The 55,926-nt window shown below is 60.7% G+C and carries 55 protein-coding genes and 1 tRNA gene (2 of these 56 only partly in view); 37 read left to right on the top strand and 19 right to left on the bottom strand.

Going from position 1 to position 55,926, the window contains the following annotated elements; genetic code table 11:
- The 6 genes from CORTU0001_RS04010 to CORTU0001_RS04035 form a co-directional block, all read left to right on the top strand.
- Window positions 1–279, top strand: partial view of an SWIM zinc finger family protein gene (locus CORTU0001_RS04010; protein ID WP_005327595.1) — the 3' portion only. Its footprint begins 543 nt before the window's first position; 279 of the gene's 822 nt are visible here — the last part of the coding sequence; its start codon lies beyond the left edge, outside the window; its stop codon occupies window positions 277–279.
- A complete protein-coding gene (locus CORTU0001_RS04015) occupies window positions 280–1,398 on the top strand; it encodes a metallophosphoesterase family protein (RefSeq protein WP_005327597.1) in 1,119 nt (372 codons plus the stop codon).
- On the top strand, window positions 1,398–3,983 hold the full coding sequence (locus CORTU0001_RS04020; protein WP_005327599.1) for an AAA family ATPase: 2,586 nt from the start codon (window positions 1,398–1,400) through the stop codon (window positions 3,981–3,983). The genes CORTU0001_RS04015 and CORTU0001_RS04020 overlap by 1 nt, the downstream gene beginning before the upstream one ends.
- 5 nt (window positions 3,984–3,988) lie before the next feature.
- Window positions 3,989–4,495, top strand: coding sequence for a MarR family winged helix-turn-helix transcriptional regulator (locus tag CORTU0001_RS04025; protein WP_005327600.1), 507 nt, complete (start codon window positions 3,989–3,991; stop codon window positions 4,493–4,495).
- Between the two features lie 5 nt (window positions 4,496–4,500).
- The gene (locus CORTU0001_RS04030) at window positions 4,501–4,800 is read left to right on the top strand and encodes a hypothetical protein (protein ID WP_005327602.1); all 300 of its coding nucleotides are present in this window, start codon (window positions 4,501–4,503) and stop codon (window positions 4,798–4,800) included.
- A gap of 108 nt (window positions 4,801–4,908) precedes the next feature.
- The gene (locus CORTU0001_RS04035; RefSeq protein WP_034668134.1) at window positions 4,909–5,112 is read left to right on the top strand and encodes a hypothetical protein; all 204 of its coding nucleotides are present in this window, start codon (window positions 4,909–4,911) and stop codon (window positions 5,110–5,112) included.
- A 56-nt stretch (window positions 5,113–5,168) separates the two neighbouring features.
- Here CORTU0001_RS04035 and CORTU0001_RS04040 read toward each other — a convergent pair whose 3' ends face one another.
- From CORTU0001_RS04040 to CORTU0001_RS04050, 3 genes are read right to left on the bottom strand one after another with little or no spacing between them, the layout of a single operon-like run.
- Window positions 5,169–6,335, bottom strand: a complete 1,167-nt coding sequence (locus CORTU0001_RS04040; protein WP_005327604.1) for an ABC transporter permease — start codon at window positions 6,333–6,335, stop codon at window positions 5,169–5,171.
- 3 nt (window positions 6,336–6,338) lie between these two features.
- On the bottom strand, window positions 6,339–7,238 hold the full coding sequence (locus tag CORTU0001_RS04045; RefSeq protein WP_005327605.1) for an ABC transporter ATP-binding protein: 900 nt from the start codon (window positions 7,236–7,238) through the stop codon (window positions 6,339–6,341).
- Window positions 7,239–7,240: 2 nt separating this feature from the next.
- A complete protein-coding gene (locus CORTU0001_RS04050) occupies window positions 7,241–7,759 on the bottom strand; it encodes a hypothetical protein (protein WP_244262088.1) in 519 nt (172 codons plus the stop codon).
- Window positions 7,760–7,858: 99 nt separating this feature from the next.
- Here CORTU0001_RS04050 and CORTU0001_RS04055 point away from each other — a divergent pair, with 99 nt between their 5' ends.
- Entirely contained in the window at window positions 7,859–8,656 is a 798-nt protein-coding gene (locus tag CORTU0001_RS04055; RefSeq protein WP_005327608.1) for a MerR family transcriptional regulator, read from the top strand.
- Window positions 8,657–8,746: 90 nt separating this feature from the next.
- On the opposite strand, the gene CORTU0001_RS04060 is transcribed toward CORTU0001_RS04055, so the two are convergent.
- The 5 genes from CORTU0001_RS04060 to CORTU0001_RS04080 all read right to left on the bottom strand — a co-directional run bounded on the left by CORTU0001_RS04060 (window position 8,747) and on the right by CORTU0001_RS04080 (window position 13,482).
- Window positions 8,747–8,820 (bottom strand) — tRNA-Arg (locus CORTU0001_RS04060).
- 53 nt (window positions 8,821–8,873) lie between these two features.
- Complete coding sequence (locus CORTU0001_RS04065; RefSeq protein WP_005327609.1) at window positions 8,874–10,457, bottom strand: alpha/beta fold hydrolase; 1,584 nt, start codon at window positions 10,455–10,457, stop codon at window positions 8,874–8,876.
- A gap of 117 nt (window positions 10,458–10,574) precedes the next feature.
- Window positions 10,575–11,195 (bottom strand): LutC/YkgG family protein, encoded by a 621-nt coding sequence (locus CORTU0001_RS04070; RefSeq protein WP_005327610.1) that lies wholly within the window; start codon window positions 11,193–11,195, stop codon window positions 10,575–10,577.
- Window positions 11,192–12,697, bottom strand: coding sequence for a lactate utilization protein B (locus CORTU0001_RS04075; protein ID WP_005327611.1), 1,506 nt, complete (start codon window positions 12,695–12,697; stop codon window positions 11,192–11,194). The genes CORTU0001_RS04070 and CORTU0001_RS04075 overlap by 4 nt, the downstream gene beginning before the upstream one ends.
- Window positions 12,697–13,482, bottom strand: coding sequence for a (Fe-S)-binding protein (locus CORTU0001_RS04080; RefSeq protein ID WP_005327612.1), 786 nt, complete (start codon window positions 13,480–13,482; stop codon window positions 12,697–12,699). The genes CORTU0001_RS04075 and CORTU0001_RS04080 overlap by 1 nt, the downstream gene beginning before the upstream one ends.
- 211 nt (window positions 13,483–13,693) lie before the next feature.
- Between CORTU0001_RS04080 and argS the strand changes: the two genes are divergently transcribed.
- The 4 genes from argS (at window position 13,694) to thrB (ending at window position 19,157) form a co-directional block, all read left to right on the top strand.
- Window positions 13,694–15,346, top strand: coding sequence for an arginine--tRNA ligase (gene argS / locus CORTU0001_RS04085; protein ID WP_005327613.1), 1,653 nt, complete (start codon window positions 13,694–13,696; stop codon window positions 15,344–15,346).
- Window positions 15,347–16,684, top strand: a complete 1,338-nt coding sequence (gene lysA / locus CORTU0001_RS04090; RefSeq protein WP_005327614.1) for a diaminopimelate decarboxylase — start codon at window positions 15,347–15,349, stop codon at window positions 16,682–16,684.
- A 174-nt stretch (window positions 16,685–16,858) separates the two neighbouring features.
- Window positions 16,859–18,202 (top strand): homoserine dehydrogenase, encoded by a 1,344-nt coding sequence (locus tag CORTU0001_RS04095; protein WP_005327615.1) that lies wholly within the window; start codon window positions 16,859–16,861, stop codon window positions 18,200–18,202.
- A gap of 25 nt (window positions 18,203–18,227) precedes the next feature.
- On the top strand, window positions 18,228–19,157 hold the full coding sequence (thrB, locus tag CORTU0001_RS04100; RefSeq protein ID WP_034668136.1) for a homoserine kinase: 930 nt from the start codon (window positions 18,228–18,230) through the stop codon (window positions 19,155–19,157).
- Here the strand turns inward: thrB and CORTU0001_RS04105 are convergent.
- From CORTU0001_RS04105 to CORTU0001_RS04120, 4 genes are all read right to left on the bottom strand, one after another.
- Window positions 19,144–19,803, bottom strand: coding sequence for a helix-turn-helix transcriptional regulator (locus CORTU0001_RS04105; protein WP_005327617.1), 660 nt, complete (start codon window positions 19,801–19,803; stop codon window positions 19,144–19,146). The two genes, thrB and CORTU0001_RS04105, sit on opposite strands and share 14 nt — an antisense overlap.
- A 38-nt stretch (window positions 19,804–19,841) precedes the next feature.
- Window positions 19,842–21,674 (bottom strand): ATP-binding cassette domain-containing protein, encoded by a 1,833-nt coding sequence (locus CORTU0001_RS04110; protein WP_005327618.1) that lies wholly within the window; start codon window positions 21,672–21,674, stop codon window positions 19,842–19,844.
- 3 nt (window positions 21,675–21,677) lie between these two features.
- Complete coding sequence (gene modA, locus CORTU0001_RS04115; protein WP_005327619.1) at window positions 21,678–22,442, bottom strand: molybdate ABC transporter substrate-binding protein; 765 nt, start codon at window positions 22,440–22,442, stop codon at window positions 21,678–21,680.
- 67 nt (window positions 22,443–22,509) lie between these two features.
- On the bottom strand, window positions 22,510–22,770 hold the full coding sequence (locus CORTU0001_RS04120; RefSeq protein WP_005327621.1) for a DUF2249 domain-containing protein: 261 nt from the start codon (window positions 22,768–22,770) through the stop codon (window positions 22,510–22,512).
- Window positions 22,771–22,836: 66 nt separating this feature from the next.
- Here CORTU0001_RS04120 and CORTU0001_RS04125 point away from each other — a divergent pair, with 66 nt between their 5' ends.
- Genes CORTU0001_RS04125 through CORTU0001_RS04135 form a run of 3 tightly spaced genes read left to right on the top strand, consistent with a single transcriptional unit; the run spans window position 22,837 to window position 26,449 of the window.
- The gene (locus tag CORTU0001_RS04125) at window positions 22,837–23,916 is read left to right on the top strand and encodes a hypothetical protein (RefSeq protein WP_005327623.1); all 1,080 of its coding nucleotides are present in this window, start codon (window positions 22,837–22,839) and stop codon (window positions 23,914–23,916) included.
- Complete coding sequence (locus tag CORTU0001_RS04130; protein ID WP_005327625.1) at window positions 23,903–25,081, top strand: hypothetical protein; 1,179 nt, start codon at window positions 23,903–23,905, stop codon at window positions 25,079–25,081. The genes CORTU0001_RS04125 and CORTU0001_RS04130 overlap by 14 nt, the downstream gene beginning before the upstream one ends.
- Window positions 25,082–26,449: a multicopper oxidase domain-containing protein gene (locus tag CORTU0001_RS04135; RefSeq protein WP_005327627.1), complete on the top strand. Its 1,368-nt coding sequence runs from the start codon at window positions 25,082–25,084 to the stop codon at window positions 26,447–26,449.
- Window positions 26,450–26,676: 227 nt separating this feature from the next.
- On the opposite strand, the gene mobA is transcribed toward CORTU0001_RS04135, so the two are convergent.
- From mobA to CORTU0001_RS04160, 5 genes are all read right to left on the bottom strand, one after another.
- Window positions 26,677–27,264 (bottom strand): molybdenum cofactor guanylyltransferase, encoded by a 588-nt coding sequence (gene mobA, locus CORTU0001_RS04140; RefSeq protein ID WP_005327629.1) that lies wholly within the window; start codon window positions 27,262–27,264, stop codon window positions 26,677–26,679.
- The gene (gene moaC, locus CORTU0001_RS04145) at window positions 27,264–27,743 is read right to left on the bottom strand and encodes a cyclic pyranopterin monophosphate synthase MoaC (RefSeq protein WP_005323396.1); all 480 of its coding nucleotides are present in this window, start codon (window positions 27,741–27,743) and stop codon (window positions 27,264–27,266) included. Before moaC ends, mobA begins: the two co-directional genes overlap by 1 nt.
- Window positions 27,744–27,752: 9 nt before the next feature.
- Window positions 27,753–28,952 (bottom strand): molybdopterin molybdotransferase MoeA, encoded by a 1,200-nt coding sequence (locus CORTU0001_RS04150; protein WP_005327630.1) that lies wholly within the window; start codon window positions 28,950–28,952, stop codon window positions 27,753–27,755.
- 10 nt (window positions 28,953–28,962) lie between these two features.
- Window positions 28,963–30,075 carry a GTP 3',8-cyclase MoaA gene (gene moaA / locus CORTU0001_RS04155; RefSeq protein ID WP_005327632.1) on the bottom strand — a complete coding sequence of 371 codons (1,113 nt, stop codon included), beginning with the start codon at window positions 30,073–30,075 and terminating at the stop codon, window positions 28,963–28,965.
- Window positions 30,076–30,141: 66 nt separating this feature from the next.
- Window positions 30,142–31,923 (bottom strand): long-chain fatty-acid--CoA ligase, encoded by a 1,782-nt coding sequence (locus CORTU0001_RS04160; RefSeq protein ID WP_005327634.1) that lies wholly within the window; start codon window positions 31,921–31,923, stop codon window positions 30,142–30,144.
- Between the two features lie 355 nt (window positions 31,924–32,278).
- Between CORTU0001_RS04160 and rho the strand changes: the two genes are divergently transcribed.
- The 20 genes from rho to CORTU0001_RS04255 all read left to right on the top strand — a co-directional run bounded on the left by rho (window position 32,279) and on the right by CORTU0001_RS04255 (window position 49,302).
- Complete coding sequence (gene rho / locus CORTU0001_RS04165; protein ID WP_005327635.1) at window positions 32,279–34,126, top strand: transcription termination factor Rho; 1,848 nt, start codon at window positions 32,279–32,281, stop codon at window positions 34,124–34,126.
- Complete coding sequence (prfA, locus tag CORTU0001_RS04170) at window positions 34,119–35,195, top strand: peptide chain release factor 1 (RefSeq protein ID WP_005327637.1); 1,077 nt, start codon at window positions 34,119–34,121, stop codon at window positions 35,193–35,195. Before rho ends, prfA begins: the two co-directional genes overlap by 8 nt.
- A 6-nt stretch (window positions 35,196–35,201) precedes the next feature.
- Window positions 35,202–36,038, top strand: coding sequence for a peptide chain release factor N(5)-glutamine methyltransferase (prmC, locus tag CORTU0001_RS04175; protein ID WP_005327638.1), 837 nt, complete (start codon window positions 35,202–35,204; stop codon window positions 36,036–36,038).
- Between the two features lie 31 nt (window positions 36,039–36,069).
- On the top strand, window positions 36,070–36,738 hold the full coding sequence (locus CORTU0001_RS04180; RefSeq protein ID WP_005327639.1) for an L-threonylcarbamoyladenylate synthase: 669 nt from the start codon (window positions 36,070–36,072) through the stop codon (window positions 36,736–36,738).
- A 13-nt stretch (window positions 36,739–36,751) separates the two neighbouring features.
- Window positions 36,752–37,927: an MraY family glycosyltransferase gene (locus tag CORTU0001_RS04185; protein WP_005327640.1), complete on the top strand. Its 1,176-nt coding sequence runs from the start codon at window positions 36,752–36,754 to the stop codon at window positions 37,925–37,927.
- 16 nt (window positions 37,928–37,943) lie between these two features.
- Window positions 37,944–38,369, top strand: a complete 426-nt coding sequence (locus tag CORTU0001_RS04190; RefSeq protein ID WP_034668137.1) for a Cg1360 family ATP-synthase-associated protein — start codon at window positions 37,944–37,946, stop codon at window positions 38,367–38,369.
- A gap of 464 nt (window positions 38,370–38,833) precedes the next feature.
- A complete protein-coding gene (gene atpB, locus CORTU0001_RS04195; protein ID WP_005323384.1) occupies window positions 38,834–39,634 on the top strand; it encodes a F0F1 ATP synthase subunit A in 801 nt (266 codons plus the stop codon).
- Window positions 39,635–39,738: 104 nt separating this feature from the next.
- A complete protein-coding gene (locus CORTU0001_RS04200) occupies window positions 39,739–39,978 on the top strand; it encodes an ATP synthase F0 subunit C (protein WP_005323383.1) in 240 nt (79 codons plus the stop codon).
- A gap of 43 nt (window positions 39,979–40,021) precedes the next feature.
- Entirely contained in the window at window positions 40,022–40,591 is a 570-nt protein-coding gene (locus CORTU0001_RS04205) for a F0F1 ATP synthase subunit B (RefSeq protein ID WP_005327643.1), read from the top strand.
- 6 nt (window positions 40,592–40,597) lie between these two features.
- A complete protein-coding gene (locus tag CORTU0001_RS04210; protein WP_005327644.1) occupies window positions 40,598–41,413 on the top strand; it encodes a F0F1 ATP synthase subunit delta in 816 nt (271 codons plus the stop codon).
- A 60-nt stretch (window positions 41,414–41,473) separates the two neighbouring features.
- The gene (gene atpA, locus CORTU0001_RS04215; protein ID WP_005327645.1) at window positions 41,474–43,114 is read left to right on the top strand and encodes a F0F1 ATP synthase subunit alpha; all 1,641 of its coding nucleotides are present in this window, start codon (window positions 41,474–41,476) and stop codon (window positions 43,112–43,114) included.
- Between the two features lie 50 nt (window positions 43,115–43,164).
- The gene (locus tag CORTU0001_RS04220; protein WP_005327646.1) at window positions 43,165–44,154 is read left to right on the top strand and encodes a F0F1 ATP synthase subunit gamma; all 990 of its coding nucleotides are present in this window, start codon (window positions 43,165–43,167) and stop codon (window positions 44,152–44,154) included.
- A 3-nt stretch (window positions 44,155–44,157) separates the two neighbouring features.
- Entirely contained in the window at window positions 44,158–45,603 is a 1,446-nt protein-coding gene (gene atpD, locus CORTU0001_RS04225; protein ID WP_005323378.1) for a F0F1 ATP synthase subunit beta, read from the top strand.
- Between the two features lie 10 nt (window positions 45,604–45,613).
- The gene (locus tag CORTU0001_RS04230) at window positions 45,614–45,982 is read left to right on the top strand and encodes a F0F1 ATP synthase subunit epsilon (protein ID WP_005323377.1); all 369 of its coding nucleotides are present in this window, start codon (window positions 45,614–45,616) and stop codon (window positions 45,980–45,982) included.
- 186 nt (window positions 45,983–46,168) lie between these two features.
- Entirely contained in the window at window positions 46,169–46,645 is a 477-nt protein-coding gene (locus tag CORTU0001_RS04235) for a DUF2550 domain-containing protein (RefSeq protein ID WP_005323376.1), read from the top strand.
- A 23-nt stretch (window positions 46,646–46,668) separates the two neighbouring features.
- Window positions 46,669–47,361 (top strand): endonuclease NucS, encoded by a 693-nt coding sequence (gene nucS, locus CORTU0001_RS04240; protein WP_005327648.1) that lies wholly within the window; start codon window positions 46,669–46,671, stop codon window positions 47,359–47,361.
- Entirely contained in the window at window positions 47,361–47,645 is a 285-nt protein-coding gene (locus tag CORTU0001_RS11920) for a hypothetical protein (RefSeq protein WP_084771618.1), read from the top strand. The genes nucS and CORTU0001_RS11920 overlap by 1 nt, the downstream gene beginning before the upstream one ends.
- Before the next feature lie 10 nt (window positions 47,646–47,655).
- On the top strand, window positions 47,656–47,964 hold the full coding sequence (locus tag CORTU0001_RS04245; RefSeq protein ID WP_005327649.1) for a thiamine-binding protein: 309 nt from the start codon (window positions 47,656–47,658) through the stop codon (window positions 47,962–47,964).
- The gene (locus CORTU0001_RS04250) at window positions 47,965–48,891 is read left to right on the top strand and encodes a tetratricopeptide repeat protein (RefSeq protein WP_005327650.1); all 927 of its coding nucleotides are present in this window, start codon (window positions 47,965–47,967) and stop codon (window positions 48,889–48,891) included.
- Window positions 48,892–48,909: 18 nt separating this feature from the next.
- Entirely contained in the window at window positions 48,910–49,302 is a 393-nt protein-coding gene (locus tag CORTU0001_RS04255) for an arsenate reductase/protein-tyrosine-phosphatase family protein (protein WP_005327651.1), read from the top strand.
- A gap of 4 nt (window positions 49,303–49,306) precedes the next feature.
- Here the strand turns inward: CORTU0001_RS04255 and glgB are convergent, their stop codons facing one another.
- Together glgB and CORTU0001_RS04265 are read right to left on the bottom strand one after the other, a co-directional pair.
- Window positions 49,307–51,424, bottom strand: a complete 2,118-nt coding sequence (gene glgB, locus CORTU0001_RS04260; RefSeq protein WP_005327652.1) for a 1,4-alpha-glucan branching protein GlgB — start codon at window positions 51,422–51,424, stop codon at window positions 49,307–49,309.
- A 44-nt stretch (window positions 51,425–51,468) separates the two neighbouring features.
- The gene (locus CORTU0001_RS04265) at window positions 51,469–53,478 is read right to left on the bottom strand and encodes a maltotransferase domain-containing protein (RefSeq protein ID WP_034668139.1); all 2,010 of its coding nucleotides are present in this window, start codon (window positions 53,476–53,478) and stop codon (window positions 51,469–51,471) included.
- Window positions 53,479–53,536: 58 nt separating this feature from the next.
- Here CORTU0001_RS04265 and CORTU0001_RS04270 point away from each other — a divergent pair, with 58 nt between their 5' ends.
- The 3 genes in view from CORTU0001_RS04270 to CORTU0001_RS04280 are tightly spaced (each overlapping or abutting the next) and all read left to right on the top strand, a layout consistent with a single transcriptional unit that may run on beyond the window.
- Window positions 53,537–54,358 (top strand): ABC transporter ATP-binding protein, encoded by an 822-nt coding sequence (locus CORTU0001_RS04270; protein WP_005327654.1) that lies wholly within the window; start codon window positions 53,537–53,539, stop codon window positions 54,356–54,358.
- Window positions 54,355–55,182 (top strand): NUDIX hydrolase, encoded by an 828-nt coding sequence (locus CORTU0001_RS04275; protein WP_005327655.1) that lies wholly within the window; start codon window positions 54,355–54,357, stop codon window positions 55,180–55,182. Before CORTU0001_RS04270 ends, CORTU0001_RS04275 begins: the two co-directional genes overlap by 4 nt.
- Window positions 55,179–55,926 carry the 5' portion of a THUMP-like domain-containing protein gene (locus tag CORTU0001_RS04280; RefSeq protein WP_005327656.1) on the top strand. 386 nt of this gene lie beyond the right edge of the window, so the window shows 748 of its 1,134 coding nt (coding positions 1–748); the start codon lies at window positions 55,179–55,181; its stop codon lies off the right edge, out of view. The genes CORTU0001_RS04275 and CORTU0001_RS04280 overlap by 4 nt, the downstream gene beginning before the upstream one ends.

A 55,926-nucleotide genomic window follows, 5' to 3' on the forward strand; every position in this document is an offset into this window, starting at 1 on the left:
CTGGACTTTGCCCGGCTGGAGCGCATGGTCTTAGAGCAGGCCAAGACGGTCAGCCGCGAAAGCTTTACCCCGAGCGACCTGTCCGAGGAAGAAAAGAATGAGATTTTCTGGAACGGCCGCGAGCTACCGAAGCTGCCGCAGCCCAAGGTAGCCCCAGCCATCGATGACTCCGATCCGGACCTGTTGCGCAAGGCCATGCGCTCGGTTTCACACACCAATCTGGATCTCCTGCGCGCGGTATCCGATATTGAAGACCTCTACTATCACCTCTCGCACTAAATGACTGCTACCACGTTTATCCATACCTCCGATTTTCAGCTAGGCATGACCCGATGGTTTTTGCAGGGCGAGGCCCAAGGCCGATTTAATGATGACCGCGAGGCCGCGATCATGCGGCTGGGCGAGCTGGCCGAGGACACCGGGGCGGAATTCATCGTCGTAGCCGGCGATGTCTTTGAACACAATTCCCTCTCCCGCGAAATCCTCGCCCGCGCCACGGAAATGTTCAAGCGCCTGCCGGTGCCAGTCTATGTCCTGCCCGGCAACCACGACCCGCTGGTGGCGGATTCGGTGTTTTATAAGACCAGCGCGGACAACGTCCACGTCATCGCAGACTCGGAGCCCATCGAGGTCGCACCCGGCGTGGAACTGGTTGGCGCGCCGTACCTTTCCAAGCGCGCGAATCACGACTTGGTCCGCCAAGCGCTCGAACCCTTGGAGCCGGCCGCGGGCATCCGCATCGCCGTCGGCCACGGCCAGGTGGACTCCCGCTCCGGCGAGGATGACGCCGATACCATCGACCTTGCTTTCGTCGAGGACTGCCTGGACCGCGGGGTGATCGACTACCTGGCGCTGGGTGATACCCACTCCACCGCCAGCCTCGGCACCACCGGACGGGTGTGGTTCTCCGGTAGCCCGGAGACCACGGACTATAAGGAAACGAGTACTGGTGGCGGCGAATCCGATTCCGGCAATGCGTTGGTGGTGCGCGTGGGGGATAAGGTGGACGTCGATAAGCGCCGCATTGGCCGCTGGACCTTTGAAGCCCTCGACGCTGCCGTGGATTCCGCCGAAGACGTGGAACGCTTCCTTGCGCGCCTAGGCGAGTACCCCGATAAGGTGCGCACGGCCGTGAAATATAGCCTGCGCGGCACGCTCGGCGTCGCGGCCCATGCCCGCCTGCAGCGCGGACTGGACGAGTATGAGGCCGTATTTGCGTCCCTGCGCCCGCGTGAGCGCACCATGGACCTTTACCTGGAACCCAGCGAAGAGGAATTGGCCAGCCTCGATATCTCCGGCTACGCGGCCGAGGCGCTGCATGAACTATTGGATAACCGTGAGGATCCCGTCGCCCGCGACGCCGCCAACCTGCTATTCCGCTTGGAGGGACAGTCCTAATGCGCATCCACCGCCTAGAACTCACCAACGTTCGCGGCATTGAGCACCTGGTCCTCGATGAGCTGCCCGAGACCGGCGTCGTGGTCATCCATGGCGAGAACGAAGCCGGCAAGTCCACCATCGTGGAGGCACTCGACGTGGTGCTCACCGAAAAGCACAGCGGCCGCTCCAAGCGCATTCGCTCCCTGCAACCGGTGGGCAAGGACGTTGCCCCGGAAGTTACGGCCGAGCTGAGCGTAGGGGAGTACCGCTTCCGCATTGCCAAGCGTTGGCTATCAAAGAAATCCTGCGAGCTGAATATTTCTTCCCCACGGCCGGCGCAATTTACCGGCAGCCAGGCCGACGATGAACTGGAGCGTATCCTTTCAGAACACTTGGATCGCTCGCTTGTCGACGCCCTCTTTATGCGCCAAGACGACACCGGCGAGGCCATCTCAGCCGTCGGCATTCCCAGCCTGACCCGCGCGCTCGAGCGCGAATCCGGCCTGGCCGAGGACGAGGTCTCCGGCGACGATTCCGCGCTGCTGGCCCGCGTGGACAAGGAATATCAGCGCTATTTCACCGCGGCGAAGGGTAACCCGGCCGGCGAGTACAAGGAATCCGCCGCAGCGCTAGCCCGCGCCGAAGAAGAATACACTGAGGCCACTCGCGTGCTGCGCGAGCTCGACTCCGTGGTCGAGCGCTACGAGCAACTCGAGCGCGACCAAGCCGCCGCTGAAGCAGAGCTCCCCGCCGCCCGCGCCGATCTCACCGACAAACAGGCGCAGGCCGAGGAAGCCGCCACCGCGCAGGCCACCCTAGACTCCCATAAGGCCACCCTCGCCCGTGCTTCAGAGGATCTTGCCCGTGCGCAAGCCGTCGTCACCGAGCGCGCCGAGCTCGTCACCGCGGCTGAGGAATCTGTCAGGGCCACCGAGGCTGCCCAGTACAAGCTCATCGCCGCCCAGGACAAGGCGAAAGAAGAAGCCGCGGCCAAGGAATCGCTAGAGAAGCAACTAGCGGAGGCCAAAGAGGACTATGCTGCGGCTCGTAGCACACTTAAGCAAGCGCGTCGCCAGCAAGATAAGCAGAAGTTTGAGCAGCTCAGTGCCCGGCTAGAAGCGCTTGACGCCCTTGCCGCCGAGGCGGATCAAGCCCGCGCCGTCGTTGCGCAGCGCGGCCGCGAGGTGACCGCGGCCGATATCACCGGTTTGCATAAGGCGGACTCGGCCCTTTCGGTAGCAGAGCGCCTGCACGAGGCTGCGGCCGCCAAGGTGCATTTTTCTGGGCCGGCGGGTTCTACCATTCGCGTCGATGGCGAGGACATCGAGGTGGGGGAGGACACCGCCGTCGAGCTTGTCGATTCCCGCGTAATCACCATCGGCGATATCACCGCCCGCTTCTCGGCCGGTTCCTATTCCGCGGAGGACACCCAGCGCGATGTGGAACAGGCCCGCACCCGGCTGCACGAGCTGCTCGATACCCTCGGCGTAGGTTCAGTGGCTGCGGCCGAAGAAGCCCATGAGACGCACCGTGCGCAGAACGACGACCTCGATGCCGCCACCCGCGCCCTTGCCGCGGAACTGGGACCGGATGATTTGGGTGAGCTGCGCGCCCAGCATATTGCGCTGGCTGAGAAGATCGCAGACCTTGCGGACGGGGAGGAGCTAGACCTCGCCGCCGCCGAAGCCGCGGAGGAAGATGCTAGCGAAAAGGTCGATGCGCTCGACCGCGAGCTTGTGCCGTATCGCGAAAGCCGCCTTGCTCACGAGGTGGTGCGCCTAGATGCCGAGCTGGACGCCGCCCGCGAAAATGCGCAGCGCGTGACTCGAGACCTTTCCTCCGCGCGTGAACACGCCGCCGACGGGGACCTGCGTGCCGAGGTTATCCGCCTGGAATCCGTAGTGGCGGACTTGCGTGGGCAACTGGATCAGATGGAAGCTGTGGACCTTAAGACCGCCAACTCCTTGGTGGAAGGCGCTCAATCCCATCTGGATTACCTCACCGAACGCATACAGCGCTGCGAGGTGGACCTCGGCCGGCTCTCTAGCGAGGTGAACTTCCACTCCGGTGCCGCCGAGCGCGCACAGCAGGCCACCGCGGCGGTAGATATGGCTCGGGCGGTGTACGAGAGCGTCGACAAGCGCGCCCAAGCAGCCCGTTACCTCCGCGAAATATTGCTCAAGCACCGCGATGCCGCCCGCCAGCGCTACGCCGCGCCCTTCGTGGCTGCGCTCTCACAGTTGGCGCGCACTGTTTATGGTGGCGAAATCACCTTTGAACTCGATGAAGATCTACGTGTCATCGCTCGCACTCAGGACAATGAGACGGTAAGTCTGGCTAGCCTTTCTGGTGGTGCCCGCGAGCAATTGGCCATCCTCACCCGCTTTGCCATTGCACAATTAGTGGGGGCGGAGTCGGTACCGGTCATCGTCGACGATGCGCTGGGTTCTACTGACGCGCACCGTCTGCAACTAATGGCCACGCTCTTTTCCCATGTCGGCCGGGATAATCAGGTATTGGTCTTTACCTGCATGCCAGAGCGCTACTCCCGGGTGCCGGGACGCGACGAGCGCGACATAGCTTCCCTCAAAGGGGTAATCTAGGTCCCATGCCTTATCAAACTCGCTGGTTAAACGACGAAGAACAGGAGCTATGGCGCCTGTTGCTTGCCGCTGTGCGCAAAATAGATAGGGGAATGGATGAAACGCTGAAAGCCGGCGGGGAAGTCTCTGCCTCCGAGTTTGCCGTCCTAGTCGCTCTTTCAGAGGCACCTGAACAGCGCCTGCGCCTGCGCGAGTTGTGCACACAGCTGGAGTGGGACCGCTCTAGGGCCTCGCACCAGGTAACCCGAATGGAAAAGCGCGGCCTATTGTTTAAGGAACCGGACGAGGACGATGCCCGCGGTATCAATGTGTGCGTAACGCACGCCGGTTTAGAACACCTACGCCGCGCCGCCCCCGAACACGTGGAATCAGTGCGGCGCATGGTCTTTGATCACTTGCAGCCCGAGGATATCCCGGCGCTTAAGCGCTTTTTCGCCGGAGTTGTGCAGGTGACTAACCTGCCAGGCTACGAGGGGTATGTGCCGGATTCACTACTACACGGAAAGGATTAAGCTCCATGATGGGCCAAGAGCTCTTTGAGCACCCAAAAAAGCAATATAAAACCTACGGCATCACCGCGTTAGAGGAGCTTAGCCCGCGAATCGGTGACCCCGAGGCGCACTTGGAGGATACGGCTAGCGCAGAACAAGTCGCCGCAATGGAGGAGGCACTAGAGGCGTACCCAGACTCCGCGCTGACCTACGACCAAGACACCGAGCTGTGGATCGTTGGCGCAGAAGAGGATATTGAGCGCATGCTCGCGGATCGCGAGTCTTTCGTAGAAGCGTTGCTTAATAACGAGGACCCAGGTATCTAAGTGCCGAATTTCGGCGTCAATCAAAAGTGCGAGGAATGCGGCCTTGCGGGCACTTAACTGTTAAGATATCCGTAGTTAATCCTCGGTGGATCGAAAGGTTTTATCATTATGAACGAGCGTGAGGCTCAGGAACAGCGCGAAGCAGCAGCTCGCGATAAGGGCAATGGCTGGGTTCCCGTATTCCTTCAGTGGATCCCTTCCATGCTGCTAGCCGTAGTGATGTTGGCTGCCATGTTCTTCGGTATGTACTACATCGAGCACGGCACCTTGGACATCACCCAGCCGATCACCAACGAGTTCATTACTCAGTAGCTTCGGCACATAGAAGAATCCGGCTCCCCCTGCATAGGGCGGGGAGCCGGATAATTTTATTTGCCCAGGGCTTGGCGCCAGGTCATCTTGCGGCCATTGTTCAAAATGGCGCGGCGGTAGATGCGACCGACCAGCACGATAATCAGTGCGGTCACCACAGCCATGAGCACATAGCTAGCTAGCAAGCCCAACCAGCTGAGGTTGCCCCCGGCCACCTGCATCGGAGCGACCAGCATGGACACCGGTGGCAACCAGGTCATTACCTGCATCCACGTGGCATCCAAGTGCATCCAGCCGAACATTGGTACATACATGGTGGCAAAGACGAGGAACAGGATGGGTGCCTGCGTGGACTGGAGATCCTCGGTGCGCTGCACCATCGAGCCGGCTGCAGCGTAGAGGCTGCCAAAGAAAAGCAGACCTAGAATCTCGCCAACAAGGAGGACCGCTACCAAGCCATAGTCCAGCTCGAGGTCACTAGCCAGACCGGACGTAGCAAGCGAGATCGCGCCACCGCCCAGGATGAGGAGGGTGGCCAAGAAACCGATGATGGTATTGCCCAAAATCTTGCCGGCCAAAAAGTCCACCGGGCGTACGGAAGACAAGATAATTTCCACCACGCGGGAGGACTTTTCCTCCGTGACGCGGCCACCAATTAAGCCGGCGAAGGTCATGACGGAAAAGACGACCACCATTGCGCCAATGAGGACCGTGGCTACGCCGGCCATCTTTTGCTCCGTGCCGTCTTCTTCTTCTAAGTTCACCTGATTGACCGTGGTCGAGGGGGTAGCCTTTTCTAACTCTTGCGGGTCAATATTGAGCGTATCCAGCGCCGTTGCTTGTGCTTGGGAAGCAACGATTTGGTTGACCGTGGTAGTTACCGCGGCAGGCGTATCGCCCTTGCTGAGGAGATCCCAGCCGGCGTTCTCTGCCGGTACTAGGGCGGCATCGGCCTCGTCATTTTCCACCAATTGCTGGGCTTCCGCGCGGTCTTTTGCCTCTGTGGCATCAATACCGGAATCATCAAAGGCAGACGCTTCCATCCCCACGATGGCTACGGAATCAGGTTCGTCATCGCCGCTGAAGAAATTGATAGCAATGGGTGCGATAATGGCGCCGAGGATAAGCAGCAGCATTGTGCCCACTACCATCTTCGACTTCAGTGCGACTGCCATCTCACGCTTGGCTACAACCCCGATGGTCTTCATTGCGGAATACTGCATGGCTTAGGCCTCCTCATTCTGGTTGCTGGTGACGACGTCCTGGAAAAGCTCGGTCAGGTCTGGGATCTTGCGGCCGAAGGAATGCACCGGGCCTGCGGCAACGGCTGCCTGCAGGATTGTCTGATCATCTACGGCGGGACCGGCTTGGAGTACTACGGCATCGGCAGTTTCTGCCACCAGCTCCGTGCCTTCCGGATACCAGCCGCGCGCTGGGGTAGCGACCTCGAAGCGAGGCGGGCCTTGGCTGCGCAGCTTATCGACGCCCCCTTCGGCCACCATATGCCCCTTCGTCACAATGCCCACGCGGTCACACAAGCGCTGCACCAGGTCCAACTGGTGCGAGGAGAAAATGACGGGCACGCCGCGATTGGCGCGCTCGCGCAGCATGTCCGACATGACGTTGACCGCAACCGGGTCTAGGCCGGAGAAGGGCTCGTCCAGAATCAGCATGTCAGGATCATGGATGAGGGAGGCCGCCAGCTGCACCCTCTGCTGGTTGCCCAAAGACAGGTCATCGAGCTTATCGTTCATGCGCTCGCCCAGCCCTAACTGTTCAAGGAGCTCAGTGCCGGCGCGCTTGGCGGCGGGTTTATCCATTCCGTGCAGGGTGCCGAGGAAGACCAGCTGGCTAAGCAACGGTTCCTTTCCATAGAGGCCGCGCTCTTCCGGCATATAGCCAATGCGGCGGCGATTATCGTCATTAATTGGGGCGTTATCGAAATAGACTTCGCCGGAGTCTTTCGCCAGCACACCAAGCGCAATGCGCATGGTGGTGGACTTTCCGGCGCCGTTGGATCCGACGAAACCGAAGATTTCGCCGTCACTAACGCTAAAGGTCATATCCCGCAGGGCTTGAGTCTCCCCGAAGGACTTATTGAGGTGGTCGATGGTCAAGGTGGGCATGTCTAGTCCTCCGAGGTGTGGTTGAAGGTCAGTGCGTATCCGACAGCGGGCAGGGTAGCAGAGATGAAGTAGCTAAAGAGCAGGAAGTAGCCAGCTCCTAGCAAATATTTGGTGCCAATAATGCCGGTAATGCCTCCGCCAATGCCTCCGCCTAGGAACCAATTGCCTACGAGGAGGGGTACAAGACCGCCGGCAAAAAGAAGCGCGGTAGACAGCTGGAAAGCCTTGCGGCGCCACTGGTCGAGGACCCGAGCCTCGTACTCATCAAGAGAGGACAGCGGCTTGCGGTCTTTGGAATCAATTGATACCCGCAGAATGGTGCACGGAATGCAAGAGAGCACCATTGTTATAGACATTCCTAACAGTGCCCAGTAAGAAGAAAGCGCCAATGCGAGGATGAGGAAAATCGCGGATACGGCCACGCAGCCATACATTGACGCGATTAATCCACGGGTGGGGCCGGGCCTGCGGAACCGTTCGGCGCGGATCGTTGTTGAAACAGGGGCGTCGTTTGCTGTCATGCACCCAAGTGTTGCATAAACCCAACACTCTGGCAAGAGATTCTGCAGATTTTCTCCGGCGGTTGACCCTGACGCAGCGTAAGGCGCGACAATGAAGCCATGGACGACATCGATGAAGTTCTCTATACCGTTGGCGAGGTAGCAGCGCTCTTCCGCATCACGGTGCGCACTTTGCATCACTGGGAGGCACAAGGCTTGCTGTCTCCCACGTGGCGCAGCTGGTCCAATTACCGGCTGTATACCGAGGACGACTGTGCTCGAGTGCAGAAGATTCTGATCTATCGCGCCACCGGTATGAAATTGACCGATATTAAACAGCTGCTAGATGGCGGTGCCTCCGACTTAGAACATTTGCGGAGGCAAAAGGAGAGCCTGCTCGCGCAGCGCGACAGCCTTACTGACATGCTGGCAGCAATTGACACCCTGATGGAGGAAGCAATGAATAACCGAAAGCTCACCACTGAAGAAATTGGGCAGATTGTTGGCGATGCCAACTTCGCCGCGCATCAACAAGAAGCCGAGGAGGCCTACGGATCGAGTGAGGATTGGGCTGTGTATCAGCAGCGCACTGCCGGCTGGTCGAAGGACAATTGGAGCGATGCGCAAGCCGGAGTCGCTGAGGTCGAAAAAGAGCTGGCCCAGGCCGTAGCGAGCGGTGTGGGTGCGGGGTCGGAGGAGGCCCAGGGGATCGTCGAAAAGCACCGCGAAGCATTAAGCGCCTTCTTTCCCGTCACGCCGGCAAAGCACTTCTTGATTTCACGCGGCTACGTAGCTGACGAGCGCTTCCGTGCCCACTATGAGGCGCAGCAGGAGGGGTTGGCGCAGTGGCTGGCAGACGCGATTGAGCATGCAGCTAAGGCACAAGGGGTGGATACCGACAACCCGGAGTGGCAATAGAAGGCTCGTGTCCAGCTAAGGAAGACCTAGCTGACAGGAAGATAAATAAAACGCTGACCACCAGACAGTCCTGGTGGTCAGCGGTGAATGTGTCCCCGACAGGGATCGAACCTGCGACCTTCGGTACCGGAAACCGATGCTCTAATCCGCTGAGCTACGGAGACATCGCTGGGAAAATTCCCAACGATGTGATTTTAGCGCATGGGTTAGCGGGGGACTAAATCAACCCGGGGGCGTCGGCAGTAGTGACTTCGCCGGTGCGTAGGTAGTGCACGCCAATGTCATCAACGACCTTATTCTTAGAAGCAAAGTGGCCATGGCCGGGGCCGTGGACGGTGACCACGTGCGACTGCATCGGCTTGGAGAGGCTGGTGTGGTACTGGTACGGCGTTTGCGGGTCGCCCGTTGCCTGGAGCTGGAGGGGCTTGGTGGTGAGCTTGGAGCCGTCGAGAGGCGCCTGGCCCGTGACCGGCGCACGTCCACCACAACCTGCGCCGGAGCCGTACAGAGAGTTGATGAGGGTGAAGGGATCAGCGCTGACGAAGTTGGCCCATAGATAACTCGGGTACAGCAGCGGATTGCCCGGCACGGTGTTTTCATTGCAGACGATGAGGTTTTGCATATTCATCGCCTGAGCCAGGGATTCTTGCTCCTTGCGCAGCGCCTCCGGATCGGACTGCTCGGCATCCATAGGCTCGCTGCCATTTAAGTGCTTGGCAAAGGCATCCCACTGCGCGGGAACCGGCACGAGGAGGCGCGTCATGCCCAAAAGCGGGGAGGACACTTGCACAGCATTGGGCTGCTGAATCTTCTGGCTGAGGAACTCCGCCTGCACGCGCAGTGGGCCGGTGGCGGTCATAATGTCCGCGCCAGGCTGTCCGGCAAACTCGAGGCCTGGAGGAAGGTCACCAATCTTGGCGTTTGGTGGCAAGACAGTAGGGCGTACACCTGCCTCACGAGCTACCTTTTGAGACCACTTTTCATAGACTTGCAGCGGGGTGGTGCCGAGGTGGTACTTGGCGTCATTTTTGGCAATAAACCCGAAGAGATCGTGCAGTCCCTTTTCATAGCCGCGCTGTTGCGAAGCAAAGATGCCATTCCATGCCAGCTTGGGGCTCATACCGGAATCCAATAAGACTTTGCCGGTGTGCTCCGGATACTTGGTGGCGTAGGCGGAGCCGAGATAGGTGCCATAGGAGGTACCGGCGATGTCAATCTTTTCTTCGCCCAAGGCGCGGCGCACCATTTCCCAATCCTGCAGGGTATTCGCAGTGGTCAATGAGTTGGTATAGCCCGGGGTATTCTTCTCGCAGGCATCGCGAGTGAGTTTTCCAAACTGCAGGCTATCTCGGAGTGGATCACTAGCAGCCAAAGCATCGCACTTAACTGGAGTGGAGCCTGGAAGACCGCGTGGCTGTACGCCGATAGTGTCCCACTCGTCGCGCACGGCCTGTGGCCACGGAACAGCGCTATTGCCGGCCCATCCATAAGCATCGCCACCTGGACCACCAGGGTTGGTAAACAATGCGCCACGGCGGGCTTCTGGGTTGGCGGCGGGCACCCGCACGAAGCCGACGCTAATGGTGCCGGCCTTCGGGTTGTCATAGTAGGTAGGGACTTCGATGCGTCCGCATTCGGCCGAGTCAATATCTACCTGCTCGGGGCAGTCTTCCCAGGAAATAGCGGGCTTGGTGTCCTGCGGTGCAGGTGCAGGTGCGGCCGTAGCAATCGGTGCAGTAACACCAATTGTGACCGCAGCTGCACCGAGCGCGGCCGCAAGCTTAGATGAAAAAGAAAGCATAGGTTAGGTCTCCAGAATAAAAATGATTGGTAGACCTAGCCTATGCTTCTTTGATGCTTTTGGCATCGCATTCACAGTAGGTGGGTGCCCTCACCGGCCGAGGCGAGGGCTATGCACCTACTTGACGATGACAACGATGAGGTCACGCGGACCGTGTACGCCCTCGACACGAGTGAGCTCGATATCAGAGGTGGCGGAAGGGCCGGAAATCCAGGTTGCAGGCTTCTCTGGATCCATGCGGGAGATGACCTCGGGGATGCCGTAGACGATCTCATCCTGGTGGACGATGCACAGGTGACGATCCGGAACCAGGGTGAGCGCGCGACGACCGCAACGTTCATCAGACTCGAGCACGATGGTGCCGGTCTGGGCGGAGGTGACGTGGGAGTAAGTGACCACTGCGTCGGTCTCGTTCAGGGTGCGCGGATCGACGGACTTATCGTCAGGCTTGGCGTCGAAGCCCTCGAAGAGGGTGGCGTCCATGCCTTCGGCATAACGAATGTCGTTGCACTCGCGGTCCTTGAGGATCGTGGCGATGGTCTGCTTGAGTTCGCCTTCCTCGGTGACGTGCACCTCGGCCTTGTAATCCTCGAGTCGGTCAATGAGCATATCGCGCAACTCGTCCGCGTTCAGGGTGCCCTCGTGGTGGTAGTCGCGCGGGGCATCAACGTGGTCGGGGAGACCAGCCTGCTTCTGAGCGGAGCGGATGCGGCTTAGGATTTCCTGCTTTGCGTTCACTTTTTGGACTCCTCACGGGCCTCGGCAAGAAGTTCCTTGCCTTCTTCGGACTCGAACCACTGGCGGAAGGACTTCTTTGGCGGAACCGCGGTGTCGCGGCCCTCGGACCAACCGGACATAAACAGTGGCAGGGATTCGATGGTCTTGTTGGTGCCACCCAAGATGCGGCCCAAGGCGACCATGTGAGTTGCCTTGTTCCACAGCTTCGGGTTGCTCCACAGTAGCTGAATGGTCTTGAAGAGCTTCGGCTCGATTGGTGGGGTGGCGTGGGTGACCTTCTGGTGGCGGTTTTCCAAAATGACGTCGGAAAGCGGAATCTTCACCGGGCACACCTCGTCGCAGCGGCCGCACAGCGAGCACGCATAAGGCAGGCTGGCGGAAGGATCGTTGTGATCCTTCATGCCGGTCAGCTGCGGCGTCAGGGAGATGCCGATCGGGCCAGGGTAGACAGAGCCGTAGGCGTGGCCGCCGGCGCGCTCGTAGACTGGGCAAACATTCAGGCAAGCCGAGCAACGGATGCACTTGAGGGCCTGGTGGCCAATCGGGGAGGACAGGGCCGCGGTACGGCCGTTATCCAGCAGCACCAAGTGGAAGTTCTGGGGGCCATCGCCCTCAGTAACGCCGGACCACATGGAGGTGTACGGGTTCATACGCTCCGCGGTGGAAGAACGCGGCAGCAGCTGGAGGAAGACCTCCAGATCCTGGAAGGTAGGAACCAGCTTTTCGATGCCCATCACGGTAATGAGGGTCTCCGGCAGGGTGAGGCACATACGGCCATTGCCCTCGGACTCCACGATGTTGATGGTGCCGGTTTCTGCCACACCGAAGTTAGCGCCGGAGATGGCAACCTTGGCCTGCATGAACTGCTCGCGCAGGAACTGGCGGGATGCCTCGGCCAACTCTGCTGGATTAGCCTGCAGGGTGTCATCGGTATTCGGCATTTTGTTGACGAAGATATCGCGAATCTCCGCACGGTTGCGGTGGATAGCCGGAACCAGAATGTGGGACGGCTTATCCTCGCCCAGCTGCACGATGAGCTCTGCCAAGTCGGTCTCGCGAGCGTTGATGCCCGCGGCCTCCAGGTGCTCGTTCATGCCGATTTCCTGGGTGGCCATGGACTTAACCTTGACCACGTCGGTCTCGCCGGTGGCGCGAATCAGACCCTCAATGATCTGGTTAGCTTCCTTGGCGTCGCGTGCCCAGTGGACGACGCCGCCGCGAGCCTTGACTGCCTCTTCGAACTGCTCGAGCAGCTCTGGCATGCGAGCGGCAACGTCTTCCTTGATGGCGGAACCTGCAGCGCGCAGCTCCTGCCAATCATCCAGCTCCTCCACAGCGTTGGAGCGCTTCTCACGAATGGAGGTGGTGGCGTGCTGCAGGTTGTGTCGCTGGGTGGCGTTATTCAGGCCAACGTGTGCCAGGGGAACAAAGGCCTTGCTGCCGCGCAGGTTGCCGTAGCCTTCCGGCGCGCGCGGTGGGGTGGTATCGAGGAAAGAGGTCATTAGAGCATCGTCTCCTTGGAGTAAGCGGCGGAGGTCGGAGTCCATGGGTGCTCCTTGGTGGACGCCAAGATCTCAGCCATGTGAACGGCGCGGACGCCGGAACGCTGGCGGCTCAGGGCGCCACCGATGTTCATCAGGCAAGAAGAGTCACCGCCGGTGACGAATTCTGCCTCGGTCTCCTTGATGTGGCGAGTCTTATCGGTGACCATCGCGCGGGATACCTCTGCGTTCTTGATGGCGAAGGTGCCGCCGAAGCCACAGCATTCTTCCTTATTTGGAAGGGTGACCAGTTCGATGCCTTCGACTTCCTGCAGCAGCTGCATTGGGCGATCGCCCAGCTTCAGGAAGCGCAGGCCGTGGCAGGAAGAGTGGTAGGTCACGCGGTGCGGGAAGAATGCGCCCACGTTGGTAACGCCTTCAACGTCCACCAGGAATTCCGGCAGGTCCAGGGTTTTCTGGGTGGTCTTGCGGGCGCCGTCGACGTCGGCGGAGTTGCCGTAACGGTCGGCGATGCGCTCGTGCTGCTCACGAACGGCGCCGACGCAGGAACCAGAGGCAGCAACAACATAGTCAATGGAGGGATCTGCGAAGGCATCCGCATAGGAGCGGATCATGCCCAGGGTTTCCTTCTGGTAACCGGTATTGATGTGCATCTGGCCGCAGCAGGTCTGCTCCTCCGGGAAGACCACCTCGTGGCCCAAGCGGGAGAGAACCAGTGCCGTTGCCTTTTGTACGTCCGGGAAAAGGGCGTCACCAATGCAAGTGGAAAATAGCGCAATGCGCATACGGTGCTCCTCGTTGATTCTTGACATGGGGGTAGGCACAACCCTACTCCTTTTAAGCAGTACGTGCGTAATGCGTCCCTTTGTTGACCAGCAATTATTTCGCAATATCAATGTTGCAAAAAGCTCTTATCAAACGTTTGTCCTGCAAAGAGGAGTTTTCTGGCCTGGCCCTTTTCACACTTGACTTTTCAGTCCACTAGAATCGTGCGACATGACACCAGCTGATTTGGCCACATTGATTAAAGAAACTGCCGTTAAGGTCATGGAAAGCCATGAGCTTGATTCCTCCGTTTTGCCAGAAACGGTAACCGTAGAGCGCCCACGCAATCCTGAGCACGGCGATTATGCCACCAACGTGGCGCTGCAGGTGGCCAAGAAGGCCGGTGCAAACCCGCGCGAGCTGGGCGGCTGGTTGGCAGAGGCCTTGGCAGACAATGATGCCGTTGCAGAGGCCGATATCGCTGGCCCTGGTTTCATTAATATTCGCCTTGCTGCCGACGCCCAGGGAGAGATCGTCGCCCAAATCCTTCGCGCCGGTAAGGAGTACGGTTCTAACGATTCCTTTGCGGGTAAGAAGGTTAACCTCGAGTTTGTTTCCGCTAACCCGACTGGCCCGATCCACCTCGGGGGCACCCGTTGGGCGGCCGTGGGCGATTCCCTGGGCCGCGTGCTGGAGGCGTCTGGCGCGGAGGTCACCCGCGAGTATTACTTCAATGACCATGGCGGCCAGATTGACCGTTTCTCCCGTTCCCTGGTGGCTGCCGCGAAGGGCGAGCCTACTCCGGAGGATGGCTACGGCGGAGCCTATATTCAGGACATTGCCCAGGCCGTCGTGGAAAAGAACCCATCCGCGCTAGAGGGCAGCGACGAAGAGGTCCAGGAAGCTTTCCGTGCAGACGGCGTGGAGATGATGTTTGCGCAGATCAAGCAGTCCCTGCACGAGTTTGGCGTGGACTTTGATGTCTACTTCCACGAGAACTCCCTTTTCGAATCCGGTGCAGTCGATTCCGCGCTGGAAAAGCTCAAGGCCGAAGGCCATATGTACGAAGCTGAAAATGCCTGGTGGCTCAAGTCCACCGATTACGGCGATTCCAAGGACCGCGTGGTGGTCAAGTCCGATGGCAATGCGGCCTATATTGCCGGCGACATTGCCTACGTGGCCGATAAGTTCGACCGCGGCCACGATTTGAATATCTACATGCTGGGCGCTGACCACCACGGCTATGTGCCACGCTTGAAGGCTGCCGCAGCCGCCCTGGGCTACAATGCCGACGCCGTCGAGGTGCTCATTGGCCAGCTGGTTAACCTCCTGCGCGATGGCAAGCCAGTGCGCATGTCCAAGCGTGCGGGCACGGTCATCACCATGGAGGATCTCGTGGCTGCCATCGGTGTGGACGCTTCTCGTTATTCCCTGGTGCGTTCCTCTGTGGACCAGAGCATCGATATTGATTTAGGCCTGTGGGAATCCCAGTCTTCCGATAACCCCGTCTACTACGTGCAGTACGGCCACGCCCGCCTGTGCTCTATCGGCCGAAAGGCAGCCGAGCTGGGCGTCGATTCGGAAGGCGCGGATCTCTCCTTGCTCACCCACGACCGCGAGGGCGACCTCATCCGCACCTTGGGTGAGTTCCCAGCCGTGGTGGAAGAAGCCGCGCAGCTGCGCGAGCCGCACCGCATCGCCCGCTATGCCGAGGACCTCGCCGCGGTCTTCCACCGCTTCTATGACTCCTGCCAGGTCCTGCCCAAGGCCGGCGAGGACGAAGCTCCTATCCATGGCGCCCGCCTCGCGCTGGCACAAGCCTCCCGCGTGGTCTTGGCCAATGCCTTGACCATGGTGGGTGTGAGCACCCCGGAGAAGATGTAAGTGGCGGATTTCAATGAGCTGCCGGCCCACGTCTGGCCGCGCAATGCAAAGCGCGAGGAAGACGGCGTAGTAACCATTGCTGGTGTTCCGCTGCCGGATTTGGTAGAGGAATTCCAGACCCCACTGTATGTCTTCGATGAAGATGACTTCCGGTCCCGCTGCCAGGACATGGCCCGCGCCTTCGGTGGACCCGAGCACGTGCACTATGCCTCCAAGGCCTTCATCTCAAAGAAGATCGTGAACTGGGTCAATGAGGAAGGCCTGTGCTTGGATGCTGCCTCGCTCAATGAGCTCAAGATTGCCTTGGCCGCGGAGTTTCCGGCCGAGCGCATCACCACGCACGGTAATAATAAGGATGAAGAGTACCTGCGTTTGTGCGTAGACGCCGGCGTGGGCCACGTGGTCATTGATAACGAGCTCGAGCTGGAAGAGCTCAACCGCATTGCGGGCGAGGCCGGCAAGGTCCAGCCGGTGATGATCCGCGTCAAGCCGGGTGTTGATGCGCATACGCACGAATTCATCGCCACGGCGCATGAGGATCAAAAGTTCGGCATTTCGCTCGCCACGGGTGCGGCCTTTGCTGCGGCCAAGCGTTGCTTGGAGGCGGACAACCTGCACCTAAGCGGCCTGCACTGCCACGTTGGATCCCAGGTCTTTAATGCGGAGGGCTTCAAACTTGCCGCAGAGCGCGTCATGGGGCTGTACCGCCAGATTTATACCGAGCTGGGCGTAACTCTAGAAGAGCTCGACCTGGGCGGCGGCTTTGGTATTCCCTACATGCCTTATGAGGAGGCGCTGGATATCGAGCGCGTGGCCGGCGATATGCTCGGCGCGGTCAAGCACACCGCAGAGGAGTTGGGCATTGAGGCGCCCTTCCTCTTGGTTGAGCCCGGTCGTTCCTTGGTTGCCGGCTCTGCGGTGACCGTTTATCGCGTGGGTACCGTCAAGGATGTAGAAACTGGCAAGTCGGATCTGCCGCTGCGTCGCTATATCTCCGTCGATGGTGGAATGTCAGACAATATCCGGCCAGCGCTCTACGGTTCGGCCTATGACGTACGCGTGGTCAACCGCTTTAGCGATGGGGAAGAGGTGCCCTCCCGCGTGGTGGGCTTCCATTGCGAGTCCGGCGATATTCTCCTTGAAGACGGCGAGCTGCCCAATGATATCCAGCCGGGAGACTTGATCGCCTTTGCTGCTACCGGTGGCTACCAGTACATGATGTCCTCGCGCTACAACGGTGCGGTGCGCCCGGCGGTCGTCGCCACGCGCGTAGGCCAGACCAAGCCGATGCTGCGCCGCGAGACCATCGAGGATCTTCTTTCCCTCGAAGTGGACTAGCCCACGCACTCGGTCCCCGTCACAGCGCCTAATTTAATTCAGGGCCTGTGACGGGGACTTTTCTATCTGTTGACCCATTTGCCGCGAAAGTAGACAGCTTGTTCTGTATAGTGTCCTGTATCCGCAATCAGCGGGCACGACACCTTTACCCCAACCGCACAATGGAGACGGATTATGGCTGCATCGACTAGCGAGCTTCAGGCACACGAGCATTCCGGCAAGGGCGAGGGCGAGACCGTCGGTATCGCGCTGCTAGGCTTTGGCACCGTTGGTGCTGAGGTCTTTCGCCTGCTAGGGGAGAATGCTCATGCCTTTGCTCACCGCATCGGTGGCCCAGCCGAGATTCGCGGCATTGCCATCCACAACAAAAATAAGCTGCGCCCGGGCGTGCCCCAGGATCTGTTGACCGATGACGCCAAGGCGCTCGTCGCCCGCGACGATATCGACCTCGTGGTCGAGGTTATCGGCGGTATTGACTTCCCGCGCGAGCTGGTGCTCGCCGCACTCAATTCCGGAAAGTCCGTGGTGACCGCCAATAAGGCCCTGGTTGCCGCGCACGCAGACGAGCTGGCGGAGGCCGCCGACCGTGCCGGCGTAGACCTCTACTTTGAGGCTGCCGTAGCCGCCGCGATTCCGGTGGTGGGCATGCTGCGTCGTTCTCTGGCCGGCGATCAGATAGAGCGCATCTCCGGCATCGTCAATGGCACCACTAACTTCATCTTGGACGCGATGGAGTCCACGGGCGCTTCCTATGATGAAGCGTTAGCGGAGGCTACCCGCTTGGGTTATGCCGAGGCCGATCCCACCGCGGATGTTGAGGGCCATGACGCCGCCTCCAAGGCAGCCATCATGGCGTCTTTGGGCTTCCATACCCGAGTGAAGTTTGAGGACGTGCACTGCGAAGGCATTACCAAGGTCACCGCCGCGGATATCGCCGCGGCCAATGATGCCGGCTATTCCATCAAGCTGCTGGCCATTTGCGAGCGCCTCCAGCGTGCGGATGGCTCCGAGGCGGTCAATGCCCGCGTGCACCCCACGTTGGTGACCAAGGAGCACCCGTTGGCTTCCGTGAGCGAGTCTTATAATGCCATCTTCGTCGAGGCCGAGGCCGCAGGTTCCCTGATGTTCTACGGCAATGGTGCGGGCGGCAATCCTACGGCTTCTGCCGTGCTTGGCGACGTCGTCGGGGCAGCCCGCAATATCGTCCACGGCGGCCGTGCACCGGGCGAGAATACCTATGCCAACCTGCCTATCGCAGACTTCGGTGAGGTAGAAACCCGCTACCACATCGATATGGAAGTTCAAGACCGCACCGGTGTGCTGGCCGCTATCTCCGCCGTCTTTGCCGATAATGATGTTTCCCTGCGTACCGTGCGCCAGGAAGACGGCGCGGACACCGCCCGCCTTATCGTGGTCACCCATGCCGCGAAGGAGGCCACCTTGGACACCATCGTGGCTGCTTTGGGCGAGCTCGAAGAGGTCAAGGCCGTTCATTCCGTAATCCGCCTCGGCAGCTAGCACCGGCCCCATAGACTGGATAGCTATGAGTATCGAAGTTGAAGTCGGCACTAAGGCAATCGTGACCGTCCCTGCCTCCACGGCGAACCTGGGCCCAGGATATGACACCTTGGGCATGGCGTTGAGCCTGTATGACACCGTCGAGGTAGAGGTCACCACCTCGGGCCTTGTGGTGGAAATTTTCGGCGAGGGTGCAGAAGACCTGCCGCGCGATGGCTCCCACCTGGTGGTCAAGGCGATTCGCTCCGCGCTTTCGGCGGCCGACGCCACCGTGCCGGGCCTGCGCGTGGTTTCGCATAATACTATCCCGCAGTCGCGTGGCCTGGGCTCTTCCGCTTCCGCCGCGGTGGCGGGCGTGGCCGCCGGCAATGCGCTAGCGGGAAGCCCCCTGACCCAGGAGCAAGTGGTGCAGCTTTCTTCCGCCTTTGAGGGCCATCCCGATAATGCCGCCGCCTCCGTGCTGGGCGACGCCGTGGTGTCGTGGACAAATGTCCCCGTCGACGGCCATTCTTTGCCGGACTACCGCGCCGCGTCCATCAAGGTGCACGAAGATATCCGCGCCACCGCGCTCGTGCCAGATTTCCACGCCTCCACCCAAGCGGTGCGCCGCGTCCTGCCGTCGCACGTGACGCATTCGGATGCGGCGTTCAACGTCTCGCGCACCGCGGTCCAGGTGGCGGCGTTGCAGAACTACCCGGATCTCCTGTGGGAGGGAACCCGCGATCGCCTGCATCAGCCGTATCGCGCGGATGTGCTTCCCGTGACCGCGGAGTGGGTGAACCGCCTGCGCAATCGCGGCTATGCGGCCTACCTATCCGGCGCCGGCCCCACCGTCATGGTGCTGCACACCGAGGATATTGAGGAGGGCATTCTTGCCGACGCCCGCGAGCAGAACCTCCGGGTCATCGATCTCACCGTCGCCGGCCCCGTCAGGGTGGAGCTTACGCAGGCTTAATCTTTAGCCGGCACACGTTGTGAGGCTGGCGTGGCACCAAGGTAATCGAGGTGGCATCGTCGCTGGTTTCTTGCAGGAAGCCAGCGTGTACCGCGCACAGGAACGGCGAAGGCTTAAGCCCCGAAGAGACAAACGGGCAGGCATGGAGCTCGATGTCGGTTGAATCAGGCTTGGTGGCAGGATCAAAGCCCATATCGCGCAGGGTGGCAAAGAGCGTATCGAGCGCGCCATCGGAGGCGTCGGCACCTGCGGCGCGCGCCCAGCGTCGCCCGATCTCGAGGGCCTTGGTCGAGGCGGCGTCATCAAGCTCTTCCTTATCCGCCAGCATCGTGGTCAGCACTTCCACCAAGGTGATATATTCCTCTGCTACCGCTTTATTATCCGGTACGCGGGCTTGAAATATGAGGGAGGGGCGCCCGCGGCCCTTACTCGGCGCGGAGACTACGTTGACGGCCCCAGCGTTGACCAGCTCATCGATGTGTCCGCGGGCGGTGTTGACGTGCATGCCTAGTTCCTCGGCGACGGTGCCGGCCTTGGCGCCTTCGGGGTGGCGCTGCACAGCGGTGAGCACCTCCCGCTGCTTGGGCGAGAGGTTGAGGGCCTCCGGAAAGAGTTCGGTGGTGGGCCGGGGAAGTGAATCAGGCATGGTGGAAATCCGCCTTGGGATCTGCGAAAACAGAACTATTAGTTGGGGTGGACAAAAACGTTTGCTTTAGACACTGTTAAGGATACGATGTTACCCACCCCAACGTCTAAAGCGAACTCGCGGTTTATCGGTACGCACGCCTCGTGGCCGCCCAGATCAACGCGCAGCTGCATCGCCGCGAGGCTGGTGGCCTCGACTGCAAGGACTCGCACCGTCCACTGATTGCACGTTTCCTGCGCGGCGCCAATTGTAGCCGCATGCGGGTCAAAGGTCACCGCCACCTTCTGGCCGGGCGCAAGAGACGCATGCTCCGTGGCCGCCAGAACTGTAATATCGCCGCACGCGACCTCTACGGCGGACGCGCCGATCTCGGTTACGGTGCCCTCGAGGCGGTTAAGACCCGCTAGCGCCGCAACGAATCCTGTCGGCGGTGCCTCAAGCAGACGCGCGGTTGCGCCGTGCGCCCGCACCTGGCCGGATTCCATGACCAGCATGTCCTGCGCCAAGTGCGCAATATCGAGAGCATCATGGGTAACAAGCAGCGTGGTACGGTCCGCGCGTGCCGCGTGCAAGAAGCGCCGCCACCTCTCGGCCGATTTCACATCGACGGCGGCAAGGGGCTCATCCACAATCAAGACGGCCGGCCGTGCGGCTAGCGCGCGCACCAGCGCCACGTGGGCGGCCTGGCCACCGGACAGGGCGGGAACGGGGACGTCGGCAAGCTCGTGCAATCCCGCTGCAGCCAGGAGCTCCTGCGCACGGGTCTTATCGCGGGTGACCATGGCGACCGCCTGCAGGGCCGTCGAGCGCGGCGGCAATCCCGGCCGCTGGGTGAGCAAGACGACGTCGGTGCCCTCCGGGGAGACCTCCCCGCCGCTCAGGCGCCCGGCAGCGCGTCCCATCAAGGTCGTCTTGCCGGAACCATTCGGGCCCACCACGGCCGTAATGGCGCGCGGGGAAAAATCCGTGCGCACACCGTCGACGGTCACAGACAGCGCCGGCGCATCAGTGGGCCGGGTAAGGGCGCGGAGCTTATCGACGTCCATCTCATGCAACCTCCTGGCCTGCGGCTGGTAGCTTCGCCGCCGCAGGGCAGGCAGGCCCGCCAGCGCCAGGCAGGCCAAGGCCAACCCGATAAGCAGCGCGGAGAGCACGTACGCGCCATCCGCATCGACCTCGCGCTCTAAATAGATGCCTAGCGGCATGGTGCGGGTGACCCCAGGCTGCGAGCCGGCAAAGGTCAGGGTCGTGCCGAATTCGCCCAGCGAGCGCGCGAAGGCCAACCCCGCGCCCGTGGCCAAGGCCGGGGCGATGGAGGGAAGGGTAATTTTGCCCAGTACCTCCCACCGACCCAAGCCCACGCCGCGTGCAGAGGCGAGGATCTCCTGGTCCAGCTGGCGCAATGCCGAATCGACCGCGACCACCACAAAGGGCAGCGCCACAAAGGTCTGCGCCATAACGACTCCGGGGAAGGCGAAGGCGAAGTGGATGCCGAGGGTGTCGAGAAGCGGGGCCAGGTACCCCTTGCGGCCGAAAGCTGCGGTAAGGGCCAAGCCGCCCACCACCGGTGGCATGGCCAAGGGCAGGTAGACCAAGAGACGCACTACGGCGCTGCCGCGGCCGAGCTGCTGCACCCACAGGGCCAGCCCCAAGCCCAGTACGAGCGCAAGGATCATGGATTGGAAGGCTGCTGCCACTGAGATGAGCAGCATGTCCTGGATCTCGTCGCGCGCGAGGTAGTCGCCTATGCGCGCCCACGGCACGCGCAGGCCAAGGGCGGCAACGGGGACGATGATGGTCGCTACCGCAATGAGGCCAATAAGGCCGATAAGAAGCGGGGCTTTGGGGCGAATAGGCTGTGGGGCGGACATAGCTTACTCCGCCGGGGTGAAGCCGCGCTCGCGCCAGGTGGACGCAAAGTCGCCGCTCAAGATATCGAGCACCGCGCGAGCCTGATCGGGGTGGGATGCATCCTTGGCTACGGCGCCCACGATCTGGTTAGAGAACTTCTCCGCGCCAGGAATGTCAATCACCTCGACATCATCGCCTGCCGCAGCGGCGTCTGTGGAGTAGACCCACCCTGCATCGGCCTCGCTCGAGGCAACCTTGCCTAATACGTCAGCTACCTGGCGCTCTTGGGAGGAAGGGTGGACGTCAAGGCGCTTATCGTCGATGATCTGGGAGGAGATATCGCCACAGGGAACTTGGGGATCGCAAAGCACGAAGTGGTGGGAGTGGGGGAGATCCTCCACTGACTGGATTCCCGCCGGGTTGCCCTTGGGCACGACCATGACCATGACATTGGTGGCAAGCACCTCGGGCGTGGCAACCGTGCCATCCTGCACCGCCTTATCCATGGTCTTTTTCGATGCCGTGAGGAGAAGATCAGCCGGGGCGCCTTCGCGCAGCTTGCTTACCAAATCGGAGGAGCCGCCATTTTCAAAGTTCAGATTTACCGGCGGCGTGAGCTGGCCTGCGCGCTGACTTAGTTCGTCATTGATGACGCGGGTGGAGGATGCAGCCAGGACATTGAGCGTGGGAGCATCCGCGTCCTGGGCGGAGGTCGTTGACGTTGGGGGAGCGCAGGCCGCAAGGGCGAATGCGATGGCGGCGAGGAGTGCGGCGGCGCGCTTCTTCATCTGCGGAGGGCTCCTTCTACAGCGGAGAGTGTGACCTATCCAGGATAGCCCTCCGCCCCGCGCGGGTTTAGCTCACGCGGGTGAACTTGATATGGAAATCGTTTTCTTCTTCCTTGAGGTAGTCCAGCTCGAAGTCCTCCTCGCGAGCCTCGACCTCCTTGAGCAGGGGAACCGGATTATGCGGGGCGATGAGGATCATTGCTTCGCCCACGTTGAGGGTGCCGAGTGCGCCGTGGATGGCGCCGTGGCGAACGGCGTGCGGAATTTCGGAGGCATTCAGAGTTGGGATGGAGTGTGGCTTATTGGCATCGGAGGTGGGTAGTTGCATAGCGAGTGGTCCTTTCTTAAGGGGTGCGAGTTTCGCTCTGTTACCAATATTAGTACGATAAAACCCGTGCAAAAGAATAGCGTGGCGCATCGCCTCATCTTCCTCGCCTTCGCAGGACTGTCCCTGCTGGTAGGCCTGGCTGCGGGTGCCACCCTATTGGGGTTGACCGCTACCCCTGGCGCGTCTTTCGCTGCCGACCACGGACCACTCATGGTCTTCGGCTTCGTGGGCGGAGCCATTGGTCTGGAGCGTACTGTCGCTGTGCGCACCTCGTGGGCGTGGGCCGGGCCGGTGTGCCACGTTGCTGGCGTGCTGGGTATTCTCGCCGGCTTGCCGCGGGCGGTCCCGGCTGTGTGTTTTGCCGCCAGCTTCCTCGTCCTGGGCTTCATTTACGCCACTATCTATCGCCGCCAGGCTAGCCTTGCGATCTTGGTGCAGGCAGCCGGTGTAATCGGGGGAGTAGCAGCCGCCGCCCTGTGGGCCATAGGCCCGGGGTTCGCCGCGGCGATGCCGTTGTGCGTCCTCTACGCCGTGGCCACCATCATCGGCGAGCGCATGGAACTAGCGCGCGTCACCATGGCCGGAACCCGCGCCGAAAACCACCTGACCCTTCTGGTTCTGGGGCTGGCGGCGGCCGCTGTCATCTACGTGCTTGCCCCAGCGGTGGGCTATCGCGCGATGGGCTTGATGCTCATTGCCATCGCTGCGGCCACCGCGCGGGTGGACGTGGCCAAGAATCTGGTGCGCTCTCACGGCCTGCCGCGCTACTCGGCGGCGTGCATGTTGGCCGGCTACGGCTGGCTCGCTCTCGGCGGCTACCTCTGGCTGCTGCACGGACAGTCCACCGGCTTTGCCTATGATGCCTCAGTGCACGCCATCTTCTTGGGCTTTGTCATGTCCATGATTTTCGCGCACGCACCTATCATCTTCACCTCCGTTATCCGCCGCCGATTGCCGTACCGCCCGGTGCTCTATGTGCCGGTGGCGCTCTTACATGGCGGCCTCGCGTTGCGCATCCTTGCCGATTGCGCCGAGCACACCACTGCCCTCCACACCGGCGGGGTGGTTACGATATTCGCAGTGTTAATTTTTCTCGCCTGCGGCATTGCCTTGACTGCGAAGGAGGCGCGACGTGCGCATTCATGACGTATCCCTGGCCGCGCGCGGCCGCTGGCATACCCTGAGCGCCGCCATTATCGGCTTGTGGATCCTTACCGGTTTCGGCCTGCTCATTGCTGGCTCCCTGGGTGCTCCGGTGGTGTGGTGGGATATCATCCATCCCTTCACCATTGGTGCGCTGACCACGGCAATCATCGTCTTTTCCACCCATTTCACCGAGGCCTTGACCCGAACTGCGGGCGGGGACTATCGGGGCGTCGGCAGTCGCGTGGGCCTAGTGCAGCTCGGGCTTATCCTGCTGCTCATTGATAGGGCGGGGTATGACTGGGGCCCGCTTGCCGACGCCGCCTCTGCCCTCATCATCGCCGCCCTCACCTGGCACCTGTGGTTCGTCGCGCGGCGCCTACGCGGCTCATTGTCTGGTTCTTTTGCCGTGACCGTGCCCTTTTATATCGCGGCGGCCGTGTTCATGATTGCCTCCGTGGTGCTCGTCATCCTCAGCGGTAACGGCGTAGGCGAGTATTCCCTCCTCGTCGGCGCCCACTCGCGCGGCATGATCTGGGGCTTCGCGTGGCTTACCGTCATCGGCACGGTGGTCACATTGCTCCCCACGCTATCGGCCACCGCGATTTCTCCCACCGCTCGCGCGCGGTGTACTCGCGCGCTCATCGTGCACTGCGTTGGCCTGTCCTTGGCGATGGCACTGTACGCGGTGGGCCTTACCCGCGTCGCAGGCATGGCCCAACTGCTTGTGGTCCTCGCGGCGGTGCTCATCATCCAGCCGGTGCTTGCCACCGTTATGGGGCGCTCGCCGCGGCTGACCACCGCCACCGTGGCCGTGATCGCCGGACTGCTGTGGATGCTGGCGCTGTGTGCCGGTGACGCCATTTCCGCAGCGGTGGGCGCCTACCCGCGCGCCATCACCCTGATATTGCTGCCAGGCTTCCTCGGTGCCGGCCTCTTGCAGTTGGTCACCGGTGTCCTTCACCACCTGCTTCCCATCCTTACCGGCGCACGCCCTAATACCACCGAGCGCACCGGCTACGCCCGCCTGCTGCTCATCAACCTGGGCGGACTGCTGACATTGCTAGGCGCTACCGTGGCCGGGCTTATCATGATGGGGATAGGCCTTGCCGCCAACGTCATCGCCGTCGGCCGAGCCATCTACCTAAAGAAAAGACTGGAGAGTTAAATGCTGAGCGTTTCTTCCTCACAACCTGCGGACAAACCCGCGCCGAAGGATTCATCGTGGGCCTCGTGGCTGCTCATCGGCATCGCGCTGGCGGCGGTCATCGCGCTCGCGGTGGTCAATTCCACCGGCAAGGGCACGGAGTCTGCGGCACCGGTATCCTCTGGCGAAACGCAGACCATTGACGTGGGCGTAGATGGCATGGCCTTTACTCCCTCGTCCATCGACATCGAGCCCGGCACCCACTTGGTGGTCAACTTCACCAACTCCGGCGACCAAGTCCATGACCTCAAGATTGGCGACGCCGAAACCGGCCGCGTCGACCCCGGTGAGACCGTCCAACTCGACGCTGGAGTCATCGACTCCTCCGAGGAAGGCTACTGCACCATCGCCGGCCACAAGATGCAGGGCATGACCTTCCAGGTCAATGTGGGAGACGGCGCCGCTGCAGGACATGACCATGCGGTGTCCTCAGCAAGCAACCCGCACGTCAACGTGCCAACCGCCGCCGAACTCGGCGCACAGCGCGACGATTTTTCCGCCTTTGACGCCACCTTGCAGCCGGCCGCTGAGACGAAGACGCACAAAGAGACCTGGACGATGACCGAGGAAGTCGTGGAGGTCGCCCCCGGCATCAAGCAGATGCGCTGGCTCTTCAACGGCCAAGCCCCTGGTCCCACCCTGCGCGGCAAGGTGGGGGATAAATTCGAAATCACCATTAAGAACGAGGGCTCCATGGCCCACTCCATTGACTTCCACGCCGGCGAGGTCAACCCAGATAAGACCATGAAATCCATTCAGCCGGGCGAGGAATTGACCTACAAGTTCACCGCGAACCGCTCCGGTATCTGGATGTATCACTGCTCCACGATGCCCATGTCCCTACACATCGCTAACGGCATGGCCGGCAACGTCATCATCGATCCGCCGGACCTCAAGCCCGTGGACGCGGAGTATAACTTCATGGCTACCGATGTTTTCCTGGGCGAGGAATCCACCGGCGCCGACGCCCAGCGCGTTGCCGACGGCCGCTTCGACCTGATGGCCTTCAATTACTACCCTGGACAGTATGACGCAGAGCCCATCAAGGCCAAGGTAGGCGATACCGTCCGCCTGTGGTTGACCAACCTAGGCCCCGACCAGCCTTTGAGCTTCCACGTTGTGGGCGAGCAATTCGATACCGCTTACAAGGAAGGCGCCTACCTCATCAAGAATGAGGACTCGACCGGCTCGCAAGCCCTGGACCTCCTCCCGGCGCAAGGCGGATTCGTCGAGATGACCTTCAACGAGCCCGGTACCTATTCCTTTGTCAATCACATCATGACTAACGCGGAGAAGGGCCAGCACGGCAAGTTCATCGTGACCGAGTAGCCCTCCAGCGGTACGGCCCCTCCCGCTCCTCCCGCCCTTCGCGCTCACCAGCGACCGTTCGTGCTCACATTTGATGCCCACCGTGAGCGCAAAGGGCGGGTTTCTGTATTCGTCCACCCCTCGCGCTCACCGGGACGGTAATTTCGCGTTGGCTGCGGCTCTCAGTGAGCGCGAAGGGCGGGGAGGCGGAGACTTCTCCCTTGGCGGTCACCGGCGGAGGTGGAGTACTAGCCGAGCGGCTTCCGGTGAGCGCGAAGGCCGGTGTGGGGAGGGAACGCAGGAACCTCGCGCAGCTCCGCACGGGTGTCGTAGTCGCGTTCAGCGCCGGTGCCGGGAATCTCGATGAAGTTGGCACCACGGATGAGGCGGCGGACGGAGACGTTCCGGGTCGTGGGAAGGGACTCGAGCTGAGCGTGGAGCGCGGGAGCGCGCCAGAGGGAACACAGCGGCTGGAGGTAGCCGTCGGCGGCGCGGGTGAGTACGGCATCGGCCGAGGAGGAGGCGAGGGCCGAGTGCAGGCGGGGAAGCAGTAGCGGCGAATCGGGGGCATCCACGGCGAAGAGGGCGAGCTCGGAGCAGTGGGATAACGCCTGGGCGCCGGCCGCGATGCCGGCGACAGGACCACCGTAGAGCGGTGACTCGCACACCTGGGGCAGGCCGAGGCGATGCGGGGAGACGGCCACGGTCGGGGTGCCGTAGGGAAGCTGGGCGAGCAGGCGGTCGATGAAGCGCGTGCCGTGGACAAAAAGGGAGGCCTTATCGGCGCCGCCCATGCGCCTGCCGTGGCCGCCGGCGAGGATGACCGCGCCGAGCATTAGGACTCCGGGAGGGTGCGGGACCAGTCCCCGGAGCGGCCGCCGGATTTCGCCACGATGCCGCAGCGGCGGATATACGCGGAGCGGTCCACGCCCTTGACCATGTCGATAATGGCGAGCGCGGAAACGTTCACGGCCGTCAGTGCCTCCATTTCCACGCCGGTGCGGTCGGCGGTGCGGACGGTGGCGGAGATGGACACGTGGTCGTCGGCAAGCGTGAGCTCCACTGCGCAGCCGTGCACGCCGATGGTGTGTGCCAAGGGAAGTAGCTCGGGGACCTTCTTGGCGGCCGAAATTCCAGCAATGCGGGCTACCGCGAGGACATCGCCCTTGGGTACGGTGCCATCGCGCAAAGCGGCCATGACCTCGGGGGAACAGGCTACCTCGCCCTCAGCGGTGGCGGTGCGCACGGTGGGCTGCTTCTCGGTGACGTCGACCATGTAGGCGGCGCCGTCAGAGTTCAGGTGGGTAAATTCCATGGTTGCTCCTTAATACAGATAAACGGTGATGTCCTCGCCCATGGCCGGCGGCTCGGAGTCGATGAGGCAGAAGCCATTGGTGCCAGCCAGCGACACGATGCGGTGACTGCCGTGGGGCAGGTGCGAGATGATGGCGGGCGCTGCCTGAAAGTCTACGGTGACGGGAACAATGGTCGGCCGGCCGCGGGAGGCGGGAAGGGGCGAATCCACCCGGGCGCGCAGGTTGACCCGCTGGCGTGGCGCGGGGTGTCCAGACAGTGCGGCGATAAACGGCCGGGCATAAAGCTGGAAATCGACGAAGGCTGCCACAGGGTTTCCGGGCAAGCACAGCACCGGGGTGTCATTCCACAGGGAGTAGCCCTGCGGGGCACCCGGGCGCTGGTCGACGTGCCCGAACCACGCGGAATCCGTGCGCCCGAGTACGGTGTGCACGACGTCGAAGGCGCCGGCTGATACGCCACCTGAGGTGATGATGAGGTCGTGGGAGGAGGAAAGTTCATCCAGCGCAGAGGCGAGGTCCGCAGGGGCATCGCCCACATGGAAGTGTGCGTCTGCACCTGCAAGGGCAGCGAGCATCGGGCCATTGGAATCCGGTAGTTGGCCGGGGACTAACTCCGTTGGGGAAGAGACGAGTTCTTCGCCGGAAGAAATGACCGCGATGCGCGGGCGCCGGTAGGCCGTAACGGTATATACGCCGGCGGAGGTGAGGGCGGCGATGACGGCGGCATCGATAAGCGTGCCGGCGGTGGCGACTGGCGCGCCGGGCTGGATGTCCTCGCCGGCGGGGCGGATATGCGACTTGGTGGGGGCCTCGGAGATGGTGACCTCGTCCGGAAGTGCTACCGGGCCGGCCGGGGTGGTGGTGTTTTCCACGGGAACGACGAGCATTCCTGCGGTATCGGCCACAGGGGCACCGGTCATGATGCGAACGGCGTGGCCGGCGGGCACATCGATGGGAGCCGCGCCGGCCGGTACATCGCCGGCGACGGGGAGGGTCCACCGTGCGGAGGAGGAAAGATCCGCGGCATGGACGAGGAAGCCATCCATCGCCGAATTGGCATGGGGCGGCACGGGGAAGCGCGCGGTGGCGTCGGCAGCGAGGACGCGGCCGATGAGGGAGGCGTCGACGGGCGCGGACTCGGCCGGCGGCGTGGAAGCCAGCGCGAGTACGGCATCGAGGTGCGCGGAGATGCTGCGGGGCGTGGACATAAGATTCAGGTTAGCCGCCAATGGCGGACATCGGACGGTCTGGTTGGAGGAAGCCCTCGTCATCAATGCCATGACCGGGCTTTTTGGTCCACATTTCCCCGGCCCAAGCCTCCATGATGTCCTCATCGCTCGCGCCGGAGCGCAGCAGGTCTCGCAGCGGGGTTTCGGAATTGCCAAAGAGGCAATTGCGAATGGCGCCATCGGTAGTAAGGCGGGTGCGGTCGCAATCGCCGCAGAAGGGGTGGGTGACCGAGGCAATGATGCCCAGCGTGCCGCGCGTGCCATCCGGAGCCCTGACCTCCCACAGAGCGGCGGGGGCGGAACCGCGCGGTTCGCGTGCCGGGGCCATGGAAAAGTGGGTGCGCAGGCGGGTGAGGATGTCTTCGGCCGTCACCATGTCTTCGCGGCGCCACTGCTCGCGGGGGCCGAGCGGCATCTGCTCGATGAAGCGGAGCTGGGCGCCGTGGTGGACGGCATAGTCCGCCAGCGGAACGATGTCTTCTTCGTTGACTCCGGGCATGACCACGGCGTTGATCTTGATGGGATGCAGGCCCGCGGCATCCGCGGCGGCGATGGCCTGCAATACGTGGTCGAGCCGGTCGCGGCGGGTGAGTGCGGCGTAGCGCTCGCGGTCGATGGTGTCGAGCGAGATATTGATGCGGTCGAGCCCGGCCGCGGCGAGGGCGTCGGCGCGCTTTTCTAGGCCAAGCCCGTTGGTGGTCAGCGCGGTGGATGGGGAGCGGCCCTGGTCGGTGCGCAGCTGTTTGGTCGCGGCAATAATTTTCTCCAGCGACTTGCGCAGCAGGGGCTCGCCGCCGGTAAAGCGCACTTGGCGGATGCCCAGCTTGCCGACGCCTATCCGGATCAGCCGGATGGTTTCCTCATCGCTCAAGGTTTGCTCAGTGGGCATCCACTCCAAGCCTTCGGCCGGCATGCAATAGGTGCAGCGCAGGTTGCAGCGATCCGTGAGCGAGACGCGCAGGTCGCGGGCCTGGCGTCCATAGCGATCCAGTAGGGCGTGCGTGCCATCAGCGGCCGGTGCAGGCAGATCCGCCGGCGGTTTCGCTCGGCCCACGGTAGGCAGGGGCAGGGAAACCACGGGCTGCTGGGAGGAAGAGGTCATTGGTGTCAGTCTAAGAGAGGGGACGAGGTACACCAAGCTGCAACGGCGACTGACGCGAATTTATTCCTAGTTTTCCCGGCTTAAATCGGCGGCGTTGGTGGCATCGAGGCGCTGGGATTCGCCTGGGCCCTTGAGCCGGATGATGTTGTACTCGCCTTCTGCCAGGTGGGCGCGCAAATCTTTCTTATCGAACTTGCCCACGGAGGTCTTATCGATGGACTTTACAAAGGTCCAATACTCCGGCAGCATCCAGCTCGGCAGTTCCTTGCGCATGCTGGCGCGCAGGCGCTCTGCGGTTTCGATGGTGGGCGAGGCGCCCTCGGCCAATACTGTGACGGCGAGTGGGCGCTCGACCCATTGCTTATCGGGGTAGCCAATCACGGCGGCCTCCACGACAAGCTCGTCAGACATGATGAGGTTTTCTAGCTGCACGGAATAGATCCATTCGCCGCCGGAGCGAATGACATCGCGGGCGCGGTCCTCCACGGTAAGGAAGCCGTCCTTGGTAACAGAGCCGACGTCGCCAGTGCGCAGCCAGCCATCGGCGGTGAACTTATCCTCCGCGGCCTCGACTTGCTTGCCGCGGAATTCGGAGGCGATTTCGCCCGGCTCAGCGGTGGGCGAGTGGTAGTAGGAACCGGTGACCAGGTTGCCGCGCACCTGCAGCTCGCCGGCATTGCGGTCGGTGCGAGCGACGACTTGCCCGTCGTTGACCACGCGGTATTCCAGTGAGGCGGGGATGCGGCCTTGGGATACGCGGTAGGCCCAGCGGGTATCGCCGGAGGCGCCCTGGGGCGGGCGGGCAACGCTGCCTACGGTGGAGGTTTCCACCATGCCCCACACGTGGACCACATCGACGCCGTAGCGCTCCTCCCACATCTTGATCAGCGTCGGCGGGACGGGGGAGCCGCCGGCGTAGATCTCGGTGAGCGTCATGCGCTCTGGTGGATGGTGCATGTAGTGGACAAAGAGCTGGATCCAGATGGTGGGCACACCGTGTGCCACGCGCGGAGAGGTAGCGGCGATGGCCTTGGCTAGGGTGGGGGCGGACACGTCGGCGTCGGGAAGCACCAGCGGGGTGCCCGTCATGAAGCAGGTGAAGGGAACGCCCCAGCTGAGCACGTGGCAGATAGGAATGCAGCACAGGAAGGTCTCGCCGTGGGTAATGCACAGCGAGTCCGAGGAACGCAGCTGCATGGCCTCCAGGTAGAGGGACCGGTGCGAATACAGCACTCCCTTGGGAGCGCCCGTGGTGCCCGTGGAATAGCACAGCGCCGCGGCCGTGCGCTCATCTAGTTCGGGCCAGTCATAGACGGTTGAGCGGCCGTCGATAAGAGCCTCATAGGAATACACCTCAACCCCGCGGGGGAAAAGGTGAGCAAACTGCTGCGCTGGTTGGGCCCCGGTGATGATGACGCTTCCCACCGAGTCGGTGCCCACGAGCACCTTGCCCAGCTGCTGCGCCAGGCGCGGATCGCAGACGATGGCGGAGATTTCCGCATGGTTAATAATGTGGCGAATCTGGTCATTCATCAGCTGTTTATTCAGCGGGGCAAAAATCGCGCCCTTGCAGGCGGTGCCGAACATTACCTCCAAGTGCTCGGCGCAATTCCACATAAAGCTGCCCACGCGCTCATCGCTAGTGATACCCAATTCATCGTGAATGGCGTGGGCGAACGCGGCGGCGCGGGCAGCGATATCGCGGAAGGTAACTTCCTCGGCCGGATCGAATTCCGAGCCGGTGCCCTCACCGTGCCAGGTGGTAACCGTGGTGTCCCCGTGTACTGAGGCACCGTATTCCAAAATGCGGGTCAGGGAGAGGGGGATATCCATCATCGTGGAAAGCATGCCTCTACTGTAGCGGTGTCATGGTGCGGGCGTTGCGCCCTATGCGTTATACTTGTTCGCGACTGGTAGGAAACCGGAAAGTTTTAGCTCCCCTTTCCTATGCATTCGGGCCCAGAGAAGTATTTTTGCCCGCAGTCGTTTCTTGATTTCTTCCGGTTCGCGCACTCGTTGTGCGAAGTCTCCTCGAGGACACGGAAGAGGCCTCATACTTATTGCCCGGCAGGACGCGCATGCGCCTTGGCACGAGGGCGAGAAGTCCTAGAAAAATACACATTGGCTTCCAGTGCAACGCCGCGAGCATAGGCTGCGGCGGCTCCCGCATAATCGGACCTGGTCAAGCAACGAAAGGATATCCGTGAGCGAAACGGACAACACCGCAGCACAGGATCTTGCATCCCTGAAGCTGCCGGAATTGCGCAAAATGGCCGCAGAGCGCGGCCTACGTGGTGTCTCTGCCCTGCGCAAGGGGGATCTCATCACCGCCATCAAGACCGGACAGGTTCCGCCTAAGGCGAAGGCCAAGGTGGAAAAAGCCGCTCAGGTAGAAAAGGCGGAAAAGGCAGAGAAGCCTGAGAAGGCAGATAAGCCGCGCAATAAGGCGCAGGATGAAGCGCCGCACAAGGCGGAAAAGCAGGAAGAATCCAGCGAGAAGAAGGATAATCGCCAGCAGGGCTCTGGTGAGGAGCAGCGCTATGAGTCGCGCTCCCAGGCCCGCCGCGCTCGCCGCAACCGCGCCCGCCGCCAAGAGCGTCAGGAGCGCCAAGAACGGCAAGAGCGCGAGGAGCGCAACCGCAACGAGGAGCAGGGCGGCACTAAGGACAGCCGCGACAAAAACTCCCAGGACGGCTCCGATAGTCAGGGCGAGAAGAATGACCGCGGCGATAATAAGCAGCGCGGCAACCGCCATGAGGACAACAATAACCACGAGCGCGGCAACCGCCGTGGGCGCCGCAACCGCCGCAACCGCCGCGGCCGCGGAAATAACAATGACAATAACGGCGGCAACGATTTGCAGGTCCGCGAGGGCGATGAGCTGCAAGCCGTCGGCGGCATCTTGGACGTCGTAGACAATAATGTCGCCTTCCTGCGCACCACGGGCTACCGTGCCGCGGCTTCCGACGTCTTTGTGAACAACGGCATCGTCCGCCGCCTGGGCTTGCGCTCTGGTGACGCTATCACCGGCCAGGTCAAGGTCTCCGGCCCGACGCATACGCACGGCAATGGCCGCAACCGCCGCAAGTACAACCAGCTGGTACAGGTCGATACCGTCAACGGCATCGATCCGGAAGGCGCAAAGCAGCGCCCGCACTTTAATAAGCTCACCCCGCTGTACCCGAATAAGCGCTTGCGTTTGGAAACGGATCCGAAGATCCTCACCACCCGCGTCATTGACCTCATCATGCCGATTGGTAAGGGCCAGCGCGCGCTTATTGTCTCCCCGCCAAAGGCCGGTAAGACGACGATTCTGCAGAATATCGCCAACGCGATTTCTACCAATAACCCGGAGTGCTACCTCATGGTCGTCCTCGTAGACGAGCGCCCTGAGGAAGTTACGGACATGCAGCGTTCCGTCAACGGTGAGGTTATTGCTTCCACCTTTGACCGTCCGCCATCAGAGCACACCTCCGTGGCGGAGCTGGCTATCGAGCGCGCCAAGCGCCTGGTGGAGCAGGGCAAGGACGTCGTGGTCCTGCTGGATTCCATTACCCGCCTGGGCCGCGCTTATAACAATTCTTCCCCGGCTTCTGGCCGCATTCTCTCCGGCGGTGTGGACTCCAATGCGCTCTACCCACCAAAGCGCTTCCTGGGTGCCGCCCGCAATATCGAAGAGGGTGGTTCGCTGACGATTATCGCCACCGCCATGGTGGAGACCGGCTCTACCGGCGATACCGTCATCTTCGAGGAATTCAAGGGCACGGGCAACGCCGAACTGAAGCTGGACCGTGGCATCTCTGAGCGCCGCGTCTTCCCGGCCGTGGACGTCAACCCGTCCGGTACTCGTAAGGACGAGCTGCTGCTCGTTCCAGAGGAAGCACGCATCATGACCAAGCTGCGTCGCATCCTCTCCGCCCTAGACTCCCACCAGGCCATTGACCTGCTCATTAAGCAGCTGAAGAAGACCCGCTCCAATGGCGAGTTCTTGATGCAGGTGGCCTCCTCGGCCCCGATGGCTGCGGATAAGGATGAAGAAGATTATGTCTAATCAGGTTTCGCTCGTTGATGACATCGTGTCCGAGTACCAGGGCATTGAGATGCAGATGGCCGATCCGGAAGTAGCCGGCGACCAGAAGCAATTCCGCAAGCTCTCCAAGCGCTACGCGGAGCTGCGCCCCATCATCATGGTCAATGATGAGCTCACCCAGGCACGCGAGGATCTCGCTGATGCCAAGGAGATGGCCTATGAGGACCATGACTTCCAGGAAGAAGCGGACCGGCTAGAAAAGTCCGTGGAGAACTTGGAAGAAAAGCTCGCTGACCTGCTCGCGCCGCGCGATGAGCAGGATTCCGAGGACATCATTATGGAAATCAAGGCCGGCGCGGGCGGCGAAGAAGCGGCCCTCTTTGCCGGCGACTTGGCCCGCATGTACGAGCGTTATGCGGACAAGACGGGCTTTAATTGGGAGGTCTTGGGCCTCAATGAGTCCGATTTGGGCGGTGTGAAGGATATGACCATTTCCTTCCGCTCCAAGTCCCCGTCGCGCGATGGTGCCTGGTCCGTATTCAAGTTTGAGGGCGGCGTGCACCGCGTGCAGCGCGTTCCGGTAACCGAGTCCCAGGGCCGCATTCAGACCTCTGCCGCCGGCGTGCTGGTCTACCCGGAGCCGGAAGAGGTCGAGTCCGTCAATATCGATGACAAGGATATTCGCGTCGACGTCTACCGTTCTTCTGGTAAGGGCGGTCAGGGCGTGAACACCACTGACTCCGCGGTGCGTATTACCCACCTGCCGACCGGGCTTATCGTGACCTGTCAGAAGGAGCGTTCCCAGATCCAGAATAAGGCGCGTGCGCTGCAGGTTCTGCAGGCCCGCCTGGATCAGATGGAGCGCGAGGCCCGCGAGGCTGAGGCCGGCGAGCAGCGCGCCTCTCAGGTGCGCACCATGGACCGTTCCGAGCGCATCCGCACCTATAACTGGCCGGAAAACCGCATCACGGATCACCGCATTGGTTACAAGGCCAATAACCTGGACTCCGTGTTGAACGGTGACATGAATGACCTTATTAAGGCCCTGCAGGACCAAGAGCGCGCTGAGCGCCTCGAGGCCGAGGGGTAAACCAGCGTGGAGAACACGTATGGACAGGCGCTGCGCCGCGGGGTGCAGCGCCTTCGTGCTGCCGGGGTGGCCAGCCCTGAGTGGGATGCACGCATCATGGCCGCGCACCTCATCCACTGCGGCCACATGGATATCCCTCTCGATCAATCTCCTATGCCCGGCTTCGACGTGGCCTTTGATGCACTGCTGCGCCGCCGGGAGGCCCGCGAGCCTTTGCAGTACGTACTAGGCAGCGCCTGGTTCGGCCCGCTGGAGCTCAAGGTGGGCCCGGGCGTATTTATCCCGCGGCCGGAAACCGAGGTTATGGCGGACTGGGCGGTGCACAATGCCGAAGGCCCGCGGCTGGTTGATTTGTGCACCGGCACGGGCGCGTTGGCGCTCTACCTGGCCCACTATCTGCCTGAAGCGCAGGTGAGGGCAGTCGAGCTTGCCGACGCCGCCTTGGCCTACACTCAAACCAATACCCGTAACACCGGGGTAGAGGTCATCCAGGCCGACGCCACGGCCGGCGACACCTTGGCAGACTGGAATGGGACCGTGGATCTCCTCGTGACTAATCCGCCCTACGTGCCGGAGACCCCGGATCTTGAACCGGAGGTATATCACGACCCGCATAACGCGGTCTTCGCCGGGGCGGATGGGATGGGGGTCATCACCGGCCTTATTCCGACCATTGCGCGCCTCGTGCGCCCAGGCGGCAAGGTGGCCATCGAACACGATGATTCCACGAGCGAGGCCGTACAAGCCGCATTGGCCCGACACGGCGGCTTTAAACAGATCGCACCGCTGCAAGACCTGACGGGAACGCCCCGGTTTGTCACTGCGGTGCGCGGGGTAGACTAAGACACTATTAAGGGCAAGAAGGGGAAAGATTATGCAAGGAAAGATTTTTAACTGCGCCGATGATGCCGAGCGCGAAGAGGGCATGAACATTGCCGTCAAGGCTGCGCAATCCGGTCGCCTTGTGGTCATGCCCACCGATACGCTCTATGGCCTCGGCTGCGATGCCTTTGATAATGATGCCGTAGCCAACCTCCTGGCCACCAAGCAGCGTGGCCCGGATATGCCGGTGCCGGTTTTGGTGGGTTCCTGGGATACCGTTCGCGGTCTGGTCGCTTCCTATACGGATACCGCGCGTGACTTGGTGGAGGCCTTCTGGCCCGGTGGCCTGTCCATCGTCGTCCCGCAAGCGCCGTCCCTGCCGTGGAACCTCGGCGATACCCGTGGCACCGTGATGCTGCGCATGCCGTTGCATCCCATCGCCATCGAGTTGCTGCGCGAGGTTGGCCCCATGGCTGTCTCCTCCGCCAATATTTCTGGCCACCAGCCACCAACCACGGCGCTTATGGCCAAGCAGCAGCTAGGTAAAGCCGTGACGGTTTACTTGGATGGGGGAGAGACGGCCGTCGGCAAGCCCTCGACGATCATTGATCTCTCTGGCGAGCGCCCGTATCTGCTGCGAGAAGGGGCACTTTCGGCCGAGGAAATCGGCGAGGTCATTGGCGTCGACGCGCAGACCCTGCGTACCCGCCCACAGGCTTAAGGGAGGAATGCGCGTGAGCGGCAGTGGTGTACCGCTGCGCGAGCTGGCCCTCGTCATCCTCGTCGCAGCAGCATTTACGTATCTCACCACCGGCGTGGTGCGCTCCGTTTTGGTGCGCACCGGCCGCGTGGCGGAGATTCGCCTGCGCGACGCCCACACACAGCCCACCCCGCGCATGGGTGGGGTGGCCATGTTTACCGGCTTCGCGGCGGCGATATTCCTCGCAGCCCAGCTTCCAGCCTTGACTCGGGGTTTTATGCCCGTCACTCCGGAGATGAATGCGGTACTCTGGGCGGCCCTGGCGCTATTGCTTGTCGGAGTGGTCGATGACTTGGTGGAGCTGAGTGCCATAGTGAAGCTGTTTGGCCAGCTCTTTGCTGCCACCTTGATGAGCGGGCTGGGCCTTACCTGGACCCTGCTTTTCATCCCTTTTGGCGGCGGCACCACGGTCGTCCTCGACCAATTGCAAAGCACCCTGCTCACCGCTTTCTTTACCGTTCTGCTCATCAATGCCATCAACTTTGTCGACGGCCTCGATGGCCTAGCGGCAGGCCTTGGCATGATTGCGGGCGGGGCAATTCTGGTGTTTTCTTTGACCGTTCTCCATGACCAAGGCGGTGCGGTCTCGGCATACCCACCGGCCATCATCAGCGCTGCCCTGGTGGGAATGTGCGCTGGATTCTTGCCGCATAACTTCGAACCGTCGCGCATCTTCATGGGCGATTCTGGCTCGATGCTTATTGGTCTCTTGCTCGCTGCGGCCTCGACTTCTGCGTCTGGCAAGATCAATATGTCGCTCTACGGCACGGTGGACATTGTCGCCTTGATGTCGCCCATCATTGTGGTGGTCGCAGCGGTGTTTATTCCAGTCCTGGACCTTGTCTGGGCCGTCATTCGCCGCCTGTCTCAAGGGCGCTCGCCGTTTTCGGCGGACAAGGCGCACATCCATCACCGCCTACTCTCGCTCGGCCATACCCACCGCCGGACCGTGCTGGTCCTTTACCTGTGGGTCTCCGCCGTAGCCTTCGGCGCGGTGTCCTTTTCTATCGTGCCCCCACCCGTGGCCATCGGCGTTACCGTTGTTGCCTTGCTCTTGGCATTCGCGGCAACCCTCGTACCTTTGCGGCAAGGAAAGATTGGCCCAGCTGCGCGAGAGACCGTCGTGGTGAAGGAATCCGAGCCCTCGTGAGGTAGGGTGTGTAGCCGTGAGTGACCAAATAGTGAATCCTGACTTTGATGACCCGCGACTTCCAATACAGCGAGCTGTAAGCCTAGGTGCAAAGGCTCTCCTTGCCATTACAATCGTTTCCCTCGCTGTGTGGGGCGGTATGAAGGGTATGCCGGGGGTATGGGGAGTTGCTATTGGTGCTGCCTTTGGCGGTGGTTTCGTGCTTTTTACAGCTGGGTCTGTCCTCCTTACCGCGAAATCTACCCCGCCCACAACGATTGCCTTAGTTCTAGGAGGGTGGCTAATCAAGCTAATTGTCCTTATTGGTGTGCTTGCCTTGATCCGCGATCTGGATTTCTACGACACTTGGGCGTTGTTTATAACGGTGGTTTTAGCTCTCGTTGTGACATTAGGCACCGAGGTTTGGGGAGTCGTTACCTCTAGGGTTACCTACGTATCCTAAGTCCCATACGGTTACTCTAGCGACCTCAATTTGGGATGTGCTGTTCTTTGCATGTCGTGGCGGAGGACAGCTCTTTTTTTATGTGCACTACCGGCCAGAAGTGGAAATGGGCACCCCCGAGGAGGAGGTGAAAGAGAACAGTGTGATGAACTCCACGTTCTTGAATTTGGCCGGAAAATAGCGGTTTTGATCCTTTGATCGCTGCTGTGGGAAAGATCAACTCGCAAACTGGGGCCCCCACGTGCAAAAACTCTTGATCTAGCTGATACTATTTCCCTCGGGTTACCGCGGTAGTTGGCACCAGCCTGCTTTCCGTCCTGGTAAATCCCTGCCTTGATCACGCTGATGTGCGACGGAGTCCGTGTTCAAGGCGGAGAGTTTGAGACGTCCATCGCACCACAGAAGCTTTCACAAGCTGTGTGGCCCGAACACGGGAGAGAACGCTGAGCGTTACAACATTGGCTATGAAAGGGCACTTCCATACGCCCGATCTAGGTGAAGAATTCTTCCCGGGGCAAATGAATGCTGACCATCTGTTTTTCGGCGACTTTGCCGGCGGATGGTTCGCGCTTGATCGCCTGATGCTGATTCGTATATTGATGACGCTGATTGTGGTGATCCTATTCTGGGCCGCCTTTAAGAACCCCAAGCTGGTTCCTTCCGGCCTTCAGAATGTGGGCGAAAACGCGGTCGACTTTGTCCGTGTACATATCGCTGAGGACATCTTGGGTAAGAAGGAGGGAAAGCGATTTCTGCCAATTATCGCTAGCATCTTCTTCGCGGTTTTGTTTATGAACGTTGCGACCGTTATCCCGGGGCTAAACGTCTCGCCAAACGGTCGTATTGGTATGCCAATTGTCTTGGCTGCCGTTGCGTATATCGCCATGATTTACGCCGGTGCTAAGCGTTACGGCTTGGGAAAGTTCATTCGCTCCTCTGTAGTGATTCCGAACTTGCCTCCGCTACTGCACTTGCTGGTGGTACCGATTGAATTTTTCTCTACGTTCATTCTGCGACCGGTTACCCTTGCTATTCGTCTCATGGCGAACTTCCTTGCTGGACACATCATCCTGGTTCTTCTCTTCTCTGCTACGAATTTCTTCTTCTGGCAGCTGAATGGGTGGACCGCCCTGTCTGGATTAACCGTTGTCTTGGGCTTGGCTATGAGCCTGTTCGAGATTCTGGTTATTTTCCTGCAGGCGTACATCTTCGCTCTGTTGACGGCGGTGTACATTGAGCTGTCCCTGCACGCAGATTCGCACTAAGGACGAGGTCGACGAGCGCGACCGAGTAAACCACCTAACTTCACAACATTGACATTCAGTCCGATTGTGGGCTGACACATTTACGAAAGGGAACGACTTTCACCATGAACGAGATCATTCTGGCAGCGGACGCCGCTTCTAAGTTTGAAGGCTTCGGTACTATTGGCTACGGCCTAGCAGCTATTGGTCCTGGTATCGGTATCGGCATCGTCGCCGGCAAGACCGTTGAGGCTATGGCTCGCCAGCCGGAGATGGCCGGTCAGCTTCGTACCACCATGTTCCTGGGTATCGCCTTCACTGAGGCCCTGGCACTTATTGGCCTCGTTGCCGGCTTCCTGTTCTAAAAGATCGAGTTTTCCAAACCGAAACTTTTAAGACGGGAGACCTATGAATAACGTCGTTTATATGCTTGCTGCAGAAGGAGGGGAGAACCCGGGATCGGGTAGCTTCTCCGTGCTTCTGCCCAAGAATTATGACATTTTCTGGTCTTTGCTGTGCTTCATTGTAATTCTCTTGTTGTTCTGGAAGCTTGTGCTTCCGAAGTACACCAAGATGCTGCAGGAGCGTGAAGACCGGATCGAGGGCGGCTTGAACCGCGCTAAGGCTCAGCAGGCCGAGGCTAAGGCTGCTCTGGAAAAGTACAATGCTCAGCTGGCCGATGCCCGTGCAGAGGCAGCCGAGATCCGCGAGCAGGCGCGTGAGCGCGGTAAGCAGATTGAGGCCGAGGCTAAGACCAACGCGGAAGAAGAGTCCCGCCGCATCGTCGCCAATGGCGAAAAGCAGCTGGAGGCTTCCCGCTCGCAGGTTGTTACTGAGCTGCGTTCCGAAATGGGCCAGAACTCCATCAACCTGGCGGAGAAGATTCTGGGCGGCGAGCTTTCCGACGCCTCTAAGAAGTCCTCCACCATTGATGGCTTCTTGTCCGAGCTCGACTCTGTGGCACCGGCCGGAAAGTAGGCAACTATGAAGGCAGCTAGCCGCGAAGCACTCGCAACCTCGCAAACCCGCTTGGATGAGATCCTGGGAGGCGACAACAATGTCGCCACCGCCGCGCAGGCGGGCCTGGATATCTTCGAGGTTGTCGATGTCTTGGATGCAGACCGCGAATTGCGCGTCGCATTCACCGATATCGCCGCCCCGAGCGAGGCACGCAAGTCCCTGGCTGAGACCCTGTTTGGCCCCAAGATTTCCGATGGCGCATTGCGCATCATCCAGGAAGCTGCGGCCGCACAGTGGTCCACCCCGAAGGACTTTGTCAAGGGCTTGGTGTCCCTGGGCCGCCGCGCACTGCTGCGCGGTGCTGAGGCGCAGGGTCAGCTGGGCCAGGTAGAAGACGAGCTCTTCCGCCTGTCCCAGATCCTTGACCGTGAGGGCGAGCTCACCCAGCTGCTTTCCGACCGAACTGCTGATTCCGCCCGCAAGCGCGGATTGCTGGCAAACGTGCTCTACGGCAAGGTCACGATGTTTACTGAGGCCCTCGTGCTTCAGGCCATCTCCCGCCCAGAGCAGAACCCGATCGATGACGTAGCCGCTCTGGCTGATTCTGCAGCTGACCTGCAGGACCGCACCATTGCGCGCGTTACCGCAGCGGGTGAACTAAACGAAGGCCAGCAAGCAGTACTCGCTGAGAAGCTGGGCAAAATTTATGGTCGTGCGATGTCCATTCACTCTGAGGTTGACACCAGCCTCCTCGGTGGCATGCGCATCCGCGTCGGCGATGAAGTCATTGATGGCTCCACGGCAGGCAAGATTGCCCGCCTGCGTGCCCAGATGGCGTAGCCGAAACGACAGAAACGATTTAAGTAAGTGCTGGAAGATACTACCGAGAGCAGGAAGAACATGGCGGAGCTGACGATCTCCTCCGACGAGATCCGTAGTGCGATTGCGAACTACACCTCGAGCTACTCCGCGGAGGCCTCCCGTGAGGAGGTCGGCGTGGTCATTTCGGCAGCTGACGGTATTGCGCAGGTTTCTGGCCTGCCGTCCGTTATGGCGAATGAGCTGCTCGAGTTCCCAGGCGGCGTGATTGGCGTCGCACAGAACCTTGACACTAACTCCATCGGTGTCGTGGTCCTGGGCAACTTCGAGTCCCTCAAGGAGGGCGACGAGGTTAAGAGGACCGGCGAGGTTCTCTCCATCCCAGTGGGCGAGGAATTCCTCGGCCGCGTAATTAACCCATTGGGTCAGCCGATCGACGGCATGGGCCCAATCAACGCTGAAGAGGAGCGCGTCCTCGAGTTGCAGGCACCATCCGTGCTGCAGCGCCAGCCGGTTGAAGAGCCAATGCAGACCGGCATCAAGGCTATCGACGCAATGACCCCGATCGGCCGCGGCCAGCGCCAGCTGGTCATCGGTGACCGTAAGACCGGTAAGACCGCGGTCTGCATCGATACCATTTTGAACCAGAAGGCTAACTGGGAGTCCGGCGACAAGGACAAGCAGGTACGCTGCATCTACGTCGCCATCGGCCAGAAGGGCTCGACCATCGCTGGCGTGCGCCGCACCCTTGAGGAGCACGGCGCACTGGATTACACCACCATCGTGGCCGCACCGGCTTCCGATTCCGCCGGCTTCAAGTGGCTGGCACCGTTCTCCGGTGCAGCGCTGGGTCAGCACTGGATGTACCAGGGCAACCACGTCCTGGTTATCTACGATGATCTGACCAAGCAGGCTGAGGCCTACCGTGCCATTTCCTTGCTGCTGCGCCGTCCGCCGGGACGCGAGGCATACCCAGGCGATGTGTTCTACCTGCACTCCCGCCTGCTGGAGCGTGCTGCAAAGCTTTCCGACGACATGGGTGCTGGTTCCATGACCGCCCTGCCGATCATTGAGACCAAGGCAAACGACGTCGGCGCCTTCATTCCGACCAACGTCATCTCCATTACTGACGGCCAGGTCTTCTTGGAGTCCGACCTGTTCAACCAGGGCGTTCGCCCGGCTATTAACGTCGGTGTTTCCGTCTCCCGTGTCGGTGGCGCTGCACAGACCAAGGGCATGAAGAAGGTCGCCGGTAACCTGCGTCTGGACCTGGCTTCCTACCGTGACCTGCAGGCCTTCGCGGCATTCGCATCTGACCTGGATGCTGCCTCCAAGGCTCAGTTGGAGCGCGGTTCCCGTCTGGTCGAGCTGCTGAAGCAGTCGGAGTCCTCCCCGCAGCCGGTGGAGTACCAGATGGTGTCCATTTACCTCGCCGAGGCTGGCATCTTCGACGTCGTTCCCGTTGAAGACGTCCGCCGCTTCGAGGACGAGGTGCACGAGTACCTCAATGCCAATACCCCAGAGGTCTTTGAGCAGATTTCCGGCGGCAAGCCGCTGACCGATGAGTCCAAGGACGCATTGGTTGCGGCAGCTAAGGACTTCCAGCCGACCTTCCGCACCTCCGAGGGCCACAACCTAGGCTCCGAGGCGCCGGAAGAGCCGTTGGATGAAAGCGACGTAAAGAACACCGAGCTCAACGTCTCCCGCAAGACGGCTAAGTAGAGTTCAGAACTCAAAACTAACCGTCTAGATTAAAGAAGGGAGGAGACACGATGGCTAATCTTCGCGAACTACGTGACCGCATCCGGTCCGTCAATTCGACTAAGAAGATCACCAAGGCCCAGGAGCTCATTGCTACCTCGCGCATTACCAAGGCGCAGGCTAGGGTAGAGGCCTCACAGCCGTACGCGGCTGAGATGACCAGCATGATGAACAAGCTGGCTGCGGCTTCTACGTTGGAGCATGACATGCTGCGTGAGCGTGAAGACGGAAACGTCGCCGCCATCCTCGTGGTCACTTCTGACCGCGGTATGTGCGGTGGCTACAACAACAACGTCTTCAAGAAGGCGGCACAGCTGCAAGCTCTCCTGGAAAGCAAGGGCTACGAGGTAGTTCGCTACGTTACCGGTAATAAGGGCATCGGCCACTACAAGTTCCGCGAGGACGAGGTAGTTGGCAGCTGGGGCGGTTTCTCTCAGGATCCAACTTGGGAGACCACCCACGATGTGCGCCGTCACCTGATTGATGGCTTTATTGCTGGTTCCCATGGCACTACCAAGGGCCGCGACGGCCTGCATGCGCAGGGTGAAGGCGCCGGTGTACGTGGCTTTGACCAGCTACACGTTGTTTACACCGAGTTTGAGTCCATGCTGACCCAGACCGCGCGTGCTCAGCAGCTGTTGCCAGTTCAGCCGGTTATTCAGGATGAGGAGTATCACCTCGGTGAATCCGCTCTGACTGACTCCGAGTCTGCGGATGATGTCGCCGCAGGATTCGAGTTTGAGCCAGACGCAGATACGCTGATGGAAGCGCTGCTTCCGCAGTACGTCTCGCGTATCCTGTTTGCTATGTTCTTGGAAGCTTCCGCTTCCGAGTCCGCTGCACGCCGTACAGCTATGAAGTCTGCTACTGACAACGCAACCGAGATGGTCGAGGACCTCTCTCGCGTGGCTAACCAGGCCCGTCAGGCACAGATTACCCAGGAAATTTCAGAGATCGTCGGTGGCGCTGGCGCGCTATCTGACAGCGCAGAAAGTGACTAGATTATGACTACAGCTCTGCAAGAGCAGAATGCACAGTCTTCGGCAGTCGCCGGTCGTGTCGTGCGCGTCATCGGTCCGGTTGTGGACGTGGAATTCCCACGTGAGGCACTGCCGGCCCTGTACAACGCACTGCACGTCGACATTAAGCTCGAAGCTGTTGCAAAGACCGTCACCCTCGAGGTCGCTCAGCACCTCGGTGACAACCTTGTCCGTACCGTGTCCATGGCACCGACCGACGGCCTCGTCCGCGGTGCCGAGGTCATCGACTCCGGAAAGCCAATTTCCGTGCCGGTCGGCGACGTCGTCAAGGGCCACGTCTTCAACGCCCTCGGTGACTGCCTCGACGAGCCGGGTCTCGGCCGCGATGGTGAGCAGTGGGGCATCCACCGCGAGCCGCCAGCGTTTGACCAGCTCGAGGGTAAGACCGAGATTCTGGAGACCGGCATTAAGGTCATTGACTTGCTGACCCCGTACGTTAAGGGCGGCAAGATTGGCCTCTTCGGCGGCGCAGGTGTGGGTAAGACCGTTCTCATTCAGGAGATGATTACCCGTATCGCCCGTGAGTTCTCCGGTACCTCCGTCTTCGCCGGCGTCGGCGAGCGTACCCGTGAGGGCACCGACCTCTTCCTGGAGATGGAAGAGATGGGCGTGCTGCAAGATACCGCACTTGTCTTCGGCCAGATGGATGAGCCGCCAGGAGTCCGTATGCGCGTGGCTCTGTCCGGCCTGACCATGGCGGAGTATTTCCGCGATGTGCAGAACCAGGACGTGCTGCTGTTCATCGACAACATCTTCCGTTTCACCCAGGCCGGCTCTGAGGTTTCGACCCTGCTGGGTCGTATGCCTTCCGCTGTGGGTTACCAGCCAACCCTGGCTGATGAGATGGGTGTCCTGCAGGAGCGCATTACCTCGACCAAGGGCCGTTCCATTACGTCCCTGCAGGCCGTTTACGTTCCTGCCGATGACTACACCGACCCGGCTCCGGCAACGACGTTCGCTCACCTGGACGCCACCACCGAGCTGGACCGTGCTATTGCTTCCAAGGGTATTTACCCAGCAGTGAACCCGCTGACCTCTACCTCTCGTATCCTCGAGCCGGGTATCGTTGGCGAGAAGCACTACGAGGTTGCACAGCGCGTCATCGGTATTCTGCAGAAGAACAAGGAACTCCAGGACATCATCGCCATCCTTGGTATGGACGAGCTGTCCGAGGAGGATAAGGTCACCGTTCAGCGTGCCCGCCGTATCGAGCGCTTCTTGGGCCAGAACTTCTTCGTCGCACAGAAGTTCACCGGCCTGCCGGGCTCTTACGTGCCGCTGTCTGAGACCATCGATGCCTTCGAGCGCATCTGCGATGGCGAGTTTGACCACTACCCAGAGCAGGCTTTCAACGGCTTGGGTGGCTTGGACGACGTCAAGGCTGCATACGAGAAGTTGAACGAGAAGTAGGGAGAGGCACATGGCTGACATCACCGCCGAATTGGTTTCCGTCGAGCGCCTGCTGTGGTCTGGACAGGCCTCCATGGTCACGGCTGAGACCACCGAGGGTGAGATCGGCGTGCTTCCCGGTCACGAGCCAATGATCGGTCAGCTGATCGATAATGGCGTGGTGACCATCCACCCAGTGGACGGCGAGCGCCGCGTCGCCGCCGTGCAGGGTGGTTTCCTCTCCGTTACCCAGGACAAGATTACCGTCCTCGCTGATTGGGCCATCTGGTCCAATGAGGTGGATGAGGAGAAGGCTCAGAAGGATTTCGCTTCTGAGCACGAGCTCACCAAGTCCCGTGGCGAGGCCGCACAGCGTGCAGTTCGCCGCGCCAAGGCTTAATACCTTGGATTGGTAGGAGAGGGCAGCAATAGCCGCCCTTCCTGCTCTCTTAAGGCGCGTCGGTTTATAGCCGGTGCGCCTTCTTCGTTTTTTCTTTGCCTTTTCTTATTGGCGTGTAGGCCCTTCAAGGCGCTACAATCCAAAGAATCAGTTTCTCCACAGAGCGAGGATGGCGTGAAAAGGCCCATGAATTCAACGGTGGTTGCAGTGCTTCTGTGGGCCCTTGCAGTGGCCCTGCTGCTAGTTATTTTTCTGGCTGCGCTTCGCTTTTTCACCGTGCGATCGCGCGGTACTTCAGTCCTTCTGCGCCGAGTTCCGGCTAAGAATTCCCTTTCCTGGCGCCATGGTTCGTTGCGTTATGAAGGCGAATTTGTGGAGTATTTCAAGCTCCGTTCTGTCTCTCCGCGCTGCGATCTGCGCATCAACCGCCTCGACATCGAAGTAGTGAGCACCCGCCCGCTTGATGATGACGAGGCTTCTTTTATGTCCGCTGCCACCGAGGTCGTTCGCTTTCGGGCCAAGGGAAAAGAATATGAGCTGGCGTCCGACGCACACGGCATCATGGCCTTTGGGGCGTGGGTAGAGGCCGCTCCATCAAAGCGCCAGCAGCGCTTTGACTTCCGGGAATTGCGCGAGCGCGCTACCCGTCAATCCAAGCGATAACTCCACCCGCTAGGGTAGAGAACATGCGTTTAGTAATCGCCCGATGCTCAGTAGATTACGTGGGCCGCTTGGATGCCCACCTGCCGATGGCAGACCGCCTGCTCATCGTCAAAGCGGACGGTTCCGTGTCCGTGCATGCCGACGACCGCGCTTATAAGCCGCTCAACTGGATGACACCCCCGTGCACCCTGAAGGAGTCAGCGATTGAGGACCTCGACGGGGAAGACACCGGCGAAATTTTGTGGCTGGTGGAAAACCCCAAGGGCGAGCAGTTACGTATCACCATTGCTGAGATTCATGAAGAAATCTCCTATGACATGGGCGAGGATCCAGGCCTAGTCAAGGATGGCGTCGAAGCTCACTTACAAGAGCTGTTGGCGGACCAGATTGATACCTTGGGCGCGCGCTACACCTTGGTGCGCCGCGAATATCCTACAGCCATCGGTCCTGTGGACATCATGGCGAAGGATGAGAACAATAATAACGTCGCCATCGAGGTAAAGCGCCGCGGTGGCATTGATGGCGTAGAACAGCTGACACGGTATCTAGAGCTGCTTAATCGCGATGAACTTCTCGCCCCTGTGTCCGGTGTATTTGCGGCCCAGGAAATCAAGCCGCAAGCTCGTACCTTGGCTGAGGACCGCGGCATTCGGTGCGTCGTATTGGATTACCAGGAGTTGCGCGGGCTCGAGTCGAATGAACTGCGACTGTTCTAATGCCACGGCGAAATAGACGCAAACCCATAGAGATCCGATCCCTGCCTAAGGACGGCTCAACCTTTCTGGGCTCGCAAACGGTCGAGGGACCAAGCTGGACGCACGGCGAACCCTACGTCATGCGGCATATTGGTTCTGCTCGCGCTCAGAAGTACTACGTGTGCCCTGGCTGTAACCAAAACATTCCGCCCGGGGTGGCACACATCGTCGCCTGGCCGCGAGACGTGGGCCGCCAGGGCGACGATCGCCGGCATTGGCACCGCCACTGCTGGGAGCGTAGGTAGACTAGCGGGCATGATTGTTGCATTTTCTGTAGCCCCAGCGGTGGTCAATAATGACTCCCAAGAAATGGCTGATGCCGTGTCCGAGGCTGTGCGCGTAGTCCGCGAATCCGGCCTGCCCAACGAGACTAATGCCATGTTCACCTTGCTAGAGGGCGAATGGGACGAGGTCTTTGGCACGATTAAAAAAGCCACCGATGCAGTGCGTGCGGTTTCCCCACGCACTTCTTTGGTGGTCAAGGCCGATATTCGCGAAGGCGTAACTAATCAGCTAACGGACAAAGTAGATGCGGTTAACCGCCGCCTTGCAAAGGAGGACTAGATGACTTCACCAAATAATGCTTATGTAGGAGGAGCGCTCGACCTCAGCCAGGTCAAGGCGCGAGCCGAGGCCCGCCAGAAGGCGCAGGAATCGCCGCAGACAAGTGCCGGCGGCGTCCAGCCCTTCTTCACAGTGACCGAGGCAAACTTCGATCAAGATGTGGTTCGCCGGTCTACGGAAGTTCCGGTCGTGGTCCTCATCGGTACTGCTCGCTCTACCCAGTCGGAGCAGTTGAAGACGGACCTTGCGGATTTGGCCGCGCAAGGAAACTTGAGCTTCTTGGTTGCTTACGTGGATGCGGATGCTACTCCGCAGGTTGCGCAGGCCTTTGGTGTTAAGAATCTGCCGACAGTCGTGGCCTTGGGCGCTGGGCAGCCACTAACGAACTTTGAGGGTGCGCAACCCAAAGACGCCCTAAAGCAATGGGTCGATACCCTGGTGCAAAATGTTGGACCACAGCTGAAGGGCCTGCAAGGCAATGAGGCATCGGAACAGCCACAAGAGGAAGAAGTGGATCCGCGTCTCCAGGAAGCAGAAAGCTTCTTGAACGCCGGCGACTTTGATGGCGCTCTCAACGTCTACAACTCCATCTTGGAATCCGAGCCCGATAATGTGCAGATCAAACAGGCGCGCGACACCACCGTATTGCTCCAGCGCCTCGATCCTGCCAACCAGACCGAGGACCCGATTGCGGCCGCGGAAGGGGATAAAGGGGACGTCGATAAGCAAATGCGAGCTGCCGACGCCGAGGTGGTAGCCGGAGCCCCAGAAAAGGCCTTTGATCGCCTCATCGAGACTATGAAGACAACGGCTGGTGATGAGAAGTCACGCCTGCGCGAGCGCTTGCTGGAGCTCTTCGGACTCTTTGAGGGGAATGACCCGCGTGTGATGGAAGCTCGCACCAAGCTGGCAAGTGCCTTGTACTAGCTCGGGTAGCATAAAAGCATGACTTCAGTGCTTTTCCTGTGCAATACAAATCGCGGCAAGTCGCAGATGGCTGCGGCGCTAGCCGCCAAGCATGCGCCTGGATGGGATATTTACTCGGCTGGGGTGCAAACTACCCCGGAGCATACCCAGCAGGGCATCAATCAAGAAGCCAAAGCTTCCCTCGCGAAGGTGGGAGCAGAAATGACTGGTATCCCTGCTCTAGTGGATCCCCACCTGGCTGCCGCTGTCGACCACGTCATCTTAGTAGGTGATGCGAAATATGAGGGGCCAGCGCAGCGGTGGGATATTGAGGACCCCTCGCTCCGCGGACTTGAAGGGGAAGAGCGTATGGACGCGTTGCGCGATGACATAGATGCTCGCGTAGCTGAGTTCGTGCGCGCCCAGCGATAACTCTCTATCCTTCCAGCACGTACCACTGCACGGAATTGGCCGGCAGATGCAGCGTCGTGGAGTTGTTCTCCACGCGGATGCGCTGGGGAAGTGGGTTCCCAGCGCCTTCGTAGACGGCGTCATCGGTGTTGAGTACCATGTTCCATTCGCCGTCCTGTGGAACCCAGAGGCCATAGTTGGGGATGGAAGAACCCGAAAGGTTGCATACGGCGAGCAAGGCAGACCCGTCCGCGCCGTAGCGGACGTAACCAAGCACGTTATTCGTCGAGTCATCGGCCTTGACCCATTGGAAGCCGTCTTGGTTGAAATCCTGGCTCCACAAAGCTGGGGTGTCACGGTAGATGAGGTTGATATCGCGCACTAGGCGCTTAATGCCTTGGTGCCATTCATTGCCCCAACCATCGAGGTTGCCCCAGTCCACGGAATGTTCCTCGGACCACTCGGTGGTTTGGCCAAATTCCTGGCCCATGAAGAGCAGATTTTTGCCGGGGTGGGAGAACATGTAGCCATAGAGGGCGCGGAGGCCGGCGGCCTTATTCCAGTCGTCGCCAGGCATGCGCTCCCACAGCGAGCCTTTACCGTGCACAACTTCGTCGTGGCTAAACGGCAACACGTAGCGCTCAGAATAGGCATAGACCATGGAGAAGGTGAGCTCGCCGTGGTGATAGGAACGGTGAATGGGCTCGTGCTTGAAGTACTCCAAGGTGTCATTCATCCAGCCCATATTCCATTTCAGGGAAAAGCCCAACCCGTTTTCGGAAGTAGGAGCGGTAACGCCCGGCCAGGAGGTGGATTCCTCAGCGATGGTGAGTACGCCTGGATGCGTGCGGTTGAGGGTGGCGTTGGTTTCCTGCAGGAATTGCACGGCCTCTAGGTTCTCGCGGCCGCCATATTGGTTGGGCAGCCACTCATCGCGGGAATAGTCCAGGTAGAGCATGGAAGCCACGGCGTCTACGCGCAGGCCGTCGATGTGGAATTCTTCGGCCCAATACAGGGCGTTGGCCACGAGGAAATTGCGGACCTCATTGCGGCCGAAGTCAAAGACATAGGTGCCCCAGTCAGCCTGCTCGCCGCGGCGGGGATCGGGGTGCTCGTAGAGAGCCTGGCCGTCAAAGCGACCAAGGGCCCAATCATCCTTGGGGAAGTGGGCTGGCACCCAGTCCACGATGACGCCGATGCCATTCTCGTGCAGGGCATTGACCAGCTCCCGGAATTCATCCGGCGAGCCCCAACGCGCAGACGGCGAGTAGTAGCCAGAGACTTGGTAGCCCCAAGACCCGCCGAAGGGGTGCTCGGCCACGGGCAAGAGCTCGACGTGGGTGAAACCGTGCTCCTTAAGGTATGGGATAAGATCTTCGCGCAAGCGGTTGTAGTTGGCGCCGACCTTCCACGAACCAACGTGGACCTCATAGACGCTCATGGGCACATCGAGGTTTCCGGTACGTTTGTCCATCCAGGAGGAATCGGACCAAGCGAAGCTGGTGGAATCCACGATCGAGTCCGTTTCCGGCGGGCAGGCGGTGCGCTTGGCTAGGGGATCGGCCTTGTCTTTGCGGCCTTCCTGGCTAAAGATGGCGAACTTATAGTGCTCGCCAGTACCGATGCCCGGAACAAAGACCTCCCATACGCCGGTAGAACCGAGCGATCGCATTGGGTACTGGGTTGGGTTCCAGCCACAGAAATTGCCTACTACGGCAACGCCTTGGGCATTAGGGGCCCACACGGCAAAGGAGACGCCGGAAACGGTACCCATTTCGGTGTCATAAGAACGCAGGTTGGCGCCGAGGACATCCCAGAGGCGCTCGTGGCGGCCTTCCCCAATCAGGTGCAGATCCAGCGAGCCCACCGTGGGAAGGAAGTGATAGCCGTCTGCCACGGTGCGCGTAGGGGCCTCGGGGTAGGAGATTTCTAAGCGGTAATCGCAGTTATCGCCAATTTCCGCCTCCCAGATATCATCGCCCACCATATTCATGGACACGGATTGTGCGGGAGTGTGAAGCTGTACCGCGGTTGCACCAGGCTGGCGGGTGCGGACGGTACCTTCATGCCAGCCGTAGAAGCCGTGTGGGTCATGGTGGCGGCAGTCATTGAGGCGGGTGAGGTCAGCGGCCGGGATAGTCATACAATCAGAGTACCTAGTTCGAGTGCGGTCCGGTGGGCGAGTCTTTACGGGCGGTAGTCGGTGACCTCGCGCCAGGTGAGCTGTTCCTGGAGGGCGTGGTCGGCAGGGGGAAGGACGAAGACATGGGCGACGTCGCGAAGCGGCTCTAAGCGCACAAAGTTGCGCTCGGACCAGTGATAGGCAGAGCCGGTAATCGTGTCCTGGACGGTATAGGACTCGCCGGGGTGGCGGCCGATAGCCTGCATATCTACCGTGACGGTGGCTTCCTGTGCATTGCGCGGATCCAGGTTGACCACAACGAGCACCACATTGCCGGTGGCTGGATCCGCCTTCGAATAGGCAATTATGGCTTCATTGTCGGTGTCATGGAACCGCAGGGTGCGCAATTGCTGCAAAGCCGGGTTATCGCGGCGGATCTGGTTGAGCAGCCGGATATAGGACTCGAGGGAATCTCCTGACGCAGCCGCCGCCGCAAAATCGCGCGGGCGCAGTTCGTACTTCTCAGAGTCGAGATATTCCTCGGAGCCTGGGGCTACCGGGGTGTGCTCGTAGAGTTCAAAGCCGGAGTACACGCCCCATAGAGGCGACATGGTGGCGGCTAGGACAGCGCGAATGGCGAACATGGCACGCCCGCCGGTCTGCAGGGACTCGTGCAGGATATCCGGAGTATTAACAAAGAGGTTGGGGCGGCAGATATCTGCTTGGTCGACGTGCATCCGGCCAAACTGGGTGAGTTCTTGTTTAGAGGTCTGCCAGGTGAAGTAGGTATAGGACTGGGAGAAACCCGCCTTCGCTAGACCGAAGAGGCGAGGCGCGCGGGTAAAGGCCTCCGCCAAGAAGATGACATCCGGATGGGTGGCATGTACGCGGGTAATCAGCCAGTTCCAAAAGTTTGCCGGCTTGGTGTGCGGGTTATCCACGCGGAATGTACTCACACCGGCTTCCACCCAAATCATCAAGGTCTCATAGATCTCGTGGTAGATGGCATCAGGAGCGTTATCGAAGTTGAGCGGATAAATATCCTGATACTTCTTCGGCGGGTTCTCGGCGTAGGCGATGGAGCCATCCGGAAGGACGGTGAAAAATTCTGGGTGGCTGCTAGCCCATGGATGATCGGGCGATGCCTGAAGCGCGAAATCAAGCGCTACCTCCAGGCCGAGTTCCTGGGCGCGAGAGACTAATCTCTTGAAATCCTCCATCGTGCCCAGGTCTGGATGGGTGGTGGAGTGGTCCTGGATGGCCCAGGGGCTTCCCACATCGCCGGGCTCGGCCACGACCGAATTATTCTTTCCCTTGCGGTGTACCTTGCCGATGGGATGGATGGGCGGAAAGTACACCGTATCGAAGCCCATATCGGCCACCCGCTCCAGTGCCTTGGCAGTGGTGTCAAAAGTGCCGTGGACTGGATTTCCCTCTTTATCCCAGCCTCCCGTGGAGCGGGGAAAAAGCTCATACCACGAGTTATAGAGTGCGGCCCGGCGCTCCACATATACCTCGTGGATTGCGCCCTCCACCAGCAGGTCGCGCAGGGGATGCGAGTGCAGGATGCCTGCTACTTCCTCCGAGAGTGCTACCTGCACGCGCTTATCGACGTCCAAGGACTCATCCTCCAAGTCCCGAGCGGCCGCAAAGAGCGGTTCCACCACATCCGACGGGGTTTGCAGAGCCGCGCGAGAAAACAACTCGGCGCCATGCTGCAGGTCATTGGCCAGCTCAGCAGCGGATTGCCCAGCCGCCATCTTCTTGGTTACCGCGTTCTTCCACGTGGCGATGGGATCGGACCAGGCATCGACGCGGAAGTACCAGGTGCCTTGGGTGCCCGGGGTAAATACGCCGTGTACGCGATCCTGATCATCGGGATCAACCTGCATGGTGACCGAGGAGGTAGCCGTGGTCCGTGCCGCCCACGCAGACAGGGTTGCCGAGACCGCATCGTGGCCCTCGCGCCAGACGAGGGCGGTGACAGGAATTACCTCGCCTACAACGGCTTTGGAGGCTACAGAACCGGCAGAGATAAGCGGGCGGACATCGTCAATACCAAGGCGAGTAGTCATGTCCATAAGACTAATGCAGCTGTGTCAATTTCACCGGGCAAAGAACAAATCAGTCACAATGGAAGGCGTGAACGACGTAACTCCCACTGATCAAGATTGGCTCGTAGATTTTCGCGGCGTCGAGCTGCGCCGCGGGGGCAAGACCCTCGTCGGACCCGTGGACTGGCAAGTAGAGCTCGATGAGCGCTGGGTCATTATCGGCCCCAATGGCGCGGGCAAGACCTCGCTGGTGCGCATGGCCGCGGCCGAAGAGTTCCCCTCGAAAGGCACCGCCTTTTTGATGGGGGAGCAAATCGGCAAAACCGACATGCGCGATCTGCGTGCGCTTATAGGCATCTCTTCCGCGGCGGTGCAATCGCGCATCCCGGATACTGAGCGAGTGGACGATCTAGTTGTCTCCGCTGGCTACGCAGTGCTGGGCCGCTGGCGGGAAGAATACCAGGACATGGATTTCTCCCGCGCGGATGACATCTTGGCCCAAGTTGGGGCCACCCACCTCAAAGAGCGCACCTGGGGAACCCTGTCTGAGGGAGAAAAGAAGCGCGTCGTCCTCGCTCGCGCGCTCATGTCTAACCCGGAGTTGCTCATCCTCGATGAGCCGTCCGCGGGAATGGACCTGGGAGGCCGCGAAGACCTCGTGGGATATCTTGGCAATCTAGCCATGGACCCAGATGCCCCAGCGATAGTCATGATCACCCACCACGTGGAGGAGATCCCCTATGGCTTCACCCACGCCATGCTATTGGATGAGGGTAAAGTTGTGGCAAAAGGACTGATTAATTCCGTCCTCACCTCCGAAAATCTGACTCGCGCTTTCCACCAGCCCATTCAGGTGGACCGCATTGGACAGCGATACTTCGCCCGCCGAGCTTCTCTATGACCAATCCTTTTCATGACCGTCTCGATGCCATTGACGCCAGCGATACCACCGGCTTCCACGGTGGGCGCCTGGCGGCAACCGTCCTGCTCCTGCGGGACGGCGCTGATGGTCTTGAAGTGTGGGTACAAGAGCGCGTCCACACCATGCACAACTACCCGGGGCATTCAGTATTTCCGGGCGGCGGTGTAGATCCGCGCGACTTTCCGCCGCGTTCCTGGGACTCGGGCGAGCTGTGGGCCGGAAAGTCTGTCATCTCTATGGCGCGCCGGATGGGCGTGACCAAGTACAAAGCCCACGCCCTTGTTTTCGCCGCTGCCCGCGAGCTCTTCGAGGAGGCCGGCACCCTTTTCGCTATCCGCGAGGACGGCATTGTCTCCAATGCGCGGCGCTATCACAAGGAGCGAAAGCTCCTCGAAAACCACACCATTTCCTTTACCGAATTCCTCAGCAATAACGGAATGCGCGTCGACGCCGATATGCTCCTTCCCTGGGCGCGTTGGGTAGGAAAGGGGAAAAGCCATTGGTTCGACACCTTCTTCTTCGTTGGGGTGTTGCCCTCCGGCCAAGAACCCGATGGGGATACCGATGAAGCAGACGATGCCGGATGGTTCTCCCCGCAGCTCATCCTGGACGGCTGGCGCGCCGGGCTGGTGCGCCTTGTCATCCCCACGTGGGCACAGATGCAAAGGCTGAGCAAGTATTCCTCCGTACAAGAGGTCCTAGAGGATGCGTCCTTTTCGGACCTGCGCCCCGTCATTGGGGATCCGCGCGAAGATCCCCGTTACCGCGAATTCTTTTCCACCACCCCTTTAGACCGAATATGAGTTATACCCCCGCAGAAGTCGACTTCCTTGCCGAGCATCAAGAGGAAATAGCACACCTCGACCTCACCTTAACCAAGGCTTCTCGGCTCAAAGACACCGAAATCCTCAAAGCTAAGTTCGGTGAGTATGGCCGCGCGGTCATGGAGCTGGTAACCGCCCGCAGTTCCGGCAAGCTCCCGCACGATTGGCTTATGGACGCAGACTCCGCCCAGCAAGCAACCCCCATCGAAGTGGCGGCGTATCGGACGAAATTCCTCGCCGAGCAGGGCGTGCGCAGCGTCCACGACGTCACCTGTTCCATCGGCACCGAAGGCTATAATTCTCCGCTCGACTACATCGGCTCAGACCTGGATGAATCACGGGTAAGAATGGCGCGGCATAACCTCTCTTCCGCCAAGATTTTCCGCGCGGATGCGCTGACGACTACTACCACCGCCGATGTTCTCCTTGCAGACCCGGCCCGCCGCGCCGGTGGCAGGCGAATCACGCGGCCGGAGGATTTGGTGCCACCGCTCCCGGAGGTCGTCGATAAGCATCGCGACAAGGAACTGGCCATCAAGTGCGCTCCTGGCCTTGATTTTAGCGAGTGGGACGGCCTCGTCACCATCGCGAGCGTCGATGGCGGGGTAAAAGAAGCCTGCCTTTATACCCCAGGCCTTGGCAGCGGCCGAAGAGCGGTAATGATTCGAGGAAACAAGCTGGATGTCCTCGACGACCACGCCGACAACCTACCCGATGCTGGAG

It is taken from the genome of Corynebacterium tuberculostearicum SK141, from assembly GCF_000175635.1.
In the GTDB taxonomy this organism is placed as follows: Bacteria; Actinomycetota; Actinomycetes; order Mycobacteriales; family Mycobacteriaceae; genus Corynebacterium; species Corynebacterium tuberculostearicum_C.

What these genes read in the sequence shown, in the direction of transcription:
- CORTU0001_RS04015 (WP_005327597.1), top strand. Translation starts at nt 280, where the DNA reads ATGACTGCTACCACGTTTATCCATACCTCCGATTTTCAGCTAGGCATG.
- CORTU0001_RS04020 (WP_005327599.1), top strand. Translation starts at nt 1,398, where the DNA reads ATGCGCATCCACCGCCTAGAACTCACCAACGTTCGCGGCATTGAGCAC.
- CORTU0001_RS04025 (WP_005327600.1), top strand. Translation starts at nt 3,989, where the DNA reads ATGCCTTATCAAACTCGCTGGTTAAACGACGAAGAACAGGAGCTATGG.
- CORTU0001_RS04030 (WP_005327602.1), top strand. Translation starts at nt 4,501, where the DNA reads ATGATGGGCCAAGAGCTCTTTGAGCACCCAAAAAAGCAATATAAAACC.
- CORTU0001_RS04035 (WP_034668134.1), top strand. Translation starts at nt 4,909, where the DNA reads ATGAACGAGCGTGAGGCTCAGGAACAGCGCGAAGCAGCAGCTCGCGAT.
- CORTU0001_RS04040 (WP_005327604.1), bottom strand. Translation starts at nt 6,335, where the DNA reads ATGCAGTATTCCGCAATGAAGACCATCGGGGTTGTAGCCAAGCGTGAG.
- CORTU0001_RS04045 (WP_005327605.1), bottom strand. Translation starts at nt 7,238, where the DNA reads ATGCCCACCTTGACCATCGACCACCTCAATAAGTCCTTCGGGGAGACT.
- CORTU0001_RS04050 (WP_244262088.1), bottom strand. Translation starts at nt 7,759, where the DNA reads ATGACAGCAAACGACGCCCCTGTTTCAACAACGATCCGCGCCGAACGG.
- CORTU0001_RS04055 (WP_005327608.1), top strand. Translation starts at nt 7,859, where the DNA reads ATGGACGACATCGATGAAGTTCTCTATACCGTTGGCGAGGTAGCAGCG.
- CORTU0001_RS04065 (WP_005327609.1), bottom strand. Translation starts at nt 10,457, where the DNA reads ATGCTTTCTTTTTCATCTAAGCTTGCGGCCGCGCTCGGTGCAGCTGCG.
- CORTU0001_RS04075 (WP_005327611.1), bottom strand. Translation starts at nt 12,697, where the DNA reads ATGACCTCTTTCCTCGATACCACCCCACCGCGCGCGCCGGAAGGCTAC.
- CORTU0001_RS04080 (WP_005327612.1), bottom strand. Translation starts at nt 13,482, where the DNA reads ATGCGCATTGCGCTATTTTCCACTTGCATTGGTGACGCCCTTTTCCCG.
- argS (WP_005327613.1), top strand. Translation starts at nt 13,694, where the DNA reads ATGACACCAGCTGATTTGGCCACATTGATTAAAGAAACTGCCGTTAAG.
- CORTU0001_RS04095 (WP_005327615.1), top strand. Translation starts at nt 16,859, where the DNA reads ATGGCTGCATCGACTAGCGAGCTTCAGGCACACGAGCATTCCGGCAAG.
- thrB (WP_034668136.1), top strand. Translation starts at nt 18,228, where the DNA reads ATGAGTATCGAAGTTGAAGTCGGCACTAAGGCAATCGTGACCGTCCCT.
- CORTU0001_RS04105 (WP_005327617.1), bottom strand. Translation starts at nt 19,803, where the DNA reads ATGCCTGATTCACTTCCCCGGCCCACCACCGAACTCTTTCCGGAGGCC.
- CORTU0001_RS04110 (WP_005327618.1), bottom strand. Translation starts at nt 21,674, where the DNA reads ATGTCCGCCCCACAGCCTATTCGCCCCAAAGCCCCGCTTCTTATCGGC.
- modA (WP_005327619.1), bottom strand. Translation starts at nt 22,442, where the DNA reads ATGAAGAAGCGCGCCGCCGCACTCCTCGCCGCCATCGCATTCGCCCTT.
- CORTU0001_RS04120 (WP_005327621.1), bottom strand. Translation starts at nt 22,770, where the DNA reads ATGCAACTACCCACCTCCGATGCCAATAAGCCACACTCCATCCCAACT.
- CORTU0001_RS04135 (WP_005327627.1), top strand. Translation starts at nt 25,082, where the DNA reads ATGCTGAGCGTTTCTTCCTCACAACCTGCGGACAAACCCGCGCCGAAG.
- mobA (WP_005327629.1), bottom strand. Translation starts at nt 27,264, where the DNA reads ATGCTCGGCGCGGTCATCCTCGCCGGCGGCCACGGCAGGCGCATGGGC.
- moaC (WP_005323396.1), bottom strand. Translation starts at nt 27,743, where the DNA reads ATGGAATTTACCCACCTGAACTCTGACGGCGCCGCCTACATGGTCGAC.
- CORTU0001_RS04150 (WP_005327630.1), bottom strand. Translation starts at nt 28,952, where the DNA reads ATGTCCACGCCCCGCAGCATCTCCGCGCACCTCGATGCCGTACTCGCG.
- moaA (WP_005327632.1), bottom strand. Translation starts at nt 30,075, where the DNA reads ATGACCTCTTCCTCCCAGCAGCCCGTGGTTTCCCTGCCCCTGCCTACC.
- CORTU0001_RS04160 (WP_005327634.1), bottom strand. Translation starts at nt 31,923, where the DNA reads ATGCTTTCCACGATGATGGATATCCCCCTCTCCCTGACCCGCATTTTG.
- prfA (WP_005327637.1), top strand. Translation starts at nt 34,119, where the DNA reads ATGTCTAATCAGGTTTCGCTCGTTGATGACATCGTGTCCGAGTACCAG.
- CORTU0001_RS04180 (WP_005327639.1), top strand. Translation starts at nt 36,070, where the DNA reads ATGCAAGGAAAGATTTTTAACTGCGCCGATGATGCCGAGCGCGAAGAG.
- atpB (WP_005323384.1), top strand. Translation starts at nt 38,834, where the DNA reads ATGAAAGGGCACTTCCATACGCCCGATCTAGGTGAAGAATTCTTCCCG.
- CORTU0001_RS04200 (WP_005323383.1), top strand. Translation starts at nt 39,739, where the DNA reads ATGAACGAGATCATTCTGGCAGCGGACGCCGCTTCTAAGTTTGAAGGC.
- CORTU0001_RS04205 (WP_005327643.1), top strand. Translation starts at nt 40,022, where the DNA reads ATGAATAACGTCGTTTATATGCTTGCTGCAGAAGGAGGGGAGAACCCG.
- CORTU0001_RS04210 (WP_005327644.1), top strand. Translation starts at nt 40,598, where the DNA reads ATGAAGGCAGCTAGCCGCGAAGCACTCGCAACCTCGCAAACCCGCTTG.
- atpA (WP_005327645.1), top strand. Translation starts at nt 41,474, where the DNA reads ATGGCGGAGCTGACGATCTCCTCCGACGAGATCCGTAGTGCGATTGCG.
- CORTU0001_RS04220 (WP_005327646.1), top strand. Translation starts at nt 43,165, where the DNA reads ATGGCTAATCTTCGCGAACTACGTGACCGCATCCGGTCCGTCAATTCG.
- atpD (WP_005323378.1), top strand. Translation starts at nt 44,158, where the DNA reads ATGACTACAGCTCTGCAAGAGCAGAATGCACAGTCTTCGGCAGTCGCC.
- CORTU0001_RS04230 (WP_005323377.1), top strand. Translation starts at nt 45,614, where the DNA reads ATGGCTGACATCACCGCCGAATTGGTTTCCGTCGAGCGCCTGCTGTGG.
- CORTU0001_RS04235 (WP_005323376.1), top strand. Translation starts at nt 46,169, where the DNA reads ATGAATTCAACGGTGGTTGCAGTGCTTCTGTGGGCCCTTGCAGTGGCC.
- nucS (WP_005327648.1), top strand. Translation starts at nt 46,669, where the DNA reads ATGCGTTTAGTAATCGCCCGATGCTCAGTAGATTACGTGGGCCGCTTG.
- CORTU0001_RS11920 (WP_084771618.1), top strand. Translation starts at nt 47,361, where the DNA reads ATGCCACGGCGAAATAGACGCAAACCCATAGAGATCCGATCCCTGCCT.
- CORTU0001_RS04245 (WP_005327649.1), top strand. Translation starts at nt 47,656, where the DNA reads ATGATTGTTGCATTTTCTGTAGCCCCAGCGGTGGTCAATAATGACTCC.
- CORTU0001_RS04250 (WP_005327650.1), top strand. Translation starts at nt 47,965, where the DNA reads ATGACTTCACCAAATAATGCTTATGTAGGAGGAGCGCTCGACCTCAGC.
- CORTU0001_RS04255 (WP_005327651.1), top strand. Translation starts at nt 48,910, where the DNA reads ATGACTTCAGTGCTTTTCCTGTGCAATACAAATCGCGGCAAGTCGCAG.
- glgB (WP_005327652.1), bottom strand. Translation starts at nt 51,424, where the DNA reads ATGACTATCCCGGCCGCTGACCTCACCCGCCTCAATGACTGCCGCCAC.
- CORTU0001_RS04265 (WP_034668139.1), bottom strand. Translation starts at nt 53,478, where the DNA reads ATGACTACTCGCCTTGGTATTGACGATGTCCGCCCGCTTATCTCTGCC.
- CORTU0001_RS04270 (WP_005327654.1), top strand. Translation starts at nt 53,537, where the DNA reads ATGGAAGGCGTGAACGACGTAACTCCCACTGATCAAGATTGGCTCGTA.
- CORTU0001_RS04275 (WP_005327655.1), top strand. Translation starts at nt 54,355, where the DNA reads ATGACCAATCCTTTTCATGACCGTCTCGATGCCATTGACGCCAGCGAT.